Source organism: Burkholderia sp. WP42 (assembly GCF_000745665.1).
GTDB lineage: Bacteria > Pseudomonadota > Gammaproteobacteria > Burkholderiales > Burkholderiaceae > Burkholderia > Burkholderia vietnamiensis.
In genome coordinates this window covers 55,234-108,995 of record NZ_JQJT01000009.1, presented here as the reverse complement: position 1 = coordinate 108,995, position 53,762 = coordinate 55,234, and the positions used below count along the sequence as shown (strand labels likewise).

Here is a 53,762-nt window from a genome sequence, read left to right as displayed (position 1 = left end):
TCACTTCTATCTGTTCTTCATGCCGGATTTCGTGCGGCCGGTCTATGCGGCGCGCGCGTGGCACGCCGAAGCGGTGTCGCGCTTCACGCCTTATCAGGGCGAACGGCACCGCGCCTCGCTTGCCGCGCGGCAACGCTGGCTGCGCCTGATGGGCACGCTCGGCGGCAAGTGGCCGCACACCGGGTCGATCCAGCCCGGCGGCAGCGCGCGCGCGATCGACAACGCGGAGCGGATCCGCCTGCTCGGGTTCATCGGCGAATTCCGGCAGTTTCTCGAAGAGGTGCTGTTCGACGCGCCACTCGAGGAGATCGCGCAGCTCGACAGCGAAGCCGCGCTCGCCGCCTGGCGCGCGCGCGGCGAACGGCGTGGCGATTTGCGGTTCTTCCTGACGCTCGCCGGCGATCTCGGCCTCGACCGCCTCGGCGCCGGCCCCGGCCTGTACCTGTCGTACGGCGCGTATCCGCAACCGGACGGCGCTCATGCGTTCCGCGGCGGCGTCTGGGACGCGCAGCGCAAGCAGGCCGATGCGCTCGATCTCGACGCGATCACGGAAGACGCGACGCATGCATGGCTGGACGACGCGGGCGGCGCGCGGCATCCGTTCGCGGGGCTCACCGAGCCGCGCGCGGACAAGGCGGGCGCTTACACCTGGAACAAGGCGCCGCGGCTGAACGGCGCGGTGCTGGAAACCGGTGCGATCGCGCGGCAACTGGCGGATGGTCACCCGTTGATCGCTGACGCCGTCGCGCGTTGCGGCGGCTCGGTGTACACGCGCGTGCTGGCGCGATTGCTGGAGCTGGCCCGCGTCGTGCCGATGATGGAGCAGTGGGTGCGCGCACTCGCGCCCGGCATGCCGTATTGCGCGGCCTTCGCGCTGCCGGACGAGGGCCGCGCGGTCGGGCTCAACGAGGCCGCGCGCGGCAGTCTCGGCCATTGGCTGGCGGTGAAGGACGGCAGGATCGCGAATTATCAGATCATTGCGCCGACGTCGTGGAATTTCTCGCCGCGCGATGCCGGCGGCCGTCCGGGCGCGCTCGAAGCCGCGCTGATCGGCGCCCCGGTCGAGCCGGGCGAGACGACGCCCGTGGCGGTCCAGCACATCGTGCGGTCCTTCGACCCGTGCATGGTCTGCACGGTGCATTGAGCCGGCCGCCACGGTCGGCCGAACCCGGATTACGAACAGCGTACTGACAGCGTCATGGCGAGCAATCGATCGAACCCACCCAAACCGGCGGCGAAGCGCCGCGCGGCGCCCGGCGCGGATGCGCTGAGCCACGCCGCCGCGGGGCCGGACGCCGGGCCCGATGCCGAAGGTCTCGACGACGCAGCCTGGCTCGAAGTGATCCACAAGATGGACGAGGTCTACTCGCAGCTCGTGCAGGACGAGATTGCGCTCGAGGAGAAGAACGCGCAGCTCGAGCAATCGCAGCAGTTCATTCTCGGGCTGCTGTCGTCGATGTCGGACGTGCTGGCCGCGTGCAACGCGCGCGGCGAGGTCGAGGAAACCAATGCCGCGATGTGCGAACTGCTCGGGCAGCCGGACAGCGTGCTGCGCGGATCGCGTTTCGAGAGCTGGCTCGCCGACGACGCGAGCGTCACCGCGCTGCGCGCCGTCACGGCGTCGGGCACGCCGGCGCAGGGCACGGTGGTCGAACTGAACATGCGCGATCGGCAAGGCGCGGCCGTGCCGGTCGACTTCAGCTGTACGCCGCGTGGCGGGCCGCGCGGCCGCAGGCTCGGCTACCTGCTGGTAGGCCGCCCGACGGGCGAGCTCAAACGCGCGTATCGGCAGCTGCGCGAAGCGCACGACGCGCTCAAGCACGCGCAACAGCAACTGCTTCACTCGGAGAAAATGGCGGCGCTCGGGCGTCTGGTCGCCGGCGTCGCGCACGAGCTGAACAACCCGATCAGCTTCGTGCTCGGCAACGTGCATGTGCTGAAGCGGTATGGCGAGCGCCTGACGCGCTTCATCGATGCGACGGCGCAGCCGCTATCGGCCGCCGAGCGCACCCGGCTGCGCACCGAACTGCGGATCGATCCGATCCTGGCCGACTTGCCGTCGCTGGTCGACGGAATGGTCGAAGGCGCGCAGCGCACGGCGGACATCGTCAGCGCGTTGCGCAGGTTCTCCGCGGTCGATCGCGAGGAGCTCGGCGCGGTCGACATCAACGAGGTCGTGACGCGCGCGATTCACTGGATCAGGAAAGGCGCGGGGCCGGATTTCGACGTTCACTGGTCGCCCGGCGAGCCGCAACTCGTGCACGGCAGCGCGGGGCAATTGCTGCAGGTGATGATGAACCTGATCCAGAACGCGTGCGACGCCGCGTCGAGCGCGCATCGAGGCACGCCGGAGATCTGGATCGACGCGACCCACCGTGACGGCCAGGTGATCGTCACGGTGCGCGACAACGGCACGGGCATCATGGACGAGCATCTGCCGCACGTGTTCGAGCCGTTCTTCACGACCAAGCCGCAGGGGCGCGGAACGGGGCTCGGGTTGTCGATCAGCTACGGCATCGTCGATCGTCACGGCGGAACGCTGACGGCCGGCAATGCGGAGCAGGGCGGCGCGATCTTCACGCTGGCGTTGCCGCAGAGTTGAAGCGGCGTCGGGCGGGGCTCGGCAAGTCAGACGCCAACGAGCGATTTTGGAAACACCGAGGCGAAGACCAACGCCCGTCTCGCTGCAAGAAAATACCGGCCATCGCGACGGCAAGATTATCGCCACATCGAGACGCGACAAACCGCTCGTGGAATCGTATCTCCGTATCGAATCGGGAAACCCCGCGACGTAATCGAATACCTCCGCGGCGGCTGATACTGGATTCGGATAAATGATCCGCATTGCGCGTTCTTCGGCGCGCTCGAAATGCCCGCGACTACATCGCCGGTTGCGCCAGACGCATCAGTGTCAGGAACGAGGCCCGCGGTTCGACGCAACGGTGCGCCCGGCGGCGGCATGCGCACGCATAACGCGTCGAGACGCGCGCCCGAATGGACACCGGCTATCCGGTTCACCGCATCGCGCTCGCCGGTTATGCGCTCGACCGCTAACGCGTTATACTCCCGACCGTTTGACGCTTTCGAATCGAGCGTTTCATAACAATTGACAAATCGGATTAAATATCGTCTGACGCCGGCGTCGGCGCGTTGATTTCGCACGACGGTCCTGTTACAGTCTCGCCGAAACAAGACCGCCCGACGGTCGGCCGTCCGTCGATTGTGTTGCGTGACGCCGCGATTTCCTGCGTGATCGGCTGTATGGCTCCGGGGAGCCGGTAAGCCGATGTCTCGAACCGCCGAGTCCGACGTGCAGGACGGCATGCTGGATGAAACGGCATCTGACTGCGCATCGCGAGCGGCGCATTAAAAAAACTACCCTCAGCGAAGTAACCGTAAAGAGAACAAAAAAATGGCCGATTTGCATTGGACCATGCCAATCGCCAGATGGACGTCGATTTCGACCGCGGGGGCACCGGGCGTCGAAGCTCTCGATCCGATGGTGCGACGCCGCTTGAGCCGGCTGTCGCGTGTCGCGCTTCAGGCAGCGTACGACTGCGCAGGATCGGACGACGATCCGCTGCGCATGGTGTTCGCATCGCGCCACGGGGAGCTGGCGCGCACCACCGGCATACTCGCCGCCATCGGCGCGCGCGAGCCCGTGTCGCCGACGGCGTTCAGTCTCTCGGTTCTCAATGCGGTCACCGGCATCTTCGGCATCGCCAGGCGCGACCGCTCGCCCGCGACCGCGATCGCGGCCGGACACGAAACGCTCGGTTACGCGCTGCTCGAAGCCTATTCCCAATACGAAACCTCGCCGGCGTCGCCGGTGTTGCTCGTCTATGCGCACGAGCCGGCCGATCCCGTGTACGGCGCGGTCGACGACGATCCGGAGAGCGTCGGCCTCGCCATCCTGCTGGGCGCCGCCGAACCGGCCGGCTATCTCACCTGCGAGATGGCCGCCGAGGATGCGGACGACTGCGCGGACGAAGAGGCCGACGACGCAGCCGGCACGCAAAGCGCCGCGCTGCTGCGTTGCCTGTCGACGCGCACGACGGCGTCGTGGCGCAGCCGCCATGCATCGTGGCGATGGAGCTGGAATGATCGCGCGGCTTGACTACGGCTGGCGCCTGTTCGCGACCGGCGCGAGCCTGGCGTTTTTCGCGCTGTGCGGCTCGGCTTTCTCGTTGCTGGCGATCGTCGCCAGCGCCCTGTGGCCGCATCGCCGTTCGCGTCAGCGCGGCGTCACGCTCGTCATCCATCATTTCTTTCGCGCGCTGGTCGCGCTGCTGCAGCGCGTCGGCGTGATGAAGCTCGAACTGAGCGGCGTCGAGCGTCTGGCGCAGCGCGGCCCGGCCATCGTCGTGGCGAACCACCCGACCTGGCTCGACGTGATGGTGCTGCTGTCGCTGACGCCGAAGGCCTGCTGCGTGGTCAAGCGCGGCCATTGGGGCAACCCGTGCTTCTGGGGCATCGTGCGCGCCGCCGAGTACGTGAGCAACGCGGACGCCACGGAGCTGGTCGACGCCGGCGCGCGCCAGCTGGCGGCCGGCTACACGATGATCATCTTCCCGGAAGGCACGCGCAGCCCGGGCGGCAATCGCCTGCACGCGTTCTCGCGCGGCTTTGCGCACATGGCGCTGCAGTCGGGCAGCAGGATTCAGCCGGTGCTGATCGATTGCGACCCGCCGGTATTCACCAAGACGCTGCGCTGGTATCACGTGCCGTCTCGTGCGTTCCGCATGCGCATCGACGTGCTCGAACCGATGGACCTGGACCGGCTGGCAGCGAACGTCGCGTCGCCGTCGATCGCCGCGCGCAGCATTGCCCGCGAGGTGGAAGTGCACATTACTCAAAGTCTCATTCAGCATGGTTACTTTAAAACTGCAAATTAAGCAGCTTCTGATCGAGACGCTCGATCTCAGCGACATGACCGTCGACGACATCGACGACGATGCGCCGCTGTTCTCGACCGACGGCATCGGGCTCGATTCCGTCGATGCGCTCGAAGTCGGCATCATGCTGCGCAAGAAGTTTCATCTGACGATCGCCGCCAACGACGAGCGCACGAAGGCGCATTTCCGGTCGGTCAACACGCTCGCGGCGTTCATCGCCGAGCAGCAGTCTCATCAGGCATCGCACGAAGCCGTGCTGGAAAAGGGGAGTCTCTCGTGACCGACGCAGAAATCCTGGAGCGCATCCGCGCCATCTTTCACGAGAACTTTGCGATCGAGCCCGAACAGGTGCAGCCCGACACGCACCTGTTCGAAGAACTCGACCTGGACAGCATCGACGCCGTCGATCTGGCGATCAAGCTCCAGGAAATGACCGGCAAACGCATCAAGCCCGAAGAGTTCAAGTCCGTGCGCACGGTCGGCGACGTCGTGGCCGCCGTGCACGCGTTGCTCGCAGACGCGTGACGATGGCGGTGACGGGCATGCGCGCGACCACCGGCACGCGCGGTTCGCGGCGGCTGGCCGTCGCGGGCCGGGCGGTGCTGGCACTCGCCTATCCGCTCGTCATCCTGTTCGCGTGGCAGAGCATGTCGCCGCGTTACGTCGGTTGCCTGCTGGTTGCGCTGCTGTGGCTGCAGCGCACCGTCGGCAACGGGCCGTTCGCAAACGCGCTCAGACGCCTCGCGCTGCTCGACTGGTGCGTCGCCGGCGCATTGACCGCACTGTCGGTTGCGATCGCCGTCACCGACAGCGAGCGGCTTCTTCATCTGTATCCCGCATGCGTGAGCGCCGGCTTGCTGATCGCGTTCGGCGCGACGCTGCGGCACGGTCCGACCATGATCGAAAAATTCGCGCGGCTCACCTATCCGGAGCCGAGCCCTGAAATCGTCCGCTACACGCGCCGCGTGACCCAGGTGTGGTGCGCGTTCTTCATCGCAAACGGCGGCTTCTCCGTCTACACGGCGCTGTACTGGCGCCCGGCCGCGTGGGCGGTCTACAACGGGCTGGTCGCGTACGTGCTGATCGGTGCGCTGATCGCCGGCGAGTGGCTGTGGCGCAGGGCCTTCATCGCCGCCGCGCGCAAACGGGCAGGTGTCGCATGATCGCGCTGCACGAGATGCTCGCGGCCGAAGCGGACAGCGGCGCGGCCGTCTGTCGCGACGGCGCGCAGGTGCTGACGCTCGGCGACCTGCGCGCCCACGCCGACGCCATTGCGCGGCGCGTGGAGGCGAGCGGCGCGCGGCGCGTGGCGATCAGCACGGACGATCCGTTCGCGTTCGCGTGCGCGCTGTTCGCGGTAGCGGCCGCGCGCGCCGAAGCCGTGATTCCGGCCAGCAATGCGCCAGGTTATCTCGCCGAGCTGGCCCACGCATACGACCTCGTGCTCGATGCGCCCGCGCTGGCCGCGTGCGCGCCGGCCGCGGGCGGCGAGGCCGCACCCGCGGCCCGCACGATCGACGCCGCCGCCGCGGTGACGCTTTACACGTCGGGCAGCAGCGGCAGCGCGAAGCCGGTGCGCAAGTCGCTCGCGCAGTTCGACGCGGAGGTGCGTACGCTGCAGCGCGAATGGGCCGAGCGCGTCGGTGCGGCGGTCACGCTGTCGAGCGTGCCGCATCACCACATCTACGGATTGCTGTTCAGGATCCTGTGGCCGCTCGCGGCCGGCCGCGCGTTCGACCGGATCGCCGTGCTCGAGCCGTTGCAACTGCAGCAGCGGCTCGCCGCATACGGCGGCGGCATCGTCGTCTCCACGCCGGCGCAACTGGCGCGCTGGCCGGCGCTGCCGGGCTTCCCGATGCAGACGCCTGCGCCTCGCGCGTTCTTCTCGTCGGGCGGCCCGTTGCCGGCCGATGCGGCAGCCGCGTATGCGAATGCGTTCGGCGCGGCGCCGCTCGAAATCTTCGGCAGCACCGAAACGGGCGGCATCGCATGGCGGCGTCAGGACGTTTCGCCCGCATGGCAGCCGTTCGCGGGCATCGGCGTGCGCTGCGACGACGACGGCGCGCTGTGCGTGCGCTCCGCGCATCTCGGCGACGATCGCTGGCACCGCACCGACGACACCGCGCAGTTCGATGCGTCCGGCCGCTTCGTGCTCGCGGGGCGGCGCGATCGCATCGTCAAGCTCGACGGCAAGCGCGTGTCGCTGCCGGAACTCGAGGCGCGGCTGCTCGCGCACGCCTACGTCGCGCAGGCGGCGGCCGTGGTGGTCGACGGCGCGACGCGCGCGCACGTCGGCGTCGTCGCGGTATTGTCCGCGGCCGGGCGCGACGCGCTGGCCGCCGACGGACGGGTCGCCGTGGCGACCGCGCTGCGGCATGCGCTCGGCGACTATTTCGACGCGGCCGCGTTGCCGCGCTACTGGCGCTTCCTGCACGCGATGCCGTTCGACGCGCGCGGCAAATTGCCGGCCGCCGCGCTCGCGGCCGCCTTCACGGCCACGCCGGAAGGTTTCGAACTGCTCGCGTCCTGGCGCGGCGACGACGCGTTGCATTACGAACTGCGCGTGCCGCCCACGCTCGCGCATTTCGACGGACATTTTCCGGGGCTGCCGATCCTGCCCGGCGTCGTGCAAATCGACTGGGCGGCGCGTCTGGCCGCGCGCGAGCTGCCGGCCGTGCGCGAGCTGCGTTGCGTCGAGCATCTGAAATTCAAGGCGCCGGTGCCGCCCGGCGCGGTGCTGACGCTGCGCATCGCGCATGACGCGGCGCGCGGCCGCGCACGCTTCGCGTTTCGCCGCGGCGAGCGCGAATGCACGTCGGGCGTGCTCGTCTACGAGGCGGCGGCGCAATGAGCGGCACCTGCATCGTCGTTCCGATCTACAACCATCGCGACGCGATCGGCGGCACGCTGGCGCGGCTCGCCGTGCACGGCCTGCCGATTCTGGTGGTCGACGACGGCAGCGACGTGCCGACGCAACAGGTGCTGACCGCGCTGGCCGCGCGCTACGCCGGCACGATGACGCTGCTGCGGCTGCCCGCCAACCGCGGCAAAGGCGCCGCCGTGATGGAAGGATTGCGCGCGGCGCGCGCGCGCGGCTATCGGCACGCGATTCAGATCGACGCCGACGGCCAGCACGAGGCAGCCGACGTGCCGAAGTTCGTGGCGGCCGCGCAGGCCGAGCCGGACGCGGTGATACTCGGCCGGCCGCGCTTCGACGACAGCGTGCCGAAGGCGCGCCTGTACGGCCGCTATCTGACCCACGCGTGGGTATGGATCGAAACGCTGTCGCTCGACATTCCCGATGCGATGTGCGGCTTTCGGCTCTATCCGGTCGACGCGGTCTGCGAGCTGATCGACGCGGTGCCGCTGCCGACGCGCATGGCGTTCGACAGCGAAATCCTGGTGCGTCTGCACTGGCGCGGGCTCGCGTTCAGGACGATCGAGACGCGCGTGATCTACCCGGCCGACGGCGTCTCGCATTTCGACGTCTGGCGCGACAACGTGCGCATCAGCGCGAGCCATACGCGGCTCGTGGCCGGCATGCTCATGCGCGCGCCGCTGCTCGTCGCACGCCGGCTCGTCGGGCGGCGCGGCGCCGCGCCGACGGCGCGCGCACGCGCATGGTGGCGCACGCCGGAGCGCGGCAGCCGGCTCGGCATGGCCCTGCTGGCGCTCAGCTGCCGCTGGTTCGGCAAGCGCTTCACGTCGTGCTGGCTGCATCCGATCGTCGGCTATTTCGTGCTGACGAATCGCACCGCACGCGCGGCATCGCATACCTATATCGCCCGCCTGCGCGATGCCAAGGCCGCGGCCGTGCCGCAGCCCGGATGGCGCAGCGCGTACCGGCATATGCTGGCGTTCGCGCAGGCCGGCTTCGACAAGTTCGTCGCGTGGTCCGGGCGGCTCGACGAACTCGACGTGCGTTTCGACGATTCGTCCGCGTTCGATGCGCTCGCGGCGAGCGGCCGCGGCGCGCTCGTGATCGGCGCGCATCTCGGCAACCTGGAGATGACGCGCGCGCTCGCGTTGCGCGACGCCCACACGAAGGTGACCGCGATCGTCTACACCGAGCATGCGAAGCGCTTCACGGGCGTGCTCGCCGGCGCGAACCGCGACTACGGCAAGCACCTCGTCGAAGTGTCGGACTTCGGGCCGGACACGGCGATGATGATGCAGTCGCGCATCGACGCGGGCGAGCTGCTCGTGATCGTCGGCGATCGCGTGCCGCCGAACGATTCGGGCAAAACGGTCGACGCTCGTTTTCTCGACGCGACGGCCGCGTTCGCGCAGGGCCCGTACGTGCTCGCGCATGCGCTCGGCTGCCCGGTCTATCTGTTCTTCTGCCTGAAGGAGGCGCGCGGCTATCGGCTCTATTTCGAGCCGTTCGCCGAGCGCATCGAACTGCCGCGCCGCGAGCGCGCCGCGCACGTCGCGGCATGGGCGCAGCGCTATGCCGCACGGCTCGAACACTATTGCCGCAAGGCGCCCTACCAATGGTTCAACTTCTTCGATTTCTGGGCGCGGCCCGATGGAGGTCCGCGTGGCCGAGCATGAGATGAGCGACGTCGCGGCAAGCGCCGCGGCGGCAGCGGGCCGGGCGGCCGTCGTGGTCGGCGCACGGCATCTGACGATCGAGGACGTCGTCGCGATCGCGCGCGACGGCGCGCCGCTCGCACTGAACGCGGCGCCCGCCTGGCGCGCGAGGATCGAGCGCGGCGCGGCGTGGCTGCGCGACCACCTCGCGAACGGCGGCACCGTGTACGGCGTCACGACCGGATATGGCGACGCGTGCGTCGTCGACGTGCCGCCGTCGCTCGTCGAAGCGCTGCCGCTGCAGCTGACGCGCTATCACGGCTGCGGAATGGGCGACTGGTTCGACGCGACCCAAACGCTGTCGATCGTCGTCGCGCGCCTGAACTCGCTCGCGTTCGGCTACTCGGGCGTGCGCTTCACGTTGCTCGAACGGCTGGCCGACATGGTGAATCACCGCATCCTGCCGCGCATTCCGTCGGAAGGTTCGGTCGGCGCGAGCGGCGATCTGACGCCGCTGTCGTACGTCGCCGCGGCGCTGGTCGGCGAGCGTAGCGTCGGGTTCGCCGGCGGCGAGTGCGACGCGCGCGACGCGTGGCGCGCGATCGATCGCACGCCGCTGACGCTCGCGCCGAAGGAGGGGCTCGCGCTGATGAACGGCACGGCCGTGATGACGGGCCTCGCGTGTCTCGCGTTTGCGCGCGCCGACCACCTGACGCGCATGGCGGCGCGTCTGACCGCGTTGACGACCATCGCGCTCGACGGCCGCGCCGGACACTTCGACGCGCGGCTGTTCGACGCGAAGCCGCACGCGGGGCAGGCGGAGGCGGCGGCGTGGATTCGCGCCGATCTGGCCGGGCGCGACGAATTGCCGGGCCGCCGGCTGCAGGACCGCTATTCGGTCCGGTGCGCGCCGCACGTGATCGGCGTCGCACGCGACGCATTGTCGTGGATGCGCCGCGATATCGAGAACGAACTGAACAGCGCGAACGACAACCCGCTGATCGACCCGGACGAAGGCTGCGTGCTGCACGGCGGCAATTTCTACGGCGGGCACATCGCGTTCGCGATGGACGCGCTCAAGACCGCGGTGGCCAATCTGGCGGACCTGATGGACCGCCAGCTCGCGCTGCTGGTCGACGACAAGTTCAGCAACGGCCTGCCGCGCAACCTGAGCGGCGCCGCGCCCGAGCGTGCGGCGATCAACCACGGGTTCAAGGCCGTGCAGATTTCGTCTTCCGCATGGACGGCCGAAGCGCTGAAGCACACGATGCCGGCGAGCGTGTTCTCGCGTTCGACGGAATCGCACAATCAGGACAAGGTCAGCATGGGCACCATCGCCGCACGAGATTGCCTGCGCGTGCTGGCGCTCACCGAGCAGGTCGCCGCCGCGCACGTGCTCGCGACCGTGCAGGCCGTGCGCTTGCGGCTGCGTGACGATCCGCACGCGCAGCTGACGCCGGCGCTGCGCGCGTTCGTCGACGACATGGGCCGGCAATCGCCGCTCGTGGTCGAGGACCGGCCGCTCGAAGCGGAACTGCGTGCGCTGTGCGCACGGCTCGCCGCATGCGAACCGATCGGCGCATCGCGCGACGGCATCGGGCAGGAGGAGGCGGCATGAACGAAGCTCGTCCGGCGCTGACCGCGACGGCACGCGTCGAAGTGCTGTTTCACGACGTCGATGCGATGAACGTCTGCTGGCACGGCCACTACCTCAAGTATTTCGAAAGCAGCCGCGCGGCACTGCTGCGCATGATCGACTACGACTATCCGACGATGCTGGCGTCCGGCTACATGTGGCCGGTGGTCGAGGCGCACCTCAAGTACGTGCGTCCGGCCCTGTACGGCCAGCAGCTCGACGTGCGCGCGACGCTGCTCGAATTCGAGAACCGGCTGAAGATCGGTTACGAGATCGTCGACGCCGCGACCGGCGAGCGTTTGACGAAGGGGTATACGGTGCAACTGGCCATCGACGCGACGACGCGCGAACTGCAGTTCGTGTCGCCGCCGGCCTTGATCGAACGGGTGCGTGCGCAATGGGCCTGATGCTGCGTAACGGACGGCTCGTGACGATGTTCGCGGCCGCATGCCTGACGCTGGCCGGCGGCGCAGCCGTAGCCGCGCCGGCGTCGGGCGCGGCGGCGCAATCCGCGAATGCCGCGCTCGTGTCGAACATCGCCGCGCGGCTTGCGCGGGTCGGCGCGATCCGCGCGGAGTTTCGGCAGACCCAGACGCTGTCGGCGATGAAGCAGCCGCTCGTCAGCACCGGCTCGATGTTGTTCGATCGCCGGGCCGGCGTCGTGTGGCGGATCGAGACGCCGTACCGGGCGACTTACGTGATCACCGACGGCGGCGTGCGCGAGGTCGGCGCGGACGGACGCCTCGTCGCAGCCGGCGGCGGTGGCCGCGGCGTCGCGGAGGTGTCGCGGATGATGCGCGACATGCTCGGCGGCGACCTGTCCGCGCTGTACGCGCAGTTCGACGTCGAAGCGAGCGGCACGCCCGAACGATGGCGGATGGTGTTGCGGCCGAACCAGCCGCAGCTCGCGCAGGCGGTGCGCGTGCTCGAAATGAGCGGCGGCGCGTATCTGGGCCGGCTCGACATGACCTTCGCGAACGGCAACGCGAGCGCGCTGGAGTTTGCTCGGCCGACGCCGGTCGACGCACCGGCGCCGGCCGAGCGCGCATGGCTGGAGGCGCGCTGATGAGCACGGCGCGCGACGTGAGCGGCGGCGCACCTGCACGCGCGCGACGGCGCATGCTGTGCGGCGCGTGGCTGCTCGTCACGCTGGCTGCCGCGGCGATCATCCTGTGGCGCTTCAGCGGCCCGTCGCCGCTGCAGACGAACCTGCTCGCGCTGCTGCCGGCGACCGAGGCGAACCCGGTCGCGGAACGCGCGGTCGATCTGCTCGGCGATGCGCTCGGCAACCGCACCGTGTTCCTCGTCAGCGACCGTGACGCGGCCCGCGCGAAGGCCGCCGCGAAACGCTTCGGCGCGCGGCTCGCCGCGAGCGGCGCATTTCGTTCGGTGACCGTCGAGGTGCCGCCGTTCGACCTGTCGCAGATCGCGGCCACCTACATGCCCGCGCGCTTCGGCTTGCTGACTGATGCCGATCGCCGGTCGCTGGAGCGCGGCGACCCCGCGCTCGGCGAGCAACTGACCCGGCGCCTCTATGCGCCGCCGGCCGACGGCCTGCAGACGCCCGTGGCCGACGATCCGTTCGGCTGGCTGCAGCACTGGCTCGGCGCGCTGCCGCTGGCGGCGTCGGATCTGTCGATGGAAGACGGCATGCTGGTGTCGCATCGCGACGGCGCGACCGGCGTGCTCGTGATGACCTCGCTGCCGGGGTCGGCCTATGAATCGACGGTGCAGCACGCGGTACGCGTCGCGACGGACGATGCGCAACGTGCGCTCGTGGCCGACTTCGCCGGCGTTCGCGTCGACCGCGCCGGCGCCGTGTTCTACGCGCAAGCGGCGCGCGCGAGCGCCGAGCGCGACGTGCACGTGATCGGCGCGGTATCGCTGGCCGGCATCGCGCTGCTGCTGATGAGCGTGTTCCGTTCGCCGCGCCTGCTGGTGCTCGCGTTTGCGTCGACCGCGTTCGGCATCGTCTGCGCGCTCGCGGCGACGCTGCTCGTGTTCGGCAAGCTGCACCTGCTGACGCTGGTGTTCGGCGTGAGCCTGATCGGCGAGGCCGTCGATTATTCGATCCAGTATTTCGTCGCGTATCTGTCGGCGGGGCCGCAATGGGATGCGCGCCGCGGCGCGGCGGCGGTGAGGCCGGCGCTCGCGGTCGCGCTCGCGACCAGTCTGCTCGGCTACGCGATCCTGATGTGGGTGCCGTTCCCGGCGCTCAAGCAGATCGCGTGCTTCGCGATCGTCGGCATCGCCTGCGCGTTCGCCGCGGTGACCGGCTTCCTGCCGCTGATGCTGACACGGCCGCCGCGGCGCGTGCCGGCGCGCGTGTTCGCGAACGCGGCCCGCTTGCTGCGCGGCTGGCAGTCGCTGCTGGCCGGCCGGCGCGCGGTGGCCGTCGCCGTGCTGGTGGCGCTGGTCGCCATCCCGGGCTGGGCGCTGTTGAAAAGCGACGACGACGTTCATCTGCTGATTCAGCGCGACGCGGACCTCGCGCGGCAGGAAAGCAGCATTCGTGCGGCGGTGGGCCTCGCGAACACCGCCCAATTCTTCGTCGTTCAGGGCGCGTCCGACGAACAGGTGCTCGAGCGATCGGAGGCGCTGATCGGCGCGCTCGATGCGCAGCGGCTCGGCCGCGTGCAGTCGATCGCGACGTTCGTGCCGTCGGCGCAGCGGCAGGCGCGCGACCGTGCGGTGCTCGCCACGCAGGTATTCGCCGACAGGGCCGCGTTGCGCGCGACGCTCGCGCACGCGGGCTTTCGCGACGAGGTCGCCGACGCGTGGCTGCGCGCGTTCTCCGCCGACGCCGCGGCGACGCTGTCGGTCGACAGCTGGCTCGCGGCGCGCTGGTCGGCGCCGTTCCGGCATCTGTGGCTCGGTCGAATCGACGGCGGCGCCGGCCCGGTCAGCGCGGCGCTCGCGATTCCCGAGCGCGTCGATGCGGCGAACGTCGCGACGTTCGCGGCCGTCGCGCGCACGTTGCCGGGCGTGTCGTGGGTCGACAAGGCCGCGAGCGTGTCGAGCCTGTTCGGCGCGTATCGCGTCGACAGCGGCCTGTGGCTGGCCGGTGCGCTCGTCGTGGTCGCCGCGCTGCTGATGTGGCGCTACGGCGTGCGCGGCGGCATCGCGACGACGTTGCCGGTCGTGTTCGCGATTGCGTTGACGCTCGCCGCGTTCGGCTATGCGCGCGTGCCGCTCACGCTGTTCAACTGGCTCGCGCTGATGCTGGTGCTCGGCGTGGGCGCGAACTACGCGGTGTTCCTGCGCGAAGGCTGCATGCGCGACGCGGCCGGCCTGGGCGCCGTATGGAGCGGCGTGCTGCTGTCGGCGGCCACGACGCTGCTGTCGTTCGGCATGCTCGGCGCGAGCGCGATGCCCGCGCTGCGCAGCTTCGGCACGACGCTCGCGCTGGGCATCGTCTTTTCGGTGCTGTTCGCACCGCTCGCCACGCCATCCGGCCAGGAGCGCCGCGCATGAATTCGACTCGAACGACCGTCTACCTGTCGGCGCCCGGCATGATCAACGCGCTCGGCGCCACGACCGACGCGATCGTCGACGCCCTGGGCCGCGGGGTCGCGCCCGGGATGGCGCCGCGCGCCGATGCGCCGGCCGGCGGCTGGGTCGGGCGCGTGACCGCGCCGCTCGAATGCGCGCCGCCGGCCGCGCTCGCGCACTTCGACTGCCGGAACAATCGGCTGTTGCTCGCGGCGCTCGCGCAGATCCATCCGCTGGTCGACGCGGCGCTCGCGCGTTACGGCCCGCGCCGGATCGGCGTCGTGATCGGCACCAGCACGTCCGGCGTCGACGCGGCGGAACACGCGCTCGCACGACGTGCCGCGACCGGCGCGATGCCCGCCGGCTTCGATTACCGGCAGATGGAGATCGGCACGGCCGCGCCGTTCGTGCGCGCGGTGCTCGGCGTGACCGGGCCGGCGTACACGCTGTCGACGGCCTGCACGTCGAGCGCGAAGGCATTTGCGGCCGCGCGCCGCCTGCTGCAGCTGAAGATCTGCGACGCGGTGATCGTCGGCGGCGCCGATTCGCTGTGCGAGCTGACGCTGCAGGGCTTCGCGTCGCTGGAATCGGTCAGCCCCGGCCGCGCCAATCCGATGAGCCGCAACCGCAACGGCATCAACATCGGCGAAGGCGCCGCGCTGTTCGTGATGAGCCGCGACGAAGCGGCGATCCGGCTGGCCGGCGTCGGCGAGTCGAGCGATGCGCACCACATCTCGGCGCCCGACCCGGCCGGCCACGGTGCGCAAGACGCGCTGCGCGCGGCGCTCGCGGACGCCGGCGTGGCGGCATCCGCGATCGGCTACGTGAATCTGCACGCGACGGCGACGCGCCTGAACGACGAAATGGAAGCCAACGTCACCGCCCGGGTGTTTCCGCACGGCGTGCCGGCGAGCGGCACCAAGCCGCTGACCGGCCACATGCTCGGTGCGGCGGGCGCGACCGAGCTCGGCTTCGGCTGGCTGACGCTGGCGCGCCGGATCGCGCTGCCGGCCCACGTGTGGGACGGCGAGCACGACCCGGCGCTGCCGGCGCTCGACCTCGTGCGCGACGAACGGCGGCTGGCCGGCGACGCAGCGGGACGCTACGTGATGAGCAATTCGTTTGCATTCGGCGGCAGCAATGCCAGCCTGATTCTGGGGGCCTGACATGGATGCCGGACCATTGACCGATGCGCTGCACGCGGGCGCGGACATCGCGGTCTGCGACGTACCGGAGGTGTTGCCGCATCGCGGCACGATGCTGCTGCTCGATGCGATCGAGCGCTGCTCGGAAACCGGCATCGAAGTGCGCGCGACCGTGCGCCGCGACGCGTGGTATGCGGACGGCAACGGCGCGATGCCGGCATGGATCGGCATCGAGCTGATGGCGCAGGCGATCGCCGCGCACGTCGGCCTACTCGCCGCCCATGCGGGCGGCCGCGCGAAGCCCGGCGTGCTGCTCGGCGCGAACCGCTATGTCGCGCATCGCCCGGCGTTCGGCGCGGATACGGTGCTGCGCATCGTCGCGCGCGAACTGCTGCGCGGCGACGAAGGGCACGGCGCGTACGACTGCGCGATCCATGCCGACGGCGGCTGTTACGCGGAAGCGGTCGTCAAGGTGTACCAACCGCAGGACTTTCAATCTTTCATCGAAGGGAGCTTCAATTCATGACTCGGCGAGTTCTCGTGACAGGCGCGAGCCGCGGCATCGGCCGCGCCGTGGCAATGCGCGTGGCGTCCGACGGTTTCGCCGTGACGGTTCATTGCCGCAGCGGGCGCGCGGACGCGGAGGCCGTCGCCGAGACGATTCGCGCGCAGGGCGGCGCGGCGAGCGTGCTGCAGTTCGACGTGCGCGATCGCGCGGAATGCCGGCGCGCGCTGGAAGCCGACGTCGCGGCGAACGGCGCGTACTACGGCATCGTCTGCAACGCGGGCGTGACGCGCGACGGCGCGTTTCCCGCGCTGTCCGAAGAGGACTGGGACATCGTGATCGAAACCGGCCTCGACGGGTTCTACAACGTCGTTCATCCGCTGACCATGCCGATGGTGCGCCTGCGCGGCGGCGGGCGCATCGTGACGATCGCGTCCGTGTCGGGCGTGATGGGCAATCGCGGCCAGGTCAATTACAGCGCCGCGAAGGCCGGCCTGATCGGCGCGACCAAGGCGCTGGCCGTCGAGCTGGCATCGCGCAGGATCACGGTCAACTGCGTCGCGCCCGGCCTGGTGGATACCGGCATGCTGGGCGAGGTGCCGCTCGAGCACGCCCTGAAGACGGTGCCGATGGGCCGCGTCGGTCAGCCCGACGAAGTCGCGGCGGTGGTGGGCTTCCTGATGTCGGATGCGGCGAGCTACGTCACCCGGCAAGTGATCGGCGTCAACGGCGGGATGGTGTGATGAAGCGAGTGGTCGTGACGGGGATGGGCGGCGTGACCGCCTTCGGCCAGCACTGGCACGAGATCGACGCGCGCCTGCGCGAGCGGCGCAATGCGGTGCGGCGCATGCCGGAATGGGATTGCTACGAAGCGCTGCATACGCGGCTCGCGTGTCCGTTGCCGGCGTTCGAATTGCCGAAGTCCTATCCGCGCAAGAAGACGCGCTCGATGGGGCCGGTGTCGATGTATGCGGTGCGCGCGAGCGAACTGGCGCTTGCCGATGCGCGGCTGACCGACGATCCGACGATCCGCGACGGCCGGATGGGCGTCGCGTACGGGTCGTCGTCGGGCTCGGTCGAGCCGATCCGCGCGTTCGGCACGATGATCGAAACGGGCTCGATGCGCGACGTCACGTCGAACAGCTACGTGCAGATGATGCCGCATACGACCGCGGTCAACGTCAGCCTGTTCTGGGATCTGAAAGGGCGCATCGTGCCGACCTCGTCCGCGTGCGCGTCGGGCAGCCAGGCGATCGGCTACGCGTACGAAGCGATCGCGACGGGCAAGCAGGCGCTGATGCTCGCGGGCGGCGCGGAAGAACTGTCGGGCCCCGCGGTGGCGGTGTTCGATACGCTGTACGCGACCAGCACGCGCAACGATACGCCCGACCTGACGCCGCGTCCGTTCGATGCGGCTCGCGACGGCCTGGTGGTCGGCGAAGGCGCGGCGACGCTGGTGCTCGAGGAATACGAACACGCGAAGGCGCGCGGCGCGACGATCCACGCCGAGATCGTCGGGTTCGGCTGCAATTCCGACGGCGCGCACATCACGCAGCCGACCGCCGACACGATGGCGATCGCGATGCGGCTCGCACTCGGCGATGCGGGGCTCGACGCCGGCGCGATCGGCTACGTCAACGCGCACGGCACGTCGACCGACCGGGGCGACGTGGCCGAGAGCCATGCGACGGCGTCGGTGTTCGGCGAGCGCATGCCGATCAGTTCGCTGAAGAGCTATGTCGGCCACACGCTCGGCGCGTGCGGCGCGCTCGAGGCGTGGTGGACGATCGAGATGATGAAGCGCAACTGGTATGTGCCCACGCTCAATCTCGAGACGGTCGACCCGGCTTGCGCGTCGCTCGACTACATCGTCGGCGACGCTCGCCCGATCGATGCGGAATTCGTGATGAGCAACAACTTCGCGTTCGGCGGGATCAACACGTCGTTGATCTTCCGGCGGATGGCGCCGTGACGACGCGCGTCGTCGTCACGGGGCTCGGCATCGTGTCGTGCCTCGGCAATTCGCTCGATGCCGTGTCGGCCGCGCTGCGCGCCGGCCGCTCGGGCGTGACGCAGGTGCCGGCGTGGCGCGACCGCGGGTTTCGCAGCCAGGTCGCGGGCGTGGCGTCCGTCGCCGCGGCGGCGCGCTTCGCGCGCAAGCACGAACGCTTCATGGGCGACACGGCGCGCTTTGCCGCGCATGCGGCCGCGGCCGCGCTGGACGATGCGGGCCTCGACCCGGCCGAGCTGCGCTCGCCGCGCGTGGGCGCGATCGTCGGCTCCGGCATCGGATCGATTGCCGATTACGACCACGCGATGGCCGTCGCGCAGCAGCGCGGCATCGACAGGACGCCGCCCTACGTCGTGCCGAGAGCGATGAGCAGCACGGCGTCGGCATGCGTGGCGCAGCTGTACGGCATCGAGGGCGTGTCGTACTCGCCGTCGTCCGCGTGCACGAGCGGCGCGCTCGCGATCGGCCACGCGACGCAATTGATCCGCCACGGCTGCCAGGACATCGTACTCGCCGGCGGCAGCGACGCGCTGCACGACAACATGACGTTGATGTTCGACGCGATGGGCGTGCTGTCGAGCGGTTTCAACGACACGCCGGACAGCGCGTCGCGCCCGTATGCGCTCGACCGCGACGGCTTCGTGATCGCGTCGGGCGCGGGCCTGCTCGTGCTCGAATCGCTCGACCATGCGCGCTCGCGCGGCGCGCGGATTTATGCGGAGGTGAGCGGGTTCGGGCAATGCACGGACAACGCCGGCATGGCGACGCCGCATGCGCGCGGCATCGCCCGCGCGATGCGCGATGCGGTCGAAGCCGGCGGCGGACGGCGCCCCGACTACGTCAATACGCACGCGCCGTCGACCCAGCCCGGCGACGTCGAGGAGTTGCAGGCGCTGCGCGACGTGTTCGGCGCCGACGTACCGGCGTTCTCGTCGACGAAAGGAATGACGGGCCATCCGCTCGGCGCGAGCGGCGCACATGAAGCGATCTACACGATGCTGATGATGCGCGACGGTTTCGTCGCGGGAACGGCTGTCGCCGGCCGACCCGATCCCGCTATCGCCGGCATGCCGCTCGTGCGCGACGCGCGCGACGCGACGATCGGCCGCGCGCTGTCGGTTTCGTTCGGCTTCGGCGGCAGTTGTACGAGTGTGTTGTTGGACGCCTGGAAGGGCGATTGATCTGAACCTGATGAGCTGAGAGGGCGATAACCATGAAACAAGCAGGACTTCTGGCCGGCATGCTGGCCGCGGCCGCGTTGCTGACGGGGTGCGGCACGGTGGTGCGTTCGCTGCCTTTGCCGGCAGCGGCGACGGCGGCGGACAGCAGCGGCGTCGCGGTCTACTTCGGTGCACAGCCGCATCCGGACGTGAAGGCCGTCATCGGCCCGCATTCGGCGTCCGTGCGCGTGCAGCGCGGCACGCTGAACGAGCAGCCGACGTGCGAGCTGGCGCTCGCCGAGGCATTGAACCGCCTTCGCACCTATGCGAAGAATCATGGCGGCGACGCGGTCATCAACGTGACGACGCGCTTTCACGAGAACCAGTCGAATTCGACCACCGGCTATACGTGCGGCGTGAGCCCCAGCGCGGGCGCGATCGCCGTGTCGGGCGATGTCGTGAAACTGAACGTCCGATAACGGAGTACCGATGAAACATCGCATCGCACTGGCGTTGCTCGCCGCGTCGTTTGCTGCCCCGGCCGCCTACGCGCGCGACACGATCGACACCTATCCGATCGACAGCGCACTGACGAGCGAGCCGGGCAAGGTCGACGACAGCGTCGCGCTGTATTTCGGCGATCGGCCGCATCCGCGCGTGCTCAAGTCGTACGGGACGTTCGCGACCAACAAGAAGACCAACGCGTTCGGCAAGAGCGACGAGGCCGCGTGCCAGCACGTGTTCCTGTCGGCCGTGATCGAGCTTCAGGCGCGCGCCAAGCAGGAAGGCGGCAATGCCGTGATCGGCATCAACAGCAACTATCGGAACGTGTTGCACTCGAGCACGAGCGCGTACACCTGCGGCGCCGGCGCATTCGTGGCCGGCGTGGCGCTGACGGGCGAAGTCGTGACGTTGAAGCGGTAACGCGCGGGCGTCCGCGACGGGCCGCCGCGAGGCGGCCTCGTCGGGCTCAGGCAGGCTTGCGTGCGGCGACGTTGACGAGCGTCTCGCGACGCTTGCCGGGCTTCGGCGTGTACAGGCCGATGCGCTCGAGCAGGCCGAAGTCTTTCGCGCGGCTCCACCACAGGTACGGGAACGACACGTTGCGGGCGTCGAAGGCGAAGCCGGCATCGCGCAGCATCGCGAGGTAGCCGTCGGCGCTTTTCTGAACCTGCATCGGATGGCGGAACAGCAGCCGGATCACCCACGACTTGATGTACGCGTCGGTCGATTCGGCGAACAGCAGCACGCCGCCCGGTTTCAGTACGCGGCGAAACTCGGCCAGTGCCTCGTCCTGATGAACGAGGTGGTGAAAGGTCTGGTGGCAGAACACGACGTCGACGCTCGAATCGGCCAGCGGAATCTGCGTGCAGTCGGCCCGATGCAGCTCGACCGGCGTGGCGCAGCGGCCGGCTTGTTGCGTCGCTTGCGCGAGCGATTCGTCGTGGCAGTCGACCCCGATGATCTTGCCGGGCGCGAACGCCTCGCTCAGCAGCCGGAACGACTTGCCCTGGCCGCAGCCCGCATCGAGGAGCACCGGCGCGGCCGGCAGCGGCGCGGCGAGGAGCCGCTTCAGGTCGGCGATCGCCACCCTGAGCACGTGATGCTCCCAGGTGTGCGTGCGCAGAAACCAGACGCCGAAGCGGGTTTCGGGAACATAGGCGGGAGCGTGCGTGCGGTGGGACGTCATGGGCCTTGGTCGGAATCCGGGATTTGTTTGGCGCCCATTGTAGTTTGCAACGCCATGTTGCGGCGTGAGAAACGTAAGATACCCAATCAATCGAAATGAACGGGCAAGCATGAACGAAATGAAATCGAATTCGGTCGACGTCGCCATCATCGGCGCCGGGCCGTCCGGCGCCGTCGCCGCCGCGCTGCTGCGCAATGCGGGCCGCTCGGTGCTCGTGCTCGAGCGCCAGCATTTTCCGCGCTTCTCGATCGGCGAGAGCCTGTTGCCGCAGAGCATGCGGTATCTCGAAGAGGCCGGCATGCTGCAGGCCGTCGTCGAGGCCGGCTTCCAGTTCAAGAACGGCGCGTATTTCGTTCATCGCGACCGGATGTCGTCGTTCGATTTCCGCGACAAGTTCTCCGACGGCTGGGGCACGGCCTATCAGGTCGAACGCGCCGCCTTCGACGATCTGCTGATCCGCTGCGCGGAGAAGCAGGGCGCGCAGGTGCGATTCGGTCATACCGTGCGTGCGTTTCACGCCGGCGATACGCCGCGGCTCGACGTGGTCGACGAGGCCGGCCACGAATATTCCGTTCAAGCGTCGTTCGTGCTCGACGCGAGCGGCTTCGGCCGCGTGCTGCCGCGGCTGCTGGGGCTCGAAGCGCCCACCGGCCTGCCGACGCGGGCGGCGATCTTTTCGCATGTCGAAGATCGTTTGCCGGCCGGCTCCACCGATCGCGACAAGATCTGCATCGCCGTGCATCCCGAGCGGCGCGACGTCTGGTTCTGGATGATTCCGCTGACCAACGGGCGCTCGTCGGTCGGCTGCGTGGCCGATGCGGCGTTCCTCGACGTGCCGGAAGCGGAACAGGAAGCGCTGCTGCGCGAATTGCTGCAGACCGAGCCGACCTTGTCTCGGCTGGTCGGCCGCAAGCCGTTCGTGATGCCGGTGCGCCGCATCTGCGGCTATGCGTCGAACGTCGAGTCGCTGCACGGCCACGGCTATGCGCTGCTCGGCAACGCGGGCGAGTTTCTCGATCCGATCTTCTCGTCGGGCGTGACGATCGCGCTGCGCTCGGCCCATCTGGCGGTCGCCACGCTGGAACGGCAGCTGCGCGGCGAGACGGTCGACTGGGCACGCGATTACGACGTCGCGCTGCGCAAGGGCATCGACACGTTCCGCGCGTTCGTCGAGCGCTGGTACTCGGGCGCGCTGCAGGACATCGTGTTCCACGAAGACAAGGCATCCGACGTGAAGCGCATGGTGTGCTCGATCCTGGCAGGGTACGCGTGGGACGAGACGAATCCATTCGTTCGGGAGCCGGCGCGCGGCCTCGATATCCTCGCGCAATTGTGTTGCCCGACGGGGGCGTCCGGCAACGCCGCTCAAGCGGCGACGCCGGACGGGGCGCGACGCCGTTGAATCCGACGGCGTTCCTGCTCGCACAAGCACGGCGTTTCCGCTCCCCGAAGCGTCGCAATCTTCCCGCGAGGAGCAGGACGCAAAGCGGACCGGCGCGAATGCGCGGGCGTTACTTGCTGGCCGTCCGCAGTTTCTCGCTCGCCGCGCGGAACGCGGCGTAGTGATCGCCCTCGTCGGCGGCGATCTGCCGGAACATCGCGGCCACTTTCTTGTCGCCGGCCGCGTCGGCCTGCTCCGCGAATTTGACGTACATCTTGGTGTTCTCGTAGTGCTCGCCGGCCATGCCGTCGGCGAGGTTGGCCTCGTCGGACTTCGCCAGATTCAGCGCTTCCGCCTCGCGTGCGAAGTGCTCGTTGGCTTCCACGTTCGCGCTCTCGTCGAACAGCTTCGCGATCTCCGGGTGGCCGCTCTTGCGCGCATGCTCGGCGTAGGCCAGGTACTTCAGGTGCGCGTAGGCCTCGCCGTGCATCGCGGCCTCGAGGTTCTGCTTCGTCTGGTCTTTCAACGGACCGTCGGCGAACGCGGGAGCCGCGACGAACGAAAGCGCCGCCAGCGCAGCGACGGGCATCTGTTGCTTGAAGCGTTTCATGATCGGTATCCTTTTCGGGAACGTCGCCGACCGTGGCGACACCGACCATGTTGTCGTGCAGGATTGACAATGTCCTGACGTGCGCCACGACGTGCAACGACCATCGGTGTGTGACGACGCGCTTCGGCGCGGGTTTGTCAGGACATGGTCAGAAGGCGTCTCTAAGCTTGGCGATGAGCGCGCCTTGCGCTCGCCGTTTCAGGCAAGAGGAGCCGCAACATGAATCGCAACCGCATCGGCAGCATCGTCGCTATCATCCTGCTGGGCAGCATCGCCGGCCAGGCCGTCGCCAGCCCGACCTGCACGCGTCAGCCCGAATCGCAATGGCTGAGCGAGACGGAGATGCAGAAGAAGATCAGTCAGATGGGCTACAAGGAAATCAAGGTGTTCAAGAAAACCACGTCCGGTTGCTACGAGATCTACGGTCGCACGGCCGACGGCCGCAAGGCCGAGGTCTATTTCAATCCGGTGACGGGCGCGGTCGTCGAAAGCAACGTGGACTAGCCATGCTGCCGCTGCATCGTCACGACACGCAGATCACTCCCGCCGCCGCCGGACATGACGCGAACGCGCGGTCGATCCCAGTGTGGGACCTCGTCGTGCGCATCTTTCACTGGAGCGTCGTGGCCGGCGTGCTCGCGAACTACGTGTTTCTCGAAGCCGGCAAGGCGCCGCACCGTTACGTCGGCTACGCGGTGGCCGGCGCGCTCGCCGTGCGCGTCGTGTGGGGCTTCGTCGGCAGCACGCACGCGCGCTTCGCGGACTTCGTCACGACGCCGCGCGCGGCGGCGATGCACATCGCGAGCGCTGCAACCGGGCGCGATCGCCGCTATGTCGGCCACAACCCGGCGGGCGGCCTCATGATGCTCGCGCTGATGGCGCTGCTCGCCGCCGTCTGCATCACGGGCTGGATGCAGGGCCTCGACCGCTTCTGGGGCGAGCAATGGCTTCAGACCACGCATGCGTTGCTCGTCGACGCCGTGCTGGTCATGGCGGCGCTGCACGTGACGGCCGCGGTAGTGGAGAGCCGCCGACATCGCGAGAACCTCGTGCTTGCAATGGTGACCGGGCGCAAACGGGCAGCATCTGAAACGGACGTCGATCATGCGGCTGCTGCTCGTCGAAGATAACGCCAGGCTCGCGTCGCTGCTCGCCGACGGGCTGGCGAAGGAAGGCTTCGCGGTGGACTGGTGCGCGACGCTCGATCTCGCGACGCGTGCGTTCGCGTCGACCCCCTACGACCTGGTGCTGCTCGATCTCGGCATGCCGGACGGCAACGGCGTGACCTTCGTGAAGGCGCTGCGCCGCGGCGGCCATACGGTGCCGGTGCTGATCATCACGGCGCGTAGCAGTCTGGACGACCGCGTGATCGGGCTCGACTCGGGCGGCGACGACTACCTGGTCAAGCCGTTCGAGCTGCGCGAGCTGGCGGCGCGGTGTCGTGCGCTGCTGCGCCGGCCGGGCGCGTGCCTCGGCACCACGCTTGCGGTGGCCAATCTCGAACTCGATACGGCGGGGCGGGAAGTGCGCGTCGCTGGGCGCGTCGTGCCCGTGCCGCCGCGTGAGCTGGGGCTGCTCGAATGCCTGATGCGGCGGGTGGGCCATGTGGTCACGAAAGGCGCGCTCGAGGATTCGCTGTACGCGCTCGAAGCCGAGGTCACGCCGAACGCGCTGGAGGCAGTGGTGTCGCGCTTGCGGCGCCGGCTCGCCGCGGCGCATGCGCAGGTCGCGTTGCACACCGCGCACGGGATCGGCTACATGCTGACCGGCACATCCGCGTCCGCGTTGGACGACGGCGACGAAGCGCAGCGCAATGGTTGACGGGGCGGGCACGCGGGTGCGGCGACGCCGCACGCTGTTCTTCACGATCTCCGTGCGGCTGGCCGTCGTCGGTTGCATCTTCATGCTGGTGCAGTTGCTCGCCGTCATGTGGATGTACGTGCGCAACCCCAACGAGCTCGATCAGTTGCTGATCTCGGCCGAGGCGACCCGCATCGCGCGCGCCATCGCCGCCGACGGCGCGGATGCCGGCCTCGCGCGATCCGCGGATCTCGCGCAGCCGCTCGCGCCCGACACGCGCCGCGCGTTCGTCGTTCACGAGAAGGGCGGCGCGATCGTCGCGCGACATGACGACGGCGAGGTGCGGATCGAACAGGAGGCGCCCATGTCGTTCCTGGTGATCCGCACGCAGCGCGAAACATGGGGCGACCGCTTTCTGCTCACGGGCACGCGGCGCGTGACGGTGGCCGACCGCCCGTACTGGGTGACGGTGGCGATCGCCGGCCGCGGCTTCAAGCCGTTCGTTCCGGTGATCTTCGACGAGATCCGCTTCCATGTCTTGCTTCCGCTCGCGCTGCTGTCGGGCTTGCTGCTGCTGTTCAACTTCAGCGTGGTGCGCAGCACGCTGAAGCCGCTCGATGAAACGATTGCCGCGGTGGATCGCATCGATCCGGCGCAGATCGCCACGCGCATAACGGATGCGACGCCGCTGTGGGAGGTGCAGGCGCTGGTCGGATCGGTGAACCGCATGCTCGACCGGCTGCAGCTGTCGGTGGAAACGCTGCGCGAGTTCGCGGGCGACGCTGCGCACGAGTTGCGCACGCCGCTGGCGATCCTGATGCTCGGCATCGGAAGCCTGCCCGACGGAGAGACGAAGACGAAGCTCACGCGCGACGCGCAGCGAATGAAGCGGCTCGTGGACCAGATGCTCGACATGGCGCAGGCGAGCACGGTCGAAATTGCCGCGGACGATCGCGTCGACCTCGGTGCGCTGGCGCGCGACGTTTCCACCGACCTGCTGCCGCTCGCGGTGGCGCGCGGCCGTTCGATCACGTTCGTCGATGCAGGCGGCGCGACGATCCGCGGTCACACGGAAGCGCTCGGCCGGGCGCTGCGCAACGTGATCGAGAACGCGCTCGAGCATACGCCGAGGGGAACGACGGTCGAGGTGGTGAGCGGGCCGGGCAGGTGTTGCTCGGTCCGCGACCACGGCCCGGGCGTTCCGGCGCGCGAGCGCGCGAGAATATTCGATCGCTTTTATCGGGTCGACCGGAGTCGCAACGCAGGCGCGGGGCTCGGACTCGCGATCGTCGCGACGATCATGGAAGCGCACGGCGGCTGGATCGAAGTCGACGATGCGGCGGATGGCGGCGCGTTGATGCGTCTGCGGTTTTAGGGCGGCCATGCGGGCGCGGCGTAGCGGGGATGCCGACGACATGCACGCTCGCTTGCATTCACGCCGCCTGTCGCGCGACGCCGAGTGCGAGCGCCGCCTTCGCGAGCAGCCGACGCAAACGCTCGGTGGCGGTCGCGACCGCGTGAAGCGGCGCGCGCGCCAGTTGCCGATCGTGCAGCGTCAGCAATTGCGCCACGTGCCCGTGGTCCTGTGCATCCATGCGCCATTCGCCCGTGGTGTGGCCGCGGTCGGTGCATCGGCGCAGCGCCGCTTCCATCTCCGCGAACGCGGCCTGGTCGCCGTCCCCATAGCCGGCTTCGTGAAGAAACTCGGCCAGGAACAGGATCTCGACGAGCCGCGAGAGCTGCCGCTCGTTGCCGTGGCCCGCACGGATCGCGGCCAGCACGAGGTGGTACTCGAGCGATTGTCGGTCGACCGTCGCACGCGGCGTCGGCAGCAGCATGGCCTTGTTGCGCGAGCGAACCGGCGAACGTCGAAGCGTCATCGTGCGGGATCCTTCAGGCGGAACATCGGACCGCGAATAGCCATGCACCGGCGCATGCCGCGTATGCGGAGCGGCCGAGCGGCCGGTTCCGCTGCGTTCCACTGCGAACCATCTCGACCTCCTTCATGCGCGGCCCGTCACCGTTCCGGAACCTGGGCGAGCAGCGCATCGACGACGCCGTACCCGACGCGATCGGCCGGATCGAGCGCGCGCAATTTCTCGACCAGCGCGCGCGCGACGCGGTACTCGCCCAGCCGCACGCTGATGAACGCGAGCGCCTTCAGCGTGAACAGCCAGAAGCGGGCGGGGCCGGGCACCGAAAAATCGGCGTCGCTCGCGCGCACCGTGCGCCAGTCGCGGGCGAGCGACGCCTGCTCGGCCGCGACCGCGAGCGCCTTGATCGCGACCTGTTGCGCGTGCGCGAGCTCGCCGGCCGCCGCATGGAACTTGTAGAGCAGGTAGTACGCGGGCAGGCTGCGCGGCGCGCTGAGCACGGCTGCCCACAGCGCCGCGCCGGTCTCGTCGCGCGTCGCCCCGCGCGCCGAGTCGATCAGATGCCGGATCGACGCGGGCACGTCGCCGCCGAACAGCTCGGCGGACTCGGATCCCGTCATCAGGTTCACCAGATCTCCCTCGGCGCGAGCAGACGTGCGACCGGCTCGCCGCGTTCGAGGTGGCTGGAGAAAATCTCGTCGACGTCGGCCGGCGTGACGCCGCTGTACAGCACGGCTTCCGGATAGACGACGACATTCGCGCCGCGCTCGCACGGGCCGAGGCAGCCCGCGTAGGTGATGGCGACCGTGTCGTAGGCCTGGCGCTTCTGCTGCTCGGCCCAGAACGCCTGCAACAGCGCGGCCGAGCCGTGGCCGCCGCCGCAGGAGCCGCGCGGATGGTTCGGCGGCCGGTTCTGCGTGCAGACGAAGACGTGTCGTGTCGGACGTGGCATCGCGGTATCCCTCCTTCAACCGAACTTGAACAGGATCCCGTGGCCGCCCCGCGGGTACTCCCATTCGATGTTCTGATGTTCGCTGCACAGGATCCGGCAGCTCCCGCACTCGAGGCAGCCGTCGGTGATCAGCGTCACCGCGCCGTTGCCTTCGGCCTTGTAGCACGACGCCGGGCAGACGAACGTGCAGCTCTTCTGCCTGCAGTCGTTCAGGCAGACGTCCGTGCTCTTGATGCGGATGTGCGGCCGGCCCGCGTCGACGCGGTAGCGGTTCTGAAACAGCTTTTCCTCGACGTTGACTGTCACGGTGCTCATCGGAATGCCCTCCAGATTTTGAACGCGTCGCCGACCAGGCCGGCGAACGAACGGCTCTTGCGGAAGCTCGACACGATCGCGCGCTCCTTGGTCTTCTTGTCGACGCCGTCGACGGTGATCATCGTGCGCGCGGCGTTCGCGACCAGATCCGGATAGGTCGTGAAGAATTGCGGATTGCGGTGCAGCGTGTCCGGCATGTCGCGGTACTTGTACAGATCCTTCATCACGAAGCTGTCGTCGAGCTTCGCCTTGTACGCCTTCAGCTCGCCCGCGCGATAGCCGCGGCCGGCCGCCTTCGCCGCGATCACCGTCTCGGCCGCGAGGCGCCCGGTCGTCATCGCGAGGTTCGAGCCTTCGCGGTGCGCGGCGTTGACGAAGCCGCCCGAGTCGCCGACGATCATCCAGCCGTTGCCGTACACGCGCGGCACCGCGTGGAAGCCGCCTTCCGGGATCAGGTGCGCGCAGTACTCCTTCATCTCGCCGCCCTCGATCAGCGGCGCGATCGCCGGATGGCGCTTCATCTGCTCGATCAGCACGTACGGGCTCGTGCGGTTCGCGTTCTGCTTGAAATCGGACAGCATGCAGCCGACGCCGATCGTCAGCGATTCGCGGTTCGTGTACAGGAAGCCCGTGCCCATCATGCCGTCGGTGATCCGGCCGACCATCTCGATCACGACGCCTTCGTCCTCGCCGATGTTGAAGCGCTGACGGATCGTCTCCTCCGGCATGAACAGGATTTCCTTGACGGCGAGCGCGACGTTGCCGGCGTCGATCTCGTCGTGGAAACCGGCCTTGCGCGCAAGCGTCGAATTCACGCCGTCGGCGAGGATCACGACGTCGGCGTACACGTCGCCCTGCTCGCGATCGCACTGCACGCCGACCACCTGGTCGCCGTCGAGGATCAGATGGTTGACGGTCGTCTCGCAGATGACCAGCGCGCCGGCCTCGCGCACCTTCGACGAGAACCACTTGTCGAACTGCGCGCGGATGATCGTGTAGCGGTTGTACGGCGGCTTGTTGTAGTCGTCGCTGCGCACGTGCGTGCCGACGAACGACGTCTCGTCGAGCATCCACAGGCGCTGCTCGATGATGTGACGCTCGAGCGGCGCGTCGTCGCGAAAGTCGGGGATGATCTCCTCGAGCGCCTTCGCGTAGAGGATCGCGCCTTGCACGTTCTTGCTGCCCGGATACTCGCCGCGCTCGATCTGCAGCACCTTGAGGCCGGCCTTCGCCATCGTGTAGGCCGCGGCATTGCCCGACGGCCCCGCGCCGACGACGATCGCGTCGAATTGCGACGGTTTTTTCATCTCGCTGCTCCTTATGCGACCTGCTTGCCGCGAACCGACAGGTGTTCCGCGAACGCTTGCGTGAGCGCGGGCAGCACCTGCATCGCATTGCCGACGATGCCGAAGTGCGCGAAGTCGAAGATCGGCGCGTTCGGGTCGGTGTTGATCGCGACGATCACGTCCGCGCTCTCCATCCCCACGCGATGCTGGATCGCACCGGAAATGCCGGCCGCGATGTAGAGCTTCGGCCGCACGGTCTTGCCGGTTTGTCCGACCTGCCGGTCGGCCTCGACCCAGCCGGCCTGCACGCACGGGCGCGTCGCGCCCACCTCGCCGCCGAGCACGCGCGCGAGCTCGAACACGAGGCGGAAGTTCTCCGGATTCTTCAGCCCCTTGCCGCCGCTCACGATCACGTCGGCATAGGGCAGGTTGATGCGGTTGCTGTTCGCGTCGGCGATGAAGTCGAGCAGCTTCGTGACGATGTCGGTCTCGACCATGCCGAACGTTTCCTGCACGATCTCGCCGCCGCGGCCGGGCTCGGCGCGCGGCATCGCCATCACGCGCGGGCGCACGGTCGCCATCTGCGGCCGGTACGCGAGCGTCATGATCGTGCACAGCAGCGAGCCGCCGAAGGTCGGCCGCGTCGCGGCCAGCGCACGCGTGGCCGGATCGATGTTGAGCGCGGTGCAGTCCGCGGTCAGTCCGGTCAACAGCGTGGTCGCAACCGAGCCGGCGAGGTCGCGGCCCATCGACGTCGCGCCGAGCAGCAGGATTTCGGGCTGGTAGCGATTGACGAGCTCGGTGAGCGCCTTCGTGAACGGCTCGTTCCGGTAGCCGTGCAGCACCGGCGCGTGAATCACGTAGGCCTTGTCGGCGCCGTAGCCGAACGCGTCGGCGGCGAACGCCTCGAGCGCTTCGTCGGGGCCGCCGAGCAGCACGACGGACACGTCGCTGCCGAGCTTGTCGGCGAGCTTGCGCGCCTCGCCGACGAGTTCCCACGACACGCCGTGCACGTGGCCGCGGTCGTGCTCGACGAACACCCAGACGCCCTTGTACGCCTTCAGGTGCTCGGGCAGCTCCAGATTGCGGCCGCCGGCCTTCCTGACGGGCGCGGCGGGCGGGTTGGCGGCGGTCGTCATGTCGACTCCTTCATCAGCAGGTCGGTTTCGAGCGTCGGATGACGCGTGAAGATCTTCTGCAGCAAGGTCAGCGACACGTCGCGCAGCGTCGACGTGTCGAGTTCGAGCAGGTCGGCCTTCTCGCTGCGCGGGGTCGGGCCGAACACCTTGCTGACGACGGTCGGCGATCCCTTCAGGCCGATCTTCGTCACGTCCTCGATGCCGGCGTCCTCCTTGTTCCATCTGCGCACCGGGAAACCGGCCGCGTGGATCATCGCGGGCATCGTCGCGAAGCGCAGCTCGTTGGTGTTCTCGAGCATCGTGACGAGACACGGCAGCGCGGTCTTCAGCACCTGCACGCCGCCTTCCGCGCGACGCTCGACGACGATCGTGCGCGCCTCGGGATCGATCTCGACGATGCGCGACACGTAGGTCAGCAACTGCATCCCGAGCCGCTTCGCGATGCCGGGGCCGACCTGGGCGGTGTCGCCGTCGATCGTCTGCTTGCCGGTGAACACGATGTCGACCGCCTGTTCGCGCGCGATCTGGCGAATGCCGGCCGCGAGCGCATAGGAGGTCGCGAGCGTGTCGGCGCCCGCGAACGCGCGGTCGGTCACGAGGATCGCGTCGTCGGCGCCGTAGCTCACGCATTTGCGCAGCGCGTCCTCGGCCTGCGGCGGCCCCATGCAGAGGGCGGTGACCATGCCGCCGAAGCGGTCCTTCAGCCGCAGTGCCTCTTCGAGCGAGAACAGGTCGTACGGATTGGGGATCGCGGGCACGCCCTGCCGCATGATCGTGTTGGTGACCGGATGAACCCGGATCTGCGCCGAATCCGGAACCTGCTTGATGCAGACGACGATGTGCATGGTGGGTTTCTCCGTCATGCGGTGCCGCGCGCCGGCAGCGACGCGCGGAGAGTGTCGACGGACACGTGCTGGCGGCCGTCGACGTCCTGGAATACCTTGAAGACCTTTTCCTCGGCGGGCGTCGACGCGACGAAGTCGCGGTAGGCCCGTGCGAGCTGGTCGCGGTAGGCGGCGAACAGCGCGGCTTCGGTGTCCTGCGGGATCGACGCCTGCTGCCGGATGTACTGGAAGAAGCGCTTGAGGATGTGCAGACGGCAGACGTCGACCACCTTCTGGTCGAACGGCACGCCAAAGAACTGCAGGAAGTCCTCCGCGGAGGACAGGTGTTTCAATCGTTCGGCGAGGGGCGTCATGGCGAATCACTCCGGACGGCGGGACGGGGATGGCGCGTGCACGGCGTCCATGCAGCCGTCGCCGCAGCATGGTTCGCCGGGTGCGCCGGGACGCGGCGGCAGCGGGCCGCCTGGGCTGGACTGCTCGAGCCGGGCGACGCGATCGAGCAGGCACGCGAGCGCCTTGCCGACCGGGTCGGGAATCAGGTGATGGTTCAGGTCGTAGCCGTGCGCGGTGCGCCGGTCGCGCGGCGCGACGACGCGCGCCGGAATCCCGACGACGGTCGCGTGGTCCGGCACCGCGTCGATCACGACCGAGTTCGCCGCGATCCGCGCGCCATCGCCGACCGCGATCGGGCCGAGGATCGTCGCGCCCGCGCCGACGATCACGCGCTCGCCGAGCGTCGGATGGCGCTTGCCCGCGTGCAGGCTGGTGCCGCCGAGCGTGACGCCGTGATAGAGCGTGCAGTCGGCGCCGATCTCGGCCGTCTCGCCGATCACGACGCCCGAGCCGTGATCGATGAACAGGCGCGGGCCGATCGTCGCGCCGGGATGGATGTCGACCTGCGTGACCATGCGCGCGACGAACGACAGCACGCGCGGCAGGTAGCGCCAGCCGCGCCGCCACAGCGCATGCGCGACGCGGTGCGCGGCGAGCGCGTGCAGCCCCGGATAGATGGTCCAGACCTCGAGCCGGCTGCGCGCGGCCGGATCGCGCTCGAGCACGCAGCGTGCGTCGCCGCGCAGCAAGGCCCACCATGAGCGGCCGGCGGCGCGCTCGGCCGCCGCCGCCGCCGCGGATGCGGTGCGCGGCACGGCGCTCATGACCATTCCTCGATGAGTTCGCGCGTCTCGACCAGGAACCGGTACAGATCGGCCGCGTTCGGCGCCTGCTTCGTCTGGGTCGCATGCTGACGGATGCGCGCGAGCAGCAGCGGCACGAGCTGGTCGGCGACCGGCAGCCCGAGCGCCTCGTACGCATGGCGCACGCCGTGCGAGCCGGAATGCTTGCCGAGCACGAGCGAGCGCGCGCGGCCGAGCTCGGCCGGATCGAAGCTCTCGTAGGTCGTCGGATTCTTCGCGAGGCCGTCGGTGTGGATGCCCGACTCGTGCGTGAACACGCCGCCGCCGACGATGCTCTTGTTGAGCGCGACCTGCCGCCCGGACGCATGCTCGACGAGCCGCGAAATGCCGACGAGCGCGGTGGTGTCGACGCCGGTGTCGCGGCCGAGCAGATGGCGCGAGCACATCACGACCTCCTCGAGCGCCGCGTTGCCCGCGCGCTCGCCGAGGCCGTTGACCGTCGTGTTCGCATGCGTCGCGCCAGCCCGCAGCGCCGCGAGCGTGTTGGCGGTGGCGAGCCCGAGATCGTTGTGCGCGTGCATCTCGATCTCGATGTCGACGGCGTCGCGCAGGCGCGCGACGGCTTCGTAGGTCGAGAACGGATCGAGCACGCCGAGCGTGTCGGCGAAGCGGATGCGCTGCGCGCCGCATTGCTGCGCGAGACGCGCGACGTCGGCGAGGAACGCCGGGTCCGCGCGCGACGCGTCCTCGGCGCCGAGCGAGATCTTCAGGTCGCTGCGCACGGCTTCGCAGATCACGCGCTTGATCTGCGCGAACACCCAGGCGCGCGGCTGGCGCAGCTTGTATTGCAGATGGATGTCCGACACCGGCACCGACAGGTGAATGATGTCGGGCCGGCTGCGCAGCGCCGCGGCGAGGTCGCCCGGCGTCAGGCGTCCCCATACCATGACGCTCGCGTCGAGATTCAGGTCGACGATCGAGCGGATGTCCGCAATCTCGTCGGCGCCCATCGACGGGATGCCGATTTCGAGTTCGGGCACGCCGGCGTTCGACAACGCGGTCGCGATCGCGCATTTCTCCTCGACGGTGAACGCGACGCCGGCGGTCTGTTCGCCGTCGCGCAGTGTCGTGTCGTTGATGATCGGAATGGACATGGTTGCGATTCCAGAGGGCGTTGCGATACGTATTTGCAAAGGTCGTGCCAATTGCGCATGGGGGCGCGAGAGGCCGTCGCGACGCGGGTTTGCGCGAATCGCGCAGCGTGCGGATGGCGGCTTGCCGCCGACGCGTGTCGCGAATGTGCTGTTTCGGACAGCGGTGCGTCGGCTGGATGTCGGGTCGTTGGCGCGCGGTGCGCGCGACGTTGCGCGTGCAACGTGTCGCGCAGGAGGACGTACGGGCGGGATGAGCGGCAGGCGCGTGACGGAGAGACGAACGGCGGCCCGAGGACGGCCCGCGCGCTCAGCGTTCGCGTGCGAGATTGCGCGTGTGGCGCGGGAGTTCGATCGTCAGGTCGTCGTTGCCGAGGCTCACGCAGCACGCGAGCCGCGACTGCGCGTCGAGCCCCCACGCGCGATCGAGCTGGTCGTTCTCTTCGTCGTCCGGCGGCGGGAGCGACGCGCCGCCTTCTCGCACGTACACATGGCAGGTCGCGCACGCGGCGACCATCTCGCATGCGTGCTCGAGCGCGATGCCGCTGGCGAGCAGGCTCTCGCACAACGACGTGCCGCGCGGCGCATCGAATGCATGGCCGTTGGGACACAGCGCAGGATGGGGCAGAACCCGGACGCAGGGCATACGCGCTCCTCGGTATCCGTTACGCGAGGCTATCGAGCGCGCGCCCGGCGAGCGCGCTGCGGATCGACGCATCCATCCGGCGCGCGGCGAACTGCTCGGTGGCGCGGGACAGCGCGTCGGCGGCCTCGCGCAGCGCGTCGAGCGGCGCGGCCGTGCCGAGCGCATCGGCGACGCGGAACAGCGCCTGCCGGACCGCCGCGAGTTCGTCGGCCGACAGCAGCGATGCATGCTCCGTCAGCGCGGCTTCGGTCGCGTCGAGCATCCTGCGCGCATCGACCTGCGCTTCGCGCCACGCGCGCAGCTGCATGTCCGCCACGGACGTGTCGATCGCATCGCGCAGCATCGACGCGACCTGGTCGTCGCTCAGGCCGTAAGACGGCTTCACTTCGACGTGCGCATCGACGCCGCTGCGCTGCTCGCGCGCGGTGACGGCCAGCAGCCCGTCGGCGTCGATCTGGAACGTGACGCGGATGCGCGCGGCGCCGGCCACCGCGGGCGGAATCCCGCGCAGCGTGAAACGCGCGAGCGAGCGGCAGTCGCCCACCGATTCGCGCTCGCCCTGCACGACGTGAATCGACATCGCGGTCTGGCCGTCCTTGAACGTCGTGAATTCCTGCGCGCGTGCGACCGGAATCGTCGAGTTGCGCGGAATGATCTTCTCGACGAGGCCGCCCATCGTCTCGATGCCGAGCGACAGCGGGCACACGTCGAGCAGCAGCCACGCGTCGCTGCCGGCGTTGCCGGCGAGGATGTCGGCCTGTTTCGCGGCGCCGAGCGCGACCACCTGATCGGGATCGATGTCGGCCAGCGGCTCGCGGCCGAACAGGCTGCGCACCGCGTCGCGCACGACCGGCATCCGCGTCGATCCGCCGACGAGGATCACGCCGTCCAGCTCGCCGATCGCCAGCTGCGCGTCGCGCAGCGCGCGTTTGGTCGCCGCCAGCGTGCGCGCGACGAGCGCTTCCGCGAGCCCCGCGAACGCCGCGCGCGACAGCGTTTGCCGCAGCTCGACGCCGTTCGACAGCCGGATCGCGAGATCGGCGCTCGCCGCGTGCGACAGCGTTTCCTTCGCCGCGCGCGCGGCGCTCAGCATCGCGCGCTGGTCGCCGGGCGCGTGCGAGGCGAGCGTGTCGACGCCGTGCGCGCGGCACAGCCAAGCCGCGATCGCGTGATCGAAATCGTCGCCGCCGAGCGCCGAGTCGCCGCCCGTCGCGAGCACTTCGAACACGCCGTTCGCGAGCTTCAGCACCGACACGTCGAAGGTGCCGCCGCCGAGATCGTAGACGACGTACGCGCCTTGCGCGCCGCGGTCGAGGCCGTAAGCGACCGCGGCGGCCGTCGGCTCGTTCAGCAGGCGCAGCACGGTCAGGCCGGCGAGCCGCGCGGCGTCCTTGGTCGCTTGCCGCTGCGCGTCGTCGAAATACGCGGGCACCGTGATGACGACGCCGGCCAGCTCGCCGCCGAGCGCCGTCTCGGCGCGCACGCGCAGCGCGCGCAGGATCTCGGCCGACACCTCGACGGGCGTGCGAACGCCGCCGGCCGTGTCGAGCGCGACCATGCCAGGCCGTTCGACGAACCGGTACGGCAGGGCGTCGGCGCCCGCGACATCCGCGAGGCCGCGGCCCATCAGGCGCTTCACCGACACGATCGTGTTCTGCGGATCGTCGACCTGACGCAGCTGCGCGAGCCGGCCGATCTCGGTTGCGCCGGACGGCAGATAGCGCACGATCGACGGCAGCAGCGCGTGGCCGTCCGCATCCGGCAGCACGCGCGCGAGCGCGCTCTGCACGGTCGCGACGAGCGAGTTGGTCGTGCCGAGGTCGATGCCGGCGGCGAGCCGGTGCTGATGCGGTGCGGCGGCGCGCCCGGGTTCGGCGATCTGTAGCAGGGCCATGACGGGTCTCCGTGCGGTCGGTGCGAATGTCGCGTGCGGGCGTGCTCAGACGGCGAAGCTCTCGCCGCAGCCGCAGTTCGCGGTCGCGTTCGGGTTGTGGAACTTGAAGCCTTCGTTCAGGCCCTCGCGGACGAAGTCGAGCTCGGTGCCGTCGAGCATCGGCAGGCTGCGCGGGTCGACGACGACGGTCACGCCGTGCGTCGCGAAGCACAGATCGTCGTCGTTCGGCGCGTCGACGAATTCGAGCGCGTAGGCGAAGCCGGAGCAGCCGCTCGTCTTGACCGCGACGCGCAGGCCGAGCCCGGCGCCGCGCTTTTGCAGCGCCTTCTCGATGTGGCGCGCGGCCGCTGGAGTGACGGAGATGGCCATCGCGCGCTCACACGGAAAAGGAACTGCCGCAGCCGCACGTGCTCTGCGCGTTCGGGTTCTGGATCACGAAGCGCGAGCCTTCGAGCCCGTCCTCGTAGTCGACGCGGGCGCCCGCGAGGTATTGCCGGCTCATCGCGTCGATCAGCAGCGTGACGCCGTCGGTGACGACTTGCAGGTCGTCATCGGCGACCTGGTCGTCGAACGCGAAACCGTATTGAAAGCCCGAGCAGCCGCCGCCCGACACGTAGAGCCGCAGTTTCAGCTGCGGGTTGCCTTCCGCGTCGATCAGCGCCGCGACTTTCGCGGCCGCGTTGGGCGTGAAGTCCAGAAAGGCCGGCAGCGGGACGGGCGCGGCGTCGGCGGACGGTTGCAGGAGTTCCATGGGGCGATCCTCGAAGGAGTGAAGCGTTCAGTTCGGCGTGGACGTGCAGACCGGCTGCTCGGCGAGCGTCTCGCCACCCGCGCCCGGATGCCGCGAGCGGAAATCGGCGACGGCGGCCTTGATCGCGTCCTCGGCGAGAATCGAGCAGTGAATCTTCACGGGCGGCAGCGCGAGTTCTTCGGCGATGTCGGTGTTCTTGATCGCGAGCGCTTCGTCGAGCGTGCGGCCGCGCACCCATTCGGTGACGAGCGAACTCGACGCGATCGCGGAGCCGCAGCCGTAGGTCTTGAATCTCGCGTCCTCGATCACGCCGTCGGCATTCACGCGGATCTGCAGCCGCATCACGTCGCCGCATGCGGGCGCGCCGACCATGCCGGTGCCGACGTCGTCGGCGCCGGCGTCGAACGAGCCGACGTTGCGCGGGTTTTCGTAGTGGTCGAGGACCTTGTCGCTATAGGCCATTGCATGCTCCGCGTGGAGGGATGACGACGGTGGGTTGACGACCGCCGGATTTGCAACATCCATGCCACGCTTTTTTTTCGCTTGATATCGTGGATGTCGAGCTGCGCATTGTCGAGTTTGTCGCGCGCACCCGGCGAACGGCGCGCGACCTTGTCGCCTTTGTCTGGTCTTTTCTCGCCTGTGTCGGCTTTGTCGTCGCGGGCAGGCGCCGCGATCCCGCGGCACGAGATGGGCGCAGATATTGCTTCGCCATTACGTCGCGCCGGAGTGCTGCACGCGCGGGCGAGCCATCGCAGGAGCGAAAGCCATGCCGAATTCCCATGCAAGCGAGCATCGCCGTGATCTCGACGTGGTCTATGAAGTGGGCAAGACGCTGATATCGTCGCTCGACGTCTCGCAGACCTTCCTCACGTCGCTGCGTTACCTGTCGTACACGCTGGGCTGGCGCTCGGCGTTCGTCGTCGTCGTCGAGCCGGACGGCTACCTGCGCGGCCTGTGCTGCACCGGCCTCGCCGACGACTGGCGCCAGCGCGTGCGCTTCCTGCCCGGCGAGGGCATCGTCGGACGCATCTTCACGAGCGGCTCGCCGGTGATCGTGCCGGAAGTGCGCGACGAGCCGCTGTTCCTCGATCGCACGGGCGGCGCGGGCGAGCCCGACGACGGCTCGGTCGCGATGCTCGGCATGCCGATCCGCCACGAGCAGCGCACGCTGGGCGTGCTGGTCGCGTTTTGTTCGAACCCCGATCGCAACCGCGTGTTCGCGAACGACCTGTATCTGATGAAGATCGTCGCGACGCTGATGGGGCAGGCGATGCTGCTACATCGCAGCGTCAGCTGCGCGCACGACCGCCTGCAGGACGAGGTGCGGCGCATGCAGAAGGCGATCCGGCCGGTGCAGCAGCTCGATCAGGTGGTCGGCGTGTCGGCGCCGATGCAGCAGGTGTTCTCGCAGGTCCATCAGGTCGCGCCGGCTCGCACGACGGTGCTGCTGCGCGGCGAGAGCGGCACCGGCAAGGAGGTGATCGCGCGCGCGATCCACCGGCTGTCGCCGCGCAACGACCACGCGTTCATCTCGGTGAACTGCGCGGCGCTGACCGAGACGCTGCTCGAAAGCGAGCTGTTCGGGCACGAGAAGGGCGCGTTCACCGGTGCGCAGGGATTGCGCAAGGGGCGTTTCGAACTGGCGCATGGCGGCACGCTGTTCCTCGACGAGATCGGCGACATCTCGCCGTCGTTCCAGGCGAAGCTGCTGCGCGTGCTGCAGGAGCGCGAGTTCGAGCGGGTCGGCGGCGCGGCGCCGGTGAAAGTCGATGTGAGATTGATTCTCGCCACCAATCGCAATCTCGAGCGGATGGTGAAGGAAGGCGAGTTCCGCGCCGATCTCTACTACCGGATCAACGTCGTCAGCATCCAGTTGCCGCCGCTGCGCGAGCGGCGCGACGACATCCCGGCGATGGCCCAGCATTTTCTCGATCGCTTCAACCGCGACAACGGCCGCGCGCTGCGCTTCAGCGAGGACGCGATGCGCGTGCTGACGAGCTGCTACTGGCCCGGCAACGTGCGCGAGCTCGAGAACTGCGTCGAGCGTACCGCGACGATGACGCATCACGACACGATCGATCGCCTCGCGTTCCTGTGCCAGGAGGACCGCTGCCTGACGAAGGTGCTGCATCACATCGAGCGCGAGGACGCGGTGCGTCCCGCGCGGCTGCTCGACATTCCGATCTGCGAGGTGCCCGCGCCTGGCGCGGGCGATCACCGCGGCTTGCCGCGCGACGGCGGCTTCGCGGACGACCCGTTCGACGATGCGTTCCACGACCACGACCACGAGCACGAGCACGACCACGACGACGCGTTCGCGATCAACGGCGACGACGAAGGCAAGCCGGAAGGCGAGCGCGAGCGGCTGATCTGGGCGATGGAGCGCTGCGGCTGGGTGCAGGCGAAGGCCGCGCGCCTGTTGAAGATCACGCCGCGACAGATCGGCTACGCGCTGCACAAGTACGGCATCGAGGTGAGGCGGTTCTGACCGGCGCCGCCATGCCGCGCGTGCGCTGAGCTGCGCGCGCGGCGCCTGACTGCGCGCTTGCGCCGCCGCATGCGCGCACGCCGCTTCCGCTTCCGCTTTTCTTCCCGACCGACCTCACGCGCACGCCCGCGGTCCCGTCCCGCTGCAGCCGCCGACGCATCGGCGCGCTTCCCTCTGCCGCTTCCCGATTGTGTCGTTTGTCGCAACCGCGACAGCGGCGGCCGCCGTTCTCGTCGCGGAACACGCGCCGGCCCGACAAACCGGACATCGGATCCGCCGCTCAGGCGCGCCGCTGCGTGCGTCGCGGCGTGGCACGGTTCTGGCTTTTAACGTCGCACGTCGTCCCCGTCGAATTCCAGGAGAAGTCCATGCACAGCGCACAGAACGTCGGCATGCCCCCCGCGTCGGCCTATATCGGCATCGGCGAGATCAAACCGCTCGGTATGCCAGCGGACGTCCCGGCAGCGGGCGGCGGTTGCGGCACGCAGGGCGGCGACGGCAAGGCGAGCTGCGGCTCGTCGGGCGGCCCCGACGACATGCCGGCCGAGATCTGGGAGAAGGTCAAGAACCACCCGTGCTACTCGGAAGAGGCGCATCACCACTACGCGCGGATGCACGTCGCCGTCGCGCCCGCCTGCAACATCCAGTGCAACTACTGCAACCGCAAATACGACTGCTCGAACGAGTCGCGCCCCGGCGTCGTGTCGCAGAAGCTCACGCCCGAGCAGGCGGTCAAGAAGGTCGTCGCGGTCGCGAGCGAGATTCCGCAGATGACGGTGCTCGGCATCGCCGGCCCCGGCGATTCGCTCGCGAACCCGCAGAAGACCTTCGACACGTTCCGGATGCTCCAGGAGCAGGCGCCCGACATCAAGCTGTGCCTGTCGACCAACGGCCTCGCGCTGCCTGCGCTGGTCGACGAGATCTGCCGCTACAACATCGACCACGTGACGATCACGATCAACATGGTCGACCCGGCCGTCGGCGCGAAGATCTATCCGTGGATCTTCTGGGATCACCGGCGCGTGACCGGCTACGAGGCCGCGCAGATCCTCCACGAGCAGCAGATGAAGGGGCTCGAGATGCTCACCGCGCGCGGCGTGCTGACCAAGATCAACTCGGTGCTGATCCCCGGCGTCAACGACGAGCACCTGATCGAGGTCAACCGCGAGGTGAAGAAACGCGGCGCCTTCCTGCACAACATCATGCCGCTGATCTCCGAGCCCGAGCACGGCACCTATTTCGGCCTGAACGGCCAGCGCGGACCGAGCGCGCAGGAACTGAAGGCCGTGCAGGACGCGTGCATGGGCGGCGCGAACCTGATGCGGCACTGCCGGCAATGCCGCGCGGACGCGGTCGGCCTGCTCGGCGAGGACCGCAGCGACGAGTTCACGCTCGACCGGATCGAGGAGATGGAAGTGGTCTACGACCTCGATCGCCGCCGGGCCTATCAGGACCGCGTCGAGGCCGAACGCAGCGCGCAGCATGCGTCGAAGCAGGAGGCGCTCGCGGCGTTGATGGCGAGCGACGTCGCCACGGATCTCAAGGTGCTGGTCGCCGTCGCGACGAAGGGCGGCGGGCGCGTCAACGAGCACTTCGGCCACGTGAGCGAATTCCAGATTTTCGAGGTGTCCGCGTCGGAAGCGCTGTTCGTCGGCCATCGCCGCGTCGACCTCTACTGCCAGGGCGGGTTCGGCGACGACGAGCAATTGCCGTCCGTCGTGCGCGCGATCAACGACTGCCACGCGGTGCTGGTCGCGAAGATCGGCGCGTGCCCGCGCGACGAGCTGGCGCAGGCCGGCATCGAGCCGGTCGAGCGCTTCTCCGGCGAGTTCATCGAGAAGGCCGCGCTCGCATGGTTCGACGATTACCGCAGCCGCGTCGCGTCCGGCGCGGTCGTGCATGCGGATCGCGGCGACGCGGCGATCCGGCAGGGCGCGTACACCGGCAGCGCGGCGGCGTAACGCGCGCGTCATCAGGATCTCACCCACAACAGGAGCGTCACCATGTCCCTGAAGATCATCGCTTCGACCTGCACCGGCTGCTCGGCGTGCGAACCGGAGTGCCCGAACGTCGCGATCGGCGAAAAAGGCGGCGTATTCGCGATCGATCCCAAGAAGTGCACCGAATGCGAAGGGCACTTCGACAGCCCGCAATGCGTCGCGGTGTGCCCGGTCGACGGCTGCATCGTGCCGGCGTGAGCCGCGTGCCGACCGCCGTCCACGCGTTCAATGCGTTCAACGACAAGGAGTGAATCGCGATCATGCTGCCGAATGTCACCATCACCGCCGCGGCGGACAAGTTCATGCGCCGTATCGTGCGTTTCTCGGGCTTGCCGGCCGGCGCGGGCTTCCGGCTCGTCGTCAGCGCGGGCGGCTGTTCGGGCTATAACGCGGCGTTCAGCGCCGAGGCCGCGCCGCAGGCGGGCGAGGCGGTGCTCGACGCCGACGGCCTGCGCGTGTTCCTGCCCGCGGAAAGCCGGATGCTGCTCGACGGCGTGACGATCGATTTCGTCGAAACGGCGACGCAGTCGGGCTTCACGTTCACGAACCCGAACCAGGCGCCGTGTGCGTGCAGCAGCGCCGCGCCGGCGGAGCCCGGCGTCGCGAAGATCGGCATCGACGCGATCGGCCGCGGCCGGCCGCCCGAGCTGTCGCGCGCGTCGTGACCGACGGGAGCGGACCATGTACGGCGAATCCCGCACGCTCGACGACGCACTCTCCGCGTTCGCGTGTTCGGCGCTCAGCGGTGGCCTGCCGGCGCCCGTTGCCGCATGGATCGACGCCGCCGGGCGCTTGCAGCATCGCCCGGACGACGCGCTGGCATTGCTCGAACGCGCGCGGGCGGCGCTGCCCGCGCATCCTGCGCCGCTGATCGCGTTGTACCGCTTCCATTTCTACGGCCATCGGCTCGCGCAGGCGCGTGCAGTCGGCGAGGCAGCGCTTGCGCTCGTGCGCACGGCGCTCGGCCCGCGCGTCGCCGATGCGCCGCCGACGGGCGACGCGGTGCGCTACGACGCGACGGTGCGCTTCCAGCTGTTCGTGATGAAGGGGCTCGCATACCTGAACCTGCGGCTCGGCGAGCGCGTGGCGGCGCGCTCGCTGCTCGACGAATTGCGGCGCCTCGACCCGGACGACCGGGTGGGCGGCGCACTGCTGCTGCACGTGCTGACGCGCGACGAACGCCGCGCGGACGACGATGACGACGACGCGCTGCACGCGCATCCGGCGCGCGGCTGGGCGGAGACGCCGAGATGAACCGCTCGCCACGCTCCCCACGCGCAGGGCGGTCGCCGCGCGAGCGCGCCGCCGGGCCGTCTCGCGATAGCGCGCTCGGCCGGGCGCGCAGCGTCCCGGCGCAGGCCGACGCGAACGCGCCGGCCGCGCCCGCCGGCGACATCCCGCCGCTGGATTGGCAGGGCGGCGCGCTCGACTGTGCGCGCTGCCCGTACGCGGCGCTGCGGGGCCGCGCGGGCGAAGCCGGCTGCGAGCCGGGCCGCGCCTGCATGCAGGACGCGTATGCGCGCCGGATCGACCGCTTCTTCAGTTGGCATCCGGCGCTCGCCAACGAACAGCTCGCGCACCCGTATTTCGAGGTGCGCGCGATCGCCGCGCGCTACGCGGACGTGTTCCGCCTGTCCGCGCTGATCGACGATCCGGACGAAACCGTGCGGCTGCAGGTGGCGCTGCGCCTGCCGCACGCATATCTGTCGCGGCTCGCCGGCGATCCGCACCGCGAGGTGCGGATCCGCGTCGCGCAGCGCGTCGATCCGGCCGTGCTCGCGAGCATGCGGACCGATCCCGACTACGGCGTGCGCGACTGGGTCGCGCGCCGCCTGCCGGTCGCGCTGCTGCCGTCGATGGCGCGGGACGCCGATCGCGGCGTGCGCATGCGCGTGGCCGAGCGGCTCGACATGCCGGCGCTGCTGCGGATGGTAGACGACGCCGACGCCGAGGTGCGCCGGCGCGTCGCCGCGCGGCTGCCGGCGCCGCTGCTCGGCAACCTGCTCGGCGACGCGGATTGGCGCGTGCGCTGGGAGATCGCGCGGCGCGCGCCGCCGGGCATCGTCGTGCTGCTGCTCGACGATGCGGATGACGAAGTGTGCGCGCTCGCCAGGCGCAGGCTGCGTTCGGACGATCCGTCGCAACCGCTGGAACTCGATAGTGGAGCGGACCATGGCTGACATCAACCGCGACGACGACGTGATCGAGGTCGCCCATCCGCCGCGTTTTTCGTTCGGCGAGCGGGTGGTCGCGCGCTCGGCGGTGCGCAACGACGGCACCTACAGCGGCAAGGACATCGGCGAGGTGCTCGTCAACAAGGGCGACGTCGGCTACGTGACGAGCATCAACACGTTCCTGCAGCAGTTCTATATCTACGCGGTCGACTTCGTCGACACCGGCCACCGGGTCGGGATGCGCGCGAAGGAGCTGTGCACGCTCGACAACCTGCCCGACGACGTGCTCGCGAAGCTCGGCGCGCACGCGAGCCGGCTCGGCGAGCTCGGGCGGGCCGTTGCAGCCGACGGGCCGCACGCCGCGGCGCGCGGAGAACCGGAGACGTCATCGTGAACATGATGGAGCCCATGCGGGAGCCCGAATATTCGTGGGGCATGCGCGTCGTCGCGCTGGACGATCTGTGCAACGACGGCAGCTATCCGGACCATGCGCCCGGCGCGCGCCTCGTCGACGCGGGCGCGGTGGGCGAGATCGTCAACGTCGGGCAGGTCGTCGACACGGGCGAGCCGGTTTACCTGGTCGAGTTCGGCCGGCAGGTGATCGGCTGTACCGAGGACGAGATCGCGCCGGCGCCGGCCGGCCTGCTGCCCGAACACGACGGGGCGGCGCGATGATGACGCAGGGGCGAGCGGCGCCCGGGCGCGGCCAGCCGGCGAGCGTCGTCGATTTCACGCAGCGGCGGATCGAACGCGCGCTGCGCGAGCGTGCGCGCTATCGCTACGTGAGCCCGCGCGTGCTGCGCGACGCCGACGGCTTCCGGATCGAGAGCCCGTGCTGCTCGCGCAACGTCGATCCGGACGGCGGCGTGATCGACATCGCGAGGCTCGCGCGCGGCCCCGCCGGGCGCTGGAGCCTGTACGCCCGCGATCATGCGGCGCGCCGCTGGTCGTGGCGGTACGAAAGCGCCGATCTCGACCTGCTGCTGGAGCTGCTGTGCGTCGACGCCGAGCGCGTGTTCTGGCCGTGACGCACGACGGGGAGCGACGATGATCTATCTCGACCACAACGCGACGACGGCGCCCGCGCCCGCGGCGATCGACGCGATGCTCGCCGTGCTGACCGACGTGTGGGCCAACGCGTCGTCGCAGCATGGCGCCGGACAGCAGGCGAAGCGCACGCTGGCCGCCGCGCGCGCGACGATCGCCGGCGCGCTCGGTTGCAAGGCCAGGGACGTGGTCTTCACGAGCGGCGCGACCGAGGCGAATCATCTCGCGGTGCTCGGGCTCGGGGCGTCGGCCGCGGCGTCGGCGTCTGCTCCGGCCCCGGCCCCGGCCGTGCGGCGCAGGCTCGTCTTCGGCGCGACGGAGCATGCGGCGCACCTGAAGCTCGCGCACGCGCTCGCCGCGCAGGGCCGTCCGGTCGATTTCATCGCGGTGCGGCCGGACGGCGTGCTCGATCTCGACAGCGCCGCGCGCGTGATCGGCCCGGACGTCGCGCTGGTGTCGGTGATGGCGGCGAACAACGAGACCGGCGTGCTGATGCCGATCGCCGACGTGAAGGCGCTCGCGCAGGCGGCGGGCGCGCTGCTGCACGTCGACGCGACGCAGCTGGTCGGCAAGCTGCCGTTCGATTTCGCGGCGCTCGGCGCCGACGCGGTGTCGCTGTCCGCGCACAAGCTGCACGGGCCGAAAGGGATCGGCGCGCTGCTCGTGCGCGACGGCGTGCCGCTCGCGGCGCAGTTTCCCGGCAGCCAGGAGCGGCACCGGCGCGGCGGCACCGAAAACCTGCCCGCGATCGTCGGCTTCGCCGCGGCGCTCGAGCGGCTGGCCGATGTGCTCGCCGACGCCGCACGGATCGCCGCGCTGCGCGACGCGTTCGAGGCCGGCCTGCGCGCGGCGCTGCCCGGCGTGCACGTGTACGGCGCGAGCGCGCCGCGCGTGCCCGGCACGAGCTGCCTGCGCGTCGGCCGGCTGGACGCCGACACCGTCTTGCAGCGCTGCGAGCAGATCGGCGTGTGCGCGTCGTCGGGCTCGGCGTGTTCGTCCGGCGGCAGCGAGCCGTCGCACGTGCTGAGCGCGATGGGCGTGCCGCGCGACGAGGCGCTCGGCGCCGTGCGCTTCTCGCTCGGCGCGGCCACCAGCGCGCGCGACATCGATTACCTGCTCGCCGCGCTGCCTCCGTTGTTGAAGCCGTTGCTGGCCGAAGCGGCCGTGCAGCCGACCTGAACCCGTCGTATCCCCGGAGTCTTTATCGTGAAAGTGATGATTCGCAGAGACAGCAAAGGCGTGCTGAGCGCCTACGTGCCGAAGAAGGACCTCGAGGAGCCGATCGTGTCGATGGCGCGGCCGCAGATGTGGGGCGGCCTCGTCACGCTCGGCAATGGCTGGCAGCTCGAGCTGCCCGAGATGGATGCCGCCACGGCGCTGCCCGTGACGGTCGAAGCGCGGCGTATCGCCGGCGTGGAGGAATGACATGGCGCTCACCGCCGAGCAAGTCCAGGCCGCGGCCGAGCTGATCGGCTCGGCGTCGACGCTCGACGCCGCTGCGAGCCGGTGGCGCGAGCGCTTTCCGGACGTGCGCACGATGCAGCTCGGCGCGGCCGACATGTGCGGCGAGACGCCCGCGTTGCGCGTCGGCGCGCGGGCCGTCTACTTCGTCCGGATCGCCGGGATGTGCCTGTCGATCACGGCGCATGCGAGCGAAGCGAACGCGCTGATCCTGACCGACGATGGGAGCGGCCATGGAACTTGACGAGATTGCGCTCGCCGAGCCGGCGTGCGGTGCGCGTGAAATCGAGCTGGTGAGCGCGGTGCTGCGCTCGTCGCGCTGGAGCGACGGCCCGATGCGCGAAGCGTTCGAGCGCGCGTTCGCGGGCTGGGCCGGCCGCACGCATGCGGTCGCGGTCGCGAGCGGCACGCTCGGCGCGTGGCTCGCGCTGCGCGCGCTCGGCATCGGGGCCGGCGGCGAGGTGATCTGCGCATCGCACACCTGGCATCAGGTCGCGCAGGCGATCACGCTGGCGGGGGCGACGCCGGTGTTCGCGGACATCGATTACTGGAGCGGCTGCCTGAGCGCCGACAAGGCCGGCTCGAAGATCGGGCCGCGCACGCGGGCGATCCTCGCCGGCAACACGAACGGCCATCCCGCCGCGTGGGGCCCGCTGCGCGAGCTGGCCGATGCGCACGGGCTCGCGCTGATCGAGGACAGCACCGAGGCGCTCGGCTCGCGCTACCGCGGCCGCACGGTCGGCTCGTTCGGCGACGTCGCGATTTTCGAGTTCTCGGCGCCGAGCGCGCTGTGCGCGGGCGAGGGCGCGATGCTCGTCACCGACGACGACGCGCTCGTGCACGAGCTGCGTTATCTGCGCGAGCGGCGCGTCGCGGACCGCGGCTCGGTGTCGGTCGGCGCGCGCGTGCCGCTGCAGGCCGGCATCAGCGAGCTGACGGCGGCGCTTGGCCTCGCGCAGCTCGCGAGCCTCGACGAGCGCCTCGCGCAGCGCAAGCAGGTCGAGCGCTGGTATCACGAGCAGATGCGCAGCTTCGAAGGCATCAAGCCGCCGTACACGGCCGACGACGTCGACGAGGTGAACTGGATGCTGTACGTCGTGCACCTCGGCAAGCGCTTCACGCAAAGCGCGCGCGCGCAGATGATCGACGACCTGAAGTCGTGCGGGATCGAGACCGCCGCATACAGCCATCCGCTGCACGAGCAGTTCCACTACATGCAGGCGGGCGACTCGATCGGCCGCAAGCGCGGCGTGCTGCCGGACACCGAGCGCATCGGCGACCGCGCGCTGGCGCTGCCGCTGCACACCTTGCTCGACGCCGACCAGGTGAAGTTCATCGTCACGACCCTGAAGGACACCGCGACCAACGTGGGCGCGGGAGCCGCGATCTATCTGTGAGGAAGCCGTTCATGAGCATGTCGATCGAGCACATCGCCCGCCGGATCGAGGCGGGCAGCATCATTCCGTATCTCGGCCCGGGCCTGCTCGCGCTGTGCGCCGACGTGCGCGTGCCGGCCACCGCGGAGGCGCTGGCGCGGCTGATGACCGACAAGGTCAGCGTGCCGCACAAGATCCGCCACCGGCTCACGCAGGCCGCGCAGTTCATCGAGAACTTCAAGCATCGCAAGTCGGTGGTGAGCCTGATGAGCGACGCGTTTGCGGCCTCGCCGGCGCCGTCGGCGCTGCATTGCGCGCTCGCCGCGAGCGGGGGGGGCCTGTATGTCGACACCTGGTACGACGACACCTTCGCGGCGGCGCTCGCGCGCATGCGGCCGAGCGGCTGGGCGCAGGTGCAGGGGCTGTCGCAGTCCGAGCACTTCGGCGAATGGTTCGCCGGCTACGACGCGCACGGCGCGCGGCTGCCCGAGGTGCCGTCCGCCGGCGCGCTGCTCTACAAGCCGATCGGCGCGCATGCGCCTGCCGCGAACTATCTGGTGTCCGACAGCGACTTCGTCGAAGTGCTGACCGAGATCGATATCCAGACGCCGATTCCGCCAGCGGTGCAGGCGTGGCGCAGCGGCCGCAGCTTCCTGTTCGTCGGTTGCCGCTTCGACGACCAGCTCGCCCGCAGCTTCGCGCGCCAGATCATGAAGCGTTCGTCCGATACGCACTGGGCCGTGCTGCCCGACGAGCCGACGCGGATGGAGGCGCGCTTCCTCGACGAGCAGCGCATCGAGCGGATCGCGATGCCGCTCGATGCCTTTGCTCGCGCGCTGGTCGCAGAGTTGAGGCACGCGCTTCCCGCGTGACGGCCGCGGCGCGGCATGTCGTCACGCGGTAGTTGCCGCCATTTTCCTTGTTGTCTTTCTCGTCCCGTGAGTATCTGACCATGACCATCCTGACCGTTCTTCCTTCCGGTAAATCCTACGATGTCGCCGTCGGCGCGACGCTGTTGCAGGCGCTCCTCGGCGTCGGCGAGGCCATCGCGCACAAATGCGACGGCAAGGCCGAATGCGGGTCGTGCCATCTGTTCGTGCAGGAGGGCCGCAAGAGCCTGTCGAAGATTCAGCGCACCGAGAACGAAAAGCTCGATGCGATCGTCGGGGTCGGCTCGAAATCGCGGCTTGCGTGCCAGGCGGTGCTCGGCGACGAACCGGTGACCGTCGAGCTGTTGAGCTTCGTGTGAGGCAGACGTGAGGCCGTCGTGAGGCGGCATGCGGAGGCGGGCGTCGATGTCGCGAGCGGCTCTTGAGAACCGCATCGCGCTCATCGCCCGACCGACGCGCCCCCCGTCATTCCGCTACTTCAGCAGCTTCGCGCGCTCCGCGGCCGAGAAGTTGCTCAGATGGCCCTCATGGGCCGCCTGCCGGCGGGCCTTCCTGACGATCTCGCGCGAGCGTCCGGGCGGCGCGGGCGCGCTGACCTGCTTGTCGAGCGCGGTGCTGCCGCAGTGCGGACACGCAGGCGACGCGCCCGCCCGCACCAGCGCTTCGAAGGTCCGGCCGCAGTCGCGGCACCGATAGTCGTAAAGAGGCATGGCGGCTCTCCGGTCAAATTGCATTCAGGCCGACGCGGCGGCGCAGCCCGTCGTCGCGGCCGCACAGCCTTCGAGCGAACCGGTCGTCACGTCTGCCGCCGTCAACGGACCGAGGCCGATCCACGCATGCACGCGCGCCGCATCGAAGCCGACCATCCGGCCGTCGCCCGCTTCCATCAGCGGCCGGCGGATCAGCAACGGTTCGGCCAGCAGCAGCGCGAGCGCGGCCGCGGCGTCGAGCGCCTCGGGGACGATCCGGCCGGCTTTCACGTCCGGCGCCGCGCGGTTGAACCATTCGTGCACCGGCAGCGGCTCGAGAAACGCGAACAGCGTCTTCGGCGTCCACGGCCAGCGCAGCAGATTGCGCACGTCGAGCGTGTGGCCGGCGGCGACCAGCAGCGCCTTCTGCGCCGCATTGCCGCCGCAGCCGGGTTTTTCGTAAAACGTGACATGAGCCATCGCAAGATCCTTCATCAGAGTCGGCGCAGCAATTGCAGGCATTCGGCCGTCGCGGCCATGTCGAGGGCGGTGAAGCCGTCCCGCGAGCGGATCGCCGGATCGGCCCCCAGCGCGAGCAGCGCACGGACGACCTCGGCCTTGCCCGACGATGCCGCGTACATCAGGCAGGTCGCGCCCGTCACGTTCGCATGGTCGAGCGGCACGCCGGCCCGCGCGAGCCGCTCGATGCCGGCCGGGTCGCCATGCACGCATGCGAGCCACAGCGCGTTGTTGCCGTCCGCGTTGATCGCATCGACCGCCACGCCGTGCGCCAGCAGCGCGTCGACGGCGTCGCGCGCGCCGCGCCACGCGGCAACCATCAGCGGCGTGTTGTCGTGCGCGTCGCGCGCGCTCGGGCCGACGAAGCCGACGCTCGTGAGCCGCGCGGCAAGCGCTGGCTCGACCGGGCTGCCGGACGGGTTCGCGCCGGCAACGCTCGCGGCCCATGCCGCGTGCCCGCCGATCAGGTCGCAGACGACCGTGAAGCCGAAGTCCGCGAACATGCGCGCCCAGGCCTGGCTCGCGTTGCCGCGATGGCAGTAGATCAGGATCGGCCGGCCGCGCCGCGTGCGCAGCAACAGCTCGTCCTGGTTGTCGCGTGACAGCCGCACGGCGTCCGGCCAGCCGGAGCGCGCATGACTGTCGGCATCGCGCGCGTCGAGCACCAGCGCATCGGGATGACGGCCGCGCCACGCGCCGAGCTCGTTGACCGTGAGACGTCGAAAGACGCGCTGGCCTTTCATTGCGAACGCTCGCGCTGCATGCGCGTGCCGACGACGCGTGCGTCCGCGAGCGGCAGCGGTTCGAGCGGCGCGCCCTCATCGCGCCGGAACGCGGTGCGGTGTGCGTCACGGCTCGGTTCGGCTGCATGGCGCTCGTGCCGGAATACCGTCCGGAGCAGATGATCGATCGCGCCCGCCGCATCGGCGAGCGTGTAACCCGAAGCCGGGCGACGCGAAGCACACGCGCTCATGCCGCGTCGTCCTGCGTCGCATGCGCGAGCCGGTGCGATTCGCGCAGCAGCTGCAGCGCACGATCGGTGGCCATGTCGCGCGCGCTGCGGCCGTCCGGCGCGCATAGCGTCTCGCTCGCGCCGCATGACAGCAGCAGCTGCATCACCTCGATCCGGCCGCTCGCGGCCGCCTGCATGAGACACGTGACGTCGTCGTCGTTCGCGTGGTCGACGTCGGCGCCCGCCTCGATCAGCCGCAGGATCGGCGCCGGCGCGCCGCCGATGCACGCATACCACAGCGCGCCGTTGCCGGCGTCGTCGAGCGCGTCGAGCCGCGCACCGTGCGCGAGCAGCGCGTCGAGCACGCCGTCCTCGCCTTGCAGCGCGGCCAGCATCAGCGGCGTGACGCCGCCGATGCCGCACGAGTGCAGATCGGGAAAGTCGTGCCACGCGAGCCAGGTGGCGAGCGCGGCGGGCATCCGTGGGCGCGGCGGGTCGTCGTCGCGCACCGCGCGCAGGTTGCCGCCGCGGCGTGCGACGAAGGAACTGTGCAGGGACATGGTCGTGCTCCGGCTCCGGTTGACGGACAGGGTTCGGCCAAGCGGCGCCGCGGGCGCCGATGCCGGCGCGCGGGAAACGCCGGGCCGCCCCACGTTGCTCAGGCCCGCTCGCGCGCGAGGCCCGAATCGACAGGTTCGCGGCCGCTCATACGGGCCGGTTCTCGTTCGGGTTGCGCACCGGCCCCATCAGTTCGAGCCCTTCCGCGTACGTGATCGTGTCGAACGTGACGTCGAACTTGAGCGCCGCGTCGGCGACGGCGTCGAGCTTGCCGGCGGTGTCCTTCTTCTTCAGCTCGCTCTTCTCCAGATAGAGCAGCTCGAGCATCTCGTTGTAGACGGTGCTCTCCAGAATCGGCAGCACATAGAACATCGCGCCCTTGTATGGCACCTGGTAGCGCTTGCTCAGGTCGATGTTGTCGCAGAACAGGAAGTACTTGCCGGCGGCGCTCAACGTGTCGCCGAGCACTTCGGCGACGTCCTTCAGATATTCGAAGCTCAGCAGGAAGCCCGCGAAGAACGGCAGGTGCGGCTCGCCGAAGGTCGCTACGGCCATCACCTGATCGCAGGTCAGCTCGGGCGGGCGCGCTTCGTCGGCGAGCTTGGCCGCGAAACGCAGCGCGAGTTCGCCGCGGAATCCGACCCGCCCGAAGGTATTCGTGAGCCCCTTCAGCACGGGGTTGAGCAGACGGCCTTCGGCTTCGAGCCGCGCGAACGCGGTGTCGTCGAGCGTGGTGCGGGTGAGCGCTTCGGTCATGATGAAAAATCCTCGGTGTCGTCGTCAAAGGTGAGGGCGAACGTCATCGCCCGGTGTTGCGCAACCAGTCGGCCAGCTTGAAGAGCGCCTGCATCAGTTCATCCCGCAGTGCCGGCTCGACGCCGCATTCGTCGAGCGCCGCGCGCATGCAGGCGAGCCACGCGTCGCGCTCGGCCATGCCGATCGCGAACGCGCGATGCCGCATCCGCAGACGCGGGTGCCCGCGCTGCGCCGAATAGTGACGCGGGCCGCCGAGCCACTCGCACAGATAGGTGACGAGCACCGTCTTCACCGGGCCGAGATCCGCGCCGTGCATCGCGCGGATGCCGGCGGCATCGGGCCGCGTGTCCATCTGGCGATAGAACGCATCGACGATGCGCGCGAGCGCGGCTGCGCCGCCGAGACGATCGAAAGGCGACGGCGGCGCGTGCGCCGCGTGAAGCGAATGAGCGGAGTGGGCGGGCGTGTTCATGAAGCCGCTTGGTGCAACAACCGTACCAGGCGAGATGCGCCGGGCCGCAGCGGACGAAGCGGACAAAACCACGCACGGATGCGCGACAACTGCGTGTCGTTTGCGACGCTGCGCGCGGCGTTTGTCGGGAATCCGACACGACGAAGGAAGCCGGCGCCGACCTTGCGCCGCGTGCAGCCGGCCCGTCGCGACGGGCGTTGCAACGAATGTCGTGCGGGTTGGCACGGAAGCTGCAATTGCTGGACTGCGGACAACTCCTGGCCGATGCGCGGTGCGACAGAAGAAGACCAAAGGCGATACGGACACGGCAGGCTGACATGGTCGCGATTTCGCAACCCTGGTTTCAACCTCTTTTCTCAATGTGGAGCACGCAATGTCTCAACTTCGGCAAATCGCCTTCTATGGCAAAGGCGGCATCGGCAAATCGACCACGTCGCAGAACACGCTCGCGGCGCTGACCGATCTGGGCCAGAAGATCCTGATCGTCGGCTGCGACCCGAAGGCCGACTCGACGCGCCTGATCCTGCACGCGAAGGCGCAGGACACGATCCTGTCGCTCGCGGCGGAGGCCGGCTCGGTCGAGGATCTCGAGCTCGAGGACGTGATGAAGATCGGCTACAAGGACATTCGCTGCGTCGAGTCGGGCGGCCCGGAGCCGGGCGTCGGCTGCGCGGGGCGCGGCGTCATCACGTCGATCAACTTCCTCGAGGAGAACGGCGCGTATGACGGCGTCGACTACGTGTCGTACGACGTGCTCGGCGACGTGGTGTGCGGCGGCTTCGCGATGCCGATTCGCGAGAACAAGGCACAGGAGATCTACATCGTGATGTCGGGCGAGATGATGGCGATGTACGCGGCCAACAACATCTCGAAGGGCATTCTGAAGTACGCGAACAGCGGCGGCGTGCGCCTCGGCGGCCTCGTCTGCAACGAGCGTCAGACCGACAAGGAGCTCGAGCTCGCCGAAGCGCTGGCGGGCATGCTCGGCACCCGGCTGATCCACTTCGTGCCGCGCGACAACATCGTGCAGCACGCGGAGCTGCGTCGCATGACGGTGATCGAGTTCGCGCCGGATTCGAAGCAGGCGAACGAGTATCGCCAGCTCGCCAACAAGATTCACAACAACGCGGGCAACGGCACGATCCCGACGCCGATCACGATGGACCAGCTCGAAGATCTGCTGATGGAGCACGGGATCATGAGCGCGATCGACGAGTCGCAGGTCGGCAAGACCGCGTCGGAATTGACCGCGTAACGCGCGTCGCGCGACATGCCCCGCCGCGCGGCGCGCGCGGCGGGGCGCGCAGTGGAGAACGACCTCACATATGGAGCATGCTATGACCGCCACGGTTGAAGAGCGCAAGGCCGCGAACAAGGCCCTGATCGACGAAGTGCTGAAAGCCTATCCGGAGAAGATGGCCAAGCGGCGCGCCAAGCATTTGGGTACCTTCGAGGAGGGCAAGCCCGACTGTGGCGTGAAATCCAACATCAAGTCGCTGCCCGGCGTGATGACGATCCGCGGCTGCGCGT

Annotated in this window: 66 protein-coding genes (2 of these 66 only partly in view); 42 read left to right on the top strand and 24 right to left on the bottom strand. The window is 69.4% G+C overall.

All coding sequences use genetic code 11. The features are described from left to right. The 20 genes from EX20_RS04490 to EX20_RS04395 all read left to right on the top strand — a co-directional run. Positions 1-1,144, top strand: partial view of a nickel-dependent hydrogenase large subunit gene (locus tag EX20_RS04490; RefSeq protein ID WP_034192770.1) — the 3' portion only. It extends 314 nt beyond the left edge of the window; only the last 1,144 of its 1,458 coding nucleotides appear in the window; its start codon lies off the left edge, out of view; its stop codon occupies positions 1,142-1,144. Positions 1,145-1,198: 54 nt separating this feature from the next. Next, complete coding sequence (locus EX20_RS04485) at positions 1,199-2,602, top strand: PAS domain-containing sensor histidine kinase (RefSeq protein WP_034192769.1); 1,404 nt, start codon at positions 1,199-1,201, stop codon at positions 2,600-2,602. An 810-nt stretch (positions 2,603-3,412) separates the two neighbouring features. Then, positions 3,413-4,117: a beta-ketoacyl synthase chain length factor gene (locus EX20_RS04480; RefSeq protein WP_034192768.1), complete on the top strand. Its 705-nt coding sequence runs from the start codon at positions 3,413-3,415 to the stop codon at positions 4,115-4,117. After that, on the top strand, positions 4,101-4,895 hold the full coding sequence (locus EX20_RS04475) for a lysophospholipid acyltransferase family protein (RefSeq protein WP_034192767.1): 795 nt from the start codon (positions 4,101-4,103) through the stop codon (positions 4,893-4,895). The genes EX20_RS04480 and EX20_RS04475 overlap by 17 nt, the downstream gene beginning before the upstream one ends. Further along, positions 4,870-5,175, top strand: a complete 306-nt coding sequence (locus EX20_RS04470) for a phosphopantetheine-binding protein (RefSeq protein ID WP_034192766.1) — start codon at positions 4,870-4,872, stop codon at positions 5,173-5,175. The genes EX20_RS04475 and EX20_RS04470 overlap by 26 nt, the downstream gene beginning before the upstream one ends. After that, positions 5,172-5,420: an acyl carrier protein gene (locus tag EX20_RS04465; protein ID WP_011880087.1), complete on the top strand. Its 249-nt coding sequence runs from the start codon at positions 5,172-5,174 to the stop codon at positions 5,418-5,420. The genes EX20_RS04470 and EX20_RS04465 overlap by 4 nt, the downstream gene beginning before the upstream one ends. 2 nt (positions 5,421-5,422) lie before the next feature. Continuing rightward, positions 5,423-6,058, top strand: a complete 636-nt coding sequence (locus EX20_RS04460) for a COG4648 family protein (protein ID WP_034192765.1) — start codon at positions 5,423-5,425, stop codon at positions 6,056-6,058. After that, positions 6,055-7,746: an acyl-CoA synthetase family protein gene (locus EX20_RS04455; protein WP_034192764.1), complete on the top strand. Its 1,692-nt coding sequence runs from the start codon at positions 6,055-6,057 to the stop codon at positions 7,744-7,746. Before EX20_RS04460 ends, EX20_RS04455 begins: the two co-directional genes overlap by 4 nt. Beyond that, on the top strand, positions 7,743-9,449 hold the full coding sequence (locus tag EX20_RS04450; RefSeq protein ID WP_034192763.1) for a glycosyltransferase family 2 protein: 1,707 nt from the start codon (positions 7,743-7,745) through the stop codon (positions 9,447-9,449). Before EX20_RS04455 ends, EX20_RS04450 begins: the two co-directional genes overlap by 4 nt. Further along, on the top strand, positions 9,436-11,046 hold the full coding sequence (locus tag EX20_RS04445) for an HAL/PAL/TAL family ammonia-lyase (protein ID WP_034192885.1): 1,611 nt from the start codon (positions 9,436-9,438) through the stop codon (positions 11,044-11,046). Before EX20_RS04450 ends, EX20_RS04445 begins: the two co-directional genes overlap by 14 nt. After that, on the top strand, positions 11,043-11,471 hold the full coding sequence (locus EX20_RS04440) for an acyl-CoA thioesterase (RefSeq protein WP_034192762.1): 429 nt from the start codon (positions 11,043-11,045) through the stop codon (positions 11,469-11,471). Before EX20_RS04445 ends, EX20_RS04440 begins: the two co-directional genes overlap by 4 nt. After that, entirely contained in the window at positions 11,462-12,130 is a 669-nt protein-coding gene (locus tag EX20_RS04435) for an outer membrane lipoprotein carrier protein LolA (RefSeq protein ID WP_034192761.1), read from the top strand. Before EX20_RS04440 ends, EX20_RS04435 begins: the two co-directional genes overlap by 10 nt. Then, a complete protein-coding gene (locus EX20_RS04430) occupies positions 12,130-14,538 on the top strand; it encodes an MMPL family transporter (RefSeq protein WP_034192760.1) in 2,409 nt (802 codons plus the stop codon). Before EX20_RS04435 ends, EX20_RS04430 begins: the two co-directional genes overlap by 1 nt. Beyond that, the gene (locus EX20_RS04425; RefSeq protein ID WP_034192759.1) at positions 14,535-15,722 is read left to right on the top strand and encodes a beta-ketoacyl-[acyl-carrier-protein] synthase family protein; all 1,188 of its coding nucleotides are present in this window, start codon (positions 14,535-14,537) and stop codon (positions 15,720-15,722) included. The genes EX20_RS04430 and EX20_RS04425 overlap by 4 nt, the downstream gene beginning before the upstream one ends. 1 nt (position 15,723) lies before the next feature. Further along, entirely contained in the window at positions 15,724-16,227 is a 504-nt protein-coding gene (locus EX20_RS04420; protein ID WP_011880096.1) for a hotdog family protein, read from the top strand. Next, complete coding sequence (locus EX20_RS04415; RefSeq protein ID WP_034192758.1) at positions 16,224-16,949, top strand: 3-ketoacyl-ACP reductase FabG2; 726 nt, start codon at positions 16,224-16,226, stop codon at positions 16,947-16,949. Before EX20_RS04420 ends, EX20_RS04415 begins: the two co-directional genes overlap by 4 nt. Continuing rightward, the gene (locus tag EX20_RS04410; protein WP_034192757.1) at positions 16,949-18,178 is read left to right on the top strand and encodes a beta-ketoacyl-ACP synthase; all 1,230 of its coding nucleotides are present in this window, start codon (positions 16,949-16,951) and stop codon (positions 18,176-18,178) included. The genes EX20_RS04415 and EX20_RS04410 overlap by 1 nt, the downstream gene beginning before the upstream one ends. Next, entirely contained in the window at positions 18,175-19,398 is a 1,224-nt protein-coding gene (locus EX20_RS04405; protein WP_034192756.1) for a beta-ketoacyl synthase N-terminal-like domain-containing protein, read from the top strand. The genes EX20_RS04410 and EX20_RS04405 overlap by 4 nt, the downstream gene beginning before the upstream one ends. Before the next feature lie 32 nt (positions 19,399-19,430). Then, positions 19,431-19,856, top strand: a complete 426-nt coding sequence (locus tag EX20_RS04400; RefSeq protein ID WP_011880100.1) for a hypothetical protein — start codon at positions 19,431-19,433, stop codon at positions 19,854-19,856. A 10-nt stretch (positions 19,857-19,866) separates the two neighbouring features. After that, positions 19,867-20,301, top strand: a complete 435-nt coding sequence (locus EX20_RS04395) for an excinuclease ABC subunit A (RefSeq protein WP_034192755.1) — start codon at positions 19,867-19,869, stop codon at positions 20,299-20,301. Between the two features lie 46 nt (positions 20,302-20,347). On the opposite strand, the gene EX20_RS04390 is transcribed toward EX20_RS04395, so the two are convergent. Then, the gene (locus tag EX20_RS04390) at positions 20,348-21,067 is read right to left on the bottom strand and encodes a class I SAM-dependent methyltransferase (RefSeq protein WP_034192754.1); all 720 of its coding nucleotides are present in this window, start codon (positions 21,065-21,067) and stop codon (positions 20,348-20,350) included. A 109-nt stretch (positions 21,068-21,176) separates the two neighbouring features. Between EX20_RS04390 and EX20_RS04385 the strand changes: the two genes are divergently transcribed. Beyond that, entirely contained in the window at positions 21,177-22,469 is a 1,293-nt protein-coding gene (locus tag EX20_RS04385) for an NAD(P)/FAD-dependent oxidoreductase (protein WP_034192753.1), read from the top strand. 109 nt (positions 22,470-22,578) lie between these two features. Here the strand turns inward: EX20_RS04385 and EX20_RS04380 are convergent, their stop codons facing one another. Then, on the bottom strand, positions 22,579-23,058 hold the full coding sequence (locus tag EX20_RS04380) for a rubrerythrin family protein (protein ID WP_014725839.1): 480 nt from the start codon (positions 23,056-23,058) through the stop codon (positions 22,579-22,581). A gap of 219 nt (positions 23,059-23,277) precedes the next feature. Here EX20_RS04380 and EX20_RS04375 point away from each other — a divergent pair, with 219 nt between their 5' ends. Genes EX20_RS04375 through EX20_RS04360 form a run of 4 tightly spaced genes read left to right on the top strand, consistent with a single transcriptional unit; the run spans position 23,278 to position 26,233 of the window. Next, positions 23,278-23,562, top strand: a complete 285-nt coding sequence (locus EX20_RS04375; RefSeq protein WP_011880105.1) for a PepSY domain-containing protein — start codon at positions 23,278-23,280, stop codon at positions 23,560-23,562. Positions 23,563-23,564: 2 nt separating this feature from the next. Next, positions 23,565-24,188 (top strand): cytochrome b/b6 domain-containing protein, encoded by a 624-nt coding sequence (locus tag EX20_RS04370; RefSeq protein ID WP_014725840.1) that lies wholly within the window; start codon positions 23,565-23,567, stop codon positions 24,186-24,188. Continuing rightward, positions 24,163-24,879, top strand: coding sequence for a response regulator transcription factor (locus tag EX20_RS04365; RefSeq protein WP_034192752.1), 717 nt, complete (start codon positions 24,163-24,165; stop codon positions 24,877-24,879). Before EX20_RS04370 ends, EX20_RS04365 begins: the two co-directional genes overlap by 26 nt. After that, a complete protein-coding gene (locus EX20_RS04360; RefSeq protein ID WP_034192751.1) occupies positions 24,872-26,233 on the top strand; it encodes a sensor histidine kinase in 1,362 nt (453 codons plus the stop codon). Before EX20_RS04365 ends, EX20_RS04360 begins: the two co-directional genes overlap by 8 nt. A 58-nt stretch (positions 26,234-26,291) precedes the next feature. Here EX20_RS04360 and EX20_RS04355 read toward each other — a convergent pair whose 3' ends face one another. From EX20_RS04355 to iscU, 15 genes are all read right to left on the bottom strand, one after another. Then, positions 26,292-26,738: a hypothetical protein gene (locus EX20_RS04355; RefSeq protein ID WP_011880109.1), complete on the bottom strand. Its 447-nt coding sequence runs from the start codon at positions 26,736-26,738 to the stop codon at positions 26,292-26,294. Positions 26,739-26,875: 137 nt separating this feature from the next. Continuing rightward, entirely contained in the window at positions 26,876-27,361 is a 486-nt protein-coding gene (locus EX20_RS04350; protein ID WP_014725843.1) for a hypothetical protein, read from the bottom strand. Next, a complete protein-coding gene (locus tag EX20_RS04345; protein ID WP_014725844.1) occupies positions 27,358-27,684 on the bottom strand; it encodes a (2Fe-2S) ferredoxin domain-containing protein in 327 nt (108 codons plus the stop codon). The genes EX20_RS04350 and EX20_RS04345 overlap by 4 nt, the downstream gene beginning before the upstream one ends. Before the next feature lie 15 nt (positions 27,685-27,699). Next, positions 27,700-27,999 carry a ferredoxin family protein gene (locus tag EX20_RS04340; protein ID WP_011880112.1) on the bottom strand — a complete coding sequence of 100 codons (300 nt, stop codon included), beginning with the start codon at positions 27,997-27,999 and terminating at the stop codon, positions 27,700-27,702. Then, complete coding sequence (locus tag EX20_RS04335) at positions 27,996-29,306, bottom strand: FAD-dependent monooxygenase (protein WP_011880113.1); 1,311 nt, start codon at positions 29,304-29,306, stop codon at positions 27,996-27,998. Before EX20_RS04335 ends, EX20_RS04340 begins: the two co-directional genes overlap by 4 nt. A gap of 11 nt (positions 29,307-29,317) precedes the next feature. After that, the gene (locus EX20_RS04330; protein WP_034192750.1) at positions 29,318-30,424 is read right to left on the bottom strand and encodes an electron transfer flavoprotein subunit alpha/FixB family protein; all 1,107 of its coding nucleotides are present in this window, start codon (positions 30,422-30,424) and stop codon (positions 29,318-29,320) included. After that, positions 30,421-31,269, bottom strand: a complete 849-nt coding sequence (locus EX20_RS04325) for an electron transfer flavoprotein subunit beta/FixA family protein (protein WP_014725846.1) — start codon at positions 31,267-31,269, stop codon at positions 30,421-30,423. Before EX20_RS04325 ends, EX20_RS04330 begins: the two co-directional genes overlap by 4 nt. 14 nt (positions 31,270-31,283) lie before the next feature. Continuing rightward, a complete protein-coding gene (nifW, locus tag EX20_RS04320) occupies positions 31,284-31,622 on the bottom strand; it encodes a nitrogenase stabilizing/protective protein NifW (RefSeq protein WP_014725847.1) in 339 nt (112 codons plus the stop codon). A gap of 6 nt (positions 31,623-31,628) precedes the next feature. Next, positions 31,629-32,426 carry a serine O-acetyltransferase gene (gene cysE / locus EX20_RS04315; protein WP_014725848.1) on the bottom strand — a complete coding sequence of 266 codons (798 nt, stop codon included), beginning with the start codon at positions 32,424-32,426 and terminating at the stop codon, positions 31,629-31,631. Next, on the bottom strand, positions 32,423-33,559 hold the full coding sequence (gene nifV, locus EX20_RS04310) for a homocitrate synthase (RefSeq protein ID WP_034192749.1): 1,137 nt from the start codon (positions 33,557-33,559) through the stop codon (positions 32,423-32,425). The genes cysE and nifV overlap by 4 nt, the downstream gene beginning before the upstream one ends. 307 nt (positions 33,560-33,866) lie before the next feature. Next, on the bottom strand, positions 33,867-34,202 hold the full coding sequence (locus tag EX20_RS04305) for a 2Fe-2S iron-sulfur cluster-binding protein (protein ID WP_011880119.1): 336 nt from the start codon (positions 34,200-34,202) through the stop codon (positions 33,867-33,869). Between the two features lie 19 nt (positions 34,203-34,221). Further along, on the bottom strand, positions 34,222-36,096 hold the full coding sequence (gene hscA / locus EX20_RS04300) for a Fe-S protein assembly chaperone HscA (RefSeq protein WP_014725851.1): 1,875 nt from the start codon (positions 36,094-36,096) through the stop codon (positions 34,222-34,224). Between the two features lie 45 nt (positions 36,097-36,141). Beyond that, on the bottom strand, positions 36,142-36,465 hold the full coding sequence (gene iscA, locus EX20_RS04295) for an iron-sulfur cluster assembly protein IscA (protein WP_011880121.1): 324 nt from the start codon (positions 36,463-36,465) through the stop codon (positions 36,142-36,144). Between the two features lie 7 nt (positions 36,466-36,472). Continuing rightward, positions 36,473-36,847: an iron-sulfur cluster insertion protein ErpA gene (gene erpA / locus EX20_RS04290; RefSeq protein WP_011880122.1), complete on the bottom strand. Its 375-nt coding sequence runs from the start codon at positions 36,845-36,847 to the stop codon at positions 36,473-36,475. A gap of 27 nt (positions 36,848-36,874) precedes the next feature. Next, positions 36,875-37,309: a Fe-S cluster assembly scaffold IscU gene (gene iscU / locus EX20_RS04285; protein WP_011880123.1), complete on the bottom strand. Its 435-nt coding sequence runs from the start codon at positions 37,307-37,309 to the stop codon at positions 36,875-36,877. 307 nt (positions 37,310-37,616) lie between these two features. Here iscU and nifA point away from each other — a divergent pair, with 307 nt between their 5' ends. From nifA to EX20_RS04210, 15 genes are all read left to right on the top strand, one after another. Beyond that, entirely contained in the window at positions 37,617-39,338 is a 1,722-nt protein-coding gene (nifA, locus tag EX20_RS04280; RefSeq protein WP_034192748.1) for a nif-specific transcriptional activator NifA, read from the top strand. A 368-nt stretch (positions 39,339-39,706) separates the two neighbouring features. Next, positions 39,707-41,299: a nitrogenase cofactor biosynthesis protein NifB gene (gene nifB / locus EX20_RS04275; RefSeq protein ID WP_034192747.1), complete on the top strand. Its 1,593-nt coding sequence runs from the start codon at positions 39,707-39,709 to the stop codon at positions 41,297-41,299. 42 nt (positions 41,300-41,341) lie between these two features. After that, positions 41,342-41,536, top strand: a complete 195-nt coding sequence (locus EX20_RS04270; protein ID WP_011880126.1) for a 4Fe-4S binding protein — start codon at positions 41,342-41,344, stop codon at positions 41,534-41,536. 62 nt (positions 41,537-41,598) lie between these two features. Beyond that, positions 41,599-42,003: a HesB/IscA family protein gene (locus EX20_RS04265; protein WP_011880127.1), complete on the top strand. Its 405-nt coding sequence runs from the start codon at positions 41,599-41,601 to the stop codon at positions 42,001-42,003. Between the two features lie 16 nt (positions 42,004-42,019). After that, positions 42,020-42,592, top strand: a complete 573-nt coding sequence (locus tag EX20_RS04260; RefSeq protein WP_034192746.1) for a hypothetical protein — start codon at positions 42,020-42,022, stop codon at positions 42,590-42,592. Further along, entirely contained in the window at positions 42,589-43,518 is a 930-nt protein-coding gene (locus tag EX20_RS04255; RefSeq protein ID WP_034192745.1) for a 4Fe4S-binding leucine-rich repeat protein, read from the top strand. Before EX20_RS04260 ends, EX20_RS04255 begins: the two co-directional genes overlap by 4 nt. Then, positions 43,511-43,906 (top strand): nitrogen fixation protein NifZ, encoded by a 396-nt coding sequence (locus tag EX20_RS04250; RefSeq protein WP_034192744.1) that lies wholly within the window; start codon positions 43,511-43,513, stop codon positions 43,904-43,906. Before EX20_RS04255 ends, EX20_RS04250 begins: the two co-directional genes overlap by 8 nt. A gap of 5 nt (positions 43,907-43,911) precedes the next feature. Then, positions 43,912-44,187 (top strand): nitrogen fixation protein NifZ, encoded by a 276-nt coding sequence (locus tag EX20_RS04245; protein WP_011880131.1) that lies wholly within the window; start codon positions 43,912-43,914, stop codon positions 44,185-44,187. Next, positions 44,184-44,540: a DUF3024 domain-containing protein gene (locus tag EX20_RS04240; protein ID WP_034192743.1), complete on the top strand. Its 357-nt coding sequence runs from the start codon at positions 44,184-44,186 to the stop codon at positions 44,538-44,540. The genes EX20_RS04245 and EX20_RS04240 overlap by 4 nt, the downstream gene beginning before the upstream one ends. Before the next feature lie 19 nt (positions 44,541-44,559). After that, entirely contained in the window at positions 44,560-45,738 is a 1,179-nt protein-coding gene (locus EX20_RS04235) for a cysteine desulfurase family protein (RefSeq protein WP_034192742.1), read from the top strand. A 27-nt stretch (positions 45,739-45,765) separates the two neighbouring features. Next, positions 45,766-45,984: a putative nitrogen fixation protein NifT gene (gene nifT / locus EX20_RS04230; protein ID WP_011880134.1), complete on the top strand. Its 219-nt coding sequence runs from the start codon at positions 45,766-45,768 to the stop codon at positions 45,982-45,984. 1 nt (position 45,985) lies between these two features. After that, positions 45,986-46,264: a hypothetical protein gene (locus EX20_RS04225; protein WP_011880135.1), complete on the top strand. Its 279-nt coding sequence runs from the start codon at positions 45,986-45,988 to the stop codon at positions 46,262-46,264. Then, complete coding sequence (locus tag EX20_RS04220; protein WP_034192741.1) at positions 46,254-47,417, top strand: DegT/DnrJ/EryC1/StrS family aminotransferase; 1,164 nt, start codon at positions 46,254-46,256, stop codon at positions 47,415-47,417. The genes EX20_RS04225 and EX20_RS04220 overlap by 11 nt, the downstream gene beginning before the upstream one ends. An 11-nt stretch (positions 47,418-47,428) precedes the next feature. Then, positions 47,429-48,268: an SIR2 family NAD-dependent protein deacylase gene (locus tag EX20_RS04215; protein ID WP_034192740.1), complete on the top strand. Its 840-nt coding sequence runs from the start codon at positions 47,429-47,431 to the stop codon at positions 48,266-48,268. Positions 48,269-48,348: 80 nt separating this feature from the next. Then, positions 48,349-48,645 (top strand): 2Fe-2S iron-sulfur cluster-binding protein, encoded by a 297-nt coding sequence (locus tag EX20_RS04210; protein ID WP_011880138.1) that lies wholly within the window; start codon positions 48,349-48,351, stop codon positions 48,643-48,645. A 114-nt stretch (positions 48,646-48,759) separates the two neighbouring features. On the opposite strand, the gene EX20_RS04205 is transcribed toward EX20_RS04210, so the two are convergent. The 7 genes from EX20_RS04205 to EX20_RS04175 all read right to left on the bottom strand — a co-directional run bounded on the left by EX20_RS04205 (position 48,760) and on the right by EX20_RS04175 (position 52,232). Continuing rightward, complete coding sequence (locus EX20_RS04205) at positions 48,760-48,996, bottom strand: FmdB family zinc ribbon protein (RefSeq protein ID WP_034192739.1); 237 nt, start codon at positions 48,994-48,996, stop codon at positions 48,760-48,762. Positions 48,997-49,020: 24 nt separating this feature from the next. Beyond that, positions 49,021-49,455 carry an ArsC/Spx/MgsR family protein gene (locus EX20_RS04200; RefSeq protein WP_034192738.1) on the bottom strand — a complete coding sequence of 145 codons (435 nt, stop codon included), beginning with the start codon at positions 49,453-49,455 and terminating at the stop codon, positions 49,021-49,023. A 14-nt stretch (positions 49,456-49,469) separates the two neighbouring features. Further along, the gene (locus EX20_RS04195; protein WP_034192737.1) at positions 49,470-50,237 is read right to left on the bottom strand and encodes an ankyrin repeat domain-containing protein; all 768 of its coding nucleotides are present in this window, start codon (positions 50,235-50,237) and stop codon (positions 49,470-49,472) included. Beyond that, the gene (locus EX20_RS04190; RefSeq protein WP_034192736.1) at positions 50,234-50,467 is read right to left on the bottom strand and encodes a hypothetical protein; all 234 of its coding nucleotides are present in this window, start codon (positions 50,465-50,467) and stop codon (positions 50,234-50,236) included. The genes EX20_RS04195 and EX20_RS04190 overlap by 4 nt, the downstream gene beginning before the upstream one ends. Continuing rightward, a complete protein-coding gene (locus tag EX20_RS04185) occupies positions 50,464-51,006 on the bottom strand; it encodes an ankyrin repeat domain-containing protein (protein ID WP_011880142.1) in 543 nt (180 codons plus the stop codon). Before EX20_RS04185 ends, EX20_RS04190 begins: the two co-directional genes overlap by 4 nt. 145 nt (positions 51,007-51,151) lie before the next feature. Then, positions 51,152-51,760: a hypothetical protein gene (locus EX20_RS04180; protein WP_034192735.1), complete on the bottom strand. Its 609-nt coding sequence runs from the start codon at positions 51,758-51,760 to the stop codon at positions 51,152-51,154. A 43-nt stretch (positions 51,761-51,803) separates the two neighbouring features. Continuing rightward, the gene (locus tag EX20_RS04175; protein WP_011880144.1) at positions 51,804-52,232 is read right to left on the bottom strand and encodes a group II truncated hemoglobin; all 429 of its coding nucleotides are present in this window, start codon (positions 52,230-52,232) and stop codon (positions 51,804-51,806) included. A gap of 373 nt (positions 52,233-52,605) precedes the next feature. Between EX20_RS04175 and nifH the strand changes: the two genes are divergently transcribed. After that, positions 52,606-53,487 carry a nitrogenase iron protein gene (gene nifH, locus EX20_RS04170; RefSeq protein WP_011880146.1) on the top strand — a complete coding sequence of 294 codons (882 nt, stop codon included), beginning with the start codon at positions 52,606-52,608 and terminating at the stop codon, positions 53,485-53,487. A gap of 82 nt (positions 53,488-53,569) precedes the next feature. Beyond that, positions 53,570-53,762 carry the start of a nitrogenase molybdenum-iron protein alpha chain gene (gene nifD / locus EX20_RS04165; RefSeq protein ID WP_014725867.1) on the top strand. 1,271 nt of this gene lie beyond the right edge of the window, so the window shows 193 of its 1,464 coding nt (coding positions 1-193); its start codon is at positions 53,570-53,572; the stop codon falls past the right edge of the window.

Bases quoted from the DNA above. Each gene is read 5' to 3' on its own strand.
- EX20_RS04485 (WP_034192769.1), top strand. From the start codon at position 1,199: ATGGCGAGCAATCGATCGAACCCACCCAAACCGGCGGCGAAGCGCCGC.
- EX20_RS04480 (WP_034192768.1), top strand. From the start codon at position 3,413: ATGGCCGATTTGCATTGGACCATGCCAATCGCCAGATGGACGTCGATT.
- EX20_RS04475 (WP_034192767.1), top strand. From the start codon at position 4,101: ATGATCGCGCGGCTTGACTACGGCTGGCGCCTGTTCGCGACCGGCGCG.
- EX20_RS04470 (WP_034192766.1), top strand. From the start codon at position 4,870: ATGGTTACTTTAAAACTGCAAATTAAGCAGCTTCTGATCGAGACGCTC.
- EX20_RS04460 (WP_034192765.1), top strand. From the start codon at position 5,423: ATGGCGGTGACGGGCATGCGCGCGACCACCGGCACGCGCGGTTCGCGG.
- EX20_RS04455 (WP_034192764.1), top strand. From the start codon at position 6,055: ATGATCGCGCTGCACGAGATGCTCGCGGCCGAAGCGGACAGCGGCGCG.
- EX20_RS04450 (WP_034192763.1), top strand. From the start codon at position 7,743: ATGAGCGGCACCTGCATCGTCGTTCCGATCTACAACCATCGCGACGCG.
- EX20_RS04440 (WP_034192762.1), top strand. From the start codon at position 11,043: ATGAACGAAGCTCGTCCGGCGCTGACCGCGACGGCACGCGTCGAAGTG.
- EX20_RS04435 (WP_034192761.1), top strand. From the start codon at position 11,462: ATGGGCCTGATGCTGCGTAACGGACGGCTCGTGACGATGTTCGCGGCC.
- EX20_RS04430 (WP_034192760.1), top strand. From the start codon at position 12,130: ATGAGCACGGCGCGCGACGTGAGCGGCGGCGCACCTGCACGCGCGCGA.
- EX20_RS04425 (WP_034192759.1), top strand. From the start codon at position 14,535: ATGAATTCGACTCGAACGACCGTCTACCTGTCGGCGCCCGGCATGATC.
- EX20_RS04420 (WP_011880096.1), top strand. From the start codon at position 15,724: ATGGATGCCGGACCATTGACCGATGCGCTGCACGCGGGCGCGGACATC.
- EX20_RS04415 (WP_034192758.1), top strand. From the start codon at position 16,224: ATGACTCGGCGAGTTCTCGTGACAGGCGCGAGCCGCGGCATCGGCCGC.
- EX20_RS04410 (WP_034192757.1), top strand. From the start codon at position 16,949: ATGAAGCGAGTGGTCGTGACGGGGATGGGCGGCGTGACCGCCTTCGGC.
- EX20_RS04400 (WP_011880100.1), top strand. From the start codon at position 19,431: ATGAAACAAGCAGGACTTCTGGCCGGCATGCTGGCCGCGGCCGCGTTG.
- EX20_RS04395 (WP_034192755.1), top strand. From the start codon at position 19,867: ATGAAACATCGCATCGCACTGGCGTTGCTCGCCGCGTCGTTTGCTGCC.
- EX20_RS04390 (WP_034192754.1), bottom strand. From the start codon at position 21,067: ATGACGTCCCACCGCACGCACGCTCCCGCCTATGTTCCCGAAACCCGC.
- EX20_RS04385 (WP_034192753.1), top strand. From the start codon at position 21,177: ATGAACGAAATGAAATCGAATTCGGTCGACGTCGCCATCATCGGCGCC.
- EX20_RS04380 (WP_014725839.1), bottom strand. From the start codon at position 23,058: ATGAAACGCTTCAAGCAACAGATGCCCGTCGCTGCGCTGGCGGCGCTT.
- EX20_RS04375 (WP_011880105.1), top strand. From the start codon at position 23,278: ATGAATCGCAACCGCATCGGCAGCATCGTCGCTATCATCCTGCTGGGC.
- EX20_RS04370 (WP_014725840.1), top strand. From the start codon at position 23,565: ATGCTGCCGCTGCATCGTCACGACACGCAGATCACTCCCGCCGCCGCC.
- EX20_RS04365 (WP_034192752.1), top strand. From the start codon at position 24,163: ATGCGGCTGCTGCTCGTCGAAGATAACGCCAGGCTCGCGTCGCTGCTC.
- EX20_RS04360 (WP_034192751.1), top strand. From the start codon at position 24,872: ATGGTTGACGGGGCGGGCACGCGGGTGCGGCGACGCCGCACGCTGTTC.
- EX20_RS04355 (WP_011880109.1), bottom strand. From the start codon at position 26,738: ATGACGCTTCGACGTTCGCCGGTTCGCTCGCGCAACAAGGCCATGCTG.
- EX20_RS04345 (WP_014725844.1), bottom strand. From the start codon at position 27,684: ATGCCACGTCCGACACGACACGTCTTCGTCTGCACGCAGAACCGGCCG.
- EX20_RS04340 (WP_011880112.1), bottom strand. From the start codon at position 27,999: ATGAGCACCGTGACAGTCAACGTCGAGGAAAAGCTGTTTCAGAACCGC.
- EX20_RS04335 (WP_011880113.1), bottom strand. From the start codon at position 29,306: ATGAAAAAACCGTCGCAATTCGACGCGATCGTCGTCGGCGCGGGGCCG.
- EX20_RS04330 (WP_034192750.1), bottom strand. From the start codon at position 30,424: ATGACGACCGCCGCCAACCCGCCCGCCGCGCCCGTCAGGAAGGCCGGC.
- EX20_RS04325 (WP_014725846.1), bottom strand. From the start codon at position 31,269: ATGCACATCGTCGTCTGCATCAAGCAGGTTCCGGATTCGGCGCAGATC.
- nifW (WP_014725847.1), bottom strand. From the start codon at position 31,622: ATGACGCCCCTCGCCGAACGATTGAAACACCTGTCCTCCGCGGAGGAC.
- cysE (WP_014725848.1), bottom strand. From the start codon at position 32,426: ATGAGCGCCGTGCCGCGCACCGCATCCGCGGCGGCGGCGGCGGCCGAG.
- nifV (WP_034192749.1), bottom strand. From the start codon at position 33,559: ATGTCCATTCCGATCATCAACGACACGACACTGCGCGACGGCGAACAG.
- EX20_RS04305 (WP_011880119.1), bottom strand. From the start codon at position 34,202: ATGCCCTGCGTCCGGGTTCTGCCCCATCCTGCGCTGTGTCCCAACGGC.
- hscA (WP_014725851.1), bottom strand. From the start codon at position 36,096: ATGGCCCTGCTACAGATCGCCGAACCCGGGCGCGCCGCCGCACCGCAT.
- iscA (WP_011880121.1), bottom strand. From the start codon at position 36,465: ATGGCCATCTCCGTCACTCCAGCGGCCGCGCGCCACATCGAGAAGGCG.
- erpA (WP_011880122.1), bottom strand. From the start codon at position 36,847: ATGGAACTCCTGCAACCGTCCGCCGACGCCGCGCCCGTCCCGCTGCCG.
- iscU (WP_011880123.1), bottom strand. From the start codon at position 37,309: ATGGCCTATAGCGACAAGGTCCTCGACCACTACGAAAACCCGCGCAAC.
- nifA (WP_034192748.1), top strand. From the start codon at position 37,617: ATGCCGAATTCCCATGCAAGCGAGCATCGCCGTGATCTCGACGTGGTC.
- nifB (WP_034192747.1), top strand. From the start codon at position 39,707: ATGCACAGCGCACAGAACGTCGGCATGCCCCCCGCGTCGGCCTATATC.
- EX20_RS04270 (WP_011880126.1), top strand. From the start codon at position 41,342: ATGTCCCTGAAGATCATCGCTTCGACCTGCACCGGCTGCTCGGCGTGC.
- EX20_RS04265 (WP_011880127.1), top strand. From the start codon at position 41,599: ATGCTGCCGAATGTCACCATCACCGCCGCGGCGGACAAGTTCATGCGC.
- EX20_RS04260 (WP_034192746.1), top strand. From the start codon at position 42,020: ATGTACGGCGAATCCCGCACGCTCGACGACGCACTCTCCGCGTTCGCG.
- EX20_RS04255 (WP_034192745.1), top strand. From the start codon at position 42,589: ATGAACCGCTCGCCACGCTCCCCACGCGCAGGGCGGTCGCCGCGCGAG.
- EX20_RS04250 (WP_034192744.1), top strand. From the start codon at position 43,511: ATGGCTGACATCAACCGCGACGACGACGTGATCGAGGTCGCCCATCCG.
- EX20_RS04245 (WP_011880131.1), top strand. From the start codon at position 43,912: ATGGAGCCCATGCGGGAGCCCGAATATTCGTGGGGCATGCGCGTCGTC.
- EX20_RS04240 (WP_034192743.1), top strand. From the start codon at position 44,184: ATGATGACGCAGGGGCGAGCGGCGCCCGGGCGCGGCCAGCCGGCGAGC.
- EX20_RS04235 (WP_034192742.1), top strand. From the start codon at position 44,560: ATGATCTATCTCGACCACAACGCGACGACGGCGCCCGCGCCCGCGGCG.
- EX20_RS04225 (WP_011880135.1), top strand. From the start codon at position 45,986: ATGGCGCTCACCGCCGAGCAAGTCCAGGCCGCGGCCGAGCTGATCGGC.
- EX20_RS04220 (WP_034192741.1), top strand. From the start codon at position 46,254: ATGGAACTTGACGAGATTGCGCTCGCCGAGCCGGCGTGCGGTGCGCGT.
- EX20_RS04215 (WP_034192740.1), top strand. From the start codon at position 47,429: ATGAGCATGTCGATCGAGCACATCGCCCGCCGGATCGAGGCGGGCAGC.
- EX20_RS04210 (WP_011880138.1), top strand. From the start codon at position 48,349: ATGACCATCCTGACCGTTCTTCCTTCCGGTAAATCCTACGATGTCGCC.
- EX20_RS04205 (WP_034192739.1), bottom strand. From the start codon at position 48,996: ATGCCTCTTTACGACTATCGGTGCCGCGACTGCGGCCGGACCTTCGAA.
- EX20_RS04200 (WP_034192738.1), bottom strand. From the start codon at position 49,455: ATGGCTCATGTCACGTTTTACGAAAAACCCGGCTGCGGCGGCAATGCG.
- EX20_RS04195 (WP_034192737.1), bottom strand. From the start codon at position 50,237: ATGAAAGGCCAGCGCGTCTTTCGACGTCTCACGGTCAACGAGCTCGGC.
- EX20_RS04190 (WP_034192736.1), bottom strand. From the start codon at position 50,467: ATGAGCGCGTGTGCTTCGCGTCGCCCGGCTTCGGGTTACACGCTCGCC.
- EX20_RS04185 (WP_011880142.1), bottom strand. From the start codon at position 51,006: ATGTCCCTGCACAGTTCCTTCGTCGCACGCCGCGGCGGCAACCTGCGC.
- EX20_RS04180 (WP_034192735.1), bottom strand. From the start codon at position 51,760: ATGACCGAAGCGCTCACCCGCACCACGCTCGACGACACCGCGTTCGCG.
- EX20_RS04175 (WP_011880144.1), bottom strand. From the start codon at position 52,232: ATGAACACGCCCGCCCACTCCGCTCATTCGCTTCACGCGGCGCACGCG.
- nifH (WP_011880146.1), top strand. From the start codon at position 52,606: ATGTCTCAACTTCGGCAAATCGCCTTCTATGGCAAAGGCGGCATCGGC.